General features: G+C 69.6%; 38 protein-coding genes and 2 pseudogenes. 24 read left to right on the forward strand and 16 right to left on the reverse strand.

Translation table 11 applies throughout. From position 1 onward, the window contains the following. A pseudogene (locus E3T48_RS17020) lies at positions 1 to 213 on the forward strand (hypothetical protein); the annotation flags it as partial. Positions 214 to 449: 236 nt separating this feature from the next. Here E3T48_RS17020 and speB read toward each other — a convergent pair. From speB to E3T48_RS15035, 3 genes are all read right to left on the reverse strand, one after another. Then, positions 450 to 1,400 carry an agmatinase gene (speB, locus tag E3T48_RS15025; RefSeq protein ID WP_134524841.1) on the reverse strand — a complete coding sequence of 317 codons (951 nt, stop codon included), beginning with the start codon at positions 1,398 to 1,400 and terminating at the stop codon, positions 450 to 452. Positions 1,401 to 1,527: 127 nt separating this feature from the next. Then, positions 1,528 to 3,750: a RecQ family ATP-dependent DNA helicase gene (locus tag E3T48_RS15030; protein WP_134524842.1), complete on the reverse strand. Its 2,223-nt coding sequence runs from the start codon at positions 3,748 to 3,750 to the stop codon at positions 1,528 to 1,530. 251 nt (positions 3,751 to 4,001) lie between these two features. Beyond that, entirely contained in the window at positions 4,002 to 4,481 is a 480-nt protein-coding gene (locus E3T48_RS15035) for a PPOX class F420-dependent oxidoreductase (protein WP_134524843.1), read from the reverse strand. Between the two features lie 76 nt (positions 4,482 to 4,557). On the opposite strand from E3T48_RS15035, the gene E3T48_RS15040 reads away from it, so the two are divergent. Continuing rightward, complete coding sequence (locus E3T48_RS15040; RefSeq protein WP_134524844.1) at positions 4,558 to 5,298, forward strand: hypothetical protein; 741 nt, start codon at positions 4,558 to 4,560, stop codon at positions 5,296 to 5,298. 59 nt (positions 5,299 to 5,357) lie between these two features. Here E3T48_RS15040 and E3T48_RS15045 read toward each other — a convergent pair whose 3' ends face one another. Further along, the gene (locus E3T48_RS15045) at positions 5,358 to 6,155 is read right to left on the reverse strand and encodes a carbonic anhydrase (protein ID WP_166789760.1); all 798 of its coding nucleotides are present in this window, start codon (positions 6,153 to 6,155) and stop codon (positions 5,358 to 5,360) included. Between the two features lie 151 nt (positions 6,156 to 6,306). Between E3T48_RS15045 and E3T48_RS15050 the strand changes: the two genes are divergently transcribed. The 4 genes from E3T48_RS15050 to E3T48_RS15065 all read left to right on the forward strand — a co-directional run bounded on the left by E3T48_RS15050 (position 6,307) and on the right by E3T48_RS15065 (position 10,654). After that, a complete protein-coding gene (locus E3T48_RS15050) occupies positions 6,307 to 7,677 on the forward strand; it encodes a M18 family aminopeptidase (RefSeq protein WP_134524846.1) in 1,371 nt (456 codons plus the stop codon). A 239-nt stretch (positions 7,678 to 7,916) separates the two neighbouring features. Continuing rightward, on the forward strand, positions 7,917 to 8,861 hold the full coding sequence (locus E3T48_RS15055) for an NAD-dependent epimerase/dehydratase family protein (RefSeq protein ID WP_134524847.1): 945 nt from the start codon (positions 7,917 to 7,919) through the stop codon (positions 8,859 to 8,861). Between the two features lie 2 nt (positions 8,862 to 8,863). After that, a complete protein-coding gene (locus E3T48_RS15060; protein WP_241986852.1) occupies positions 8,864 to 9,523 on the forward strand; it encodes a MerR family transcriptional regulator in 660 nt (219 codons plus the stop codon). Between the two features lie 84 nt (positions 9,524 to 9,607). Further along, positions 9,608 to 10,654: a hypothetical protein gene (locus E3T48_RS15065; protein WP_174844187.1), complete on the forward strand. Its 1,047-nt coding sequence runs from the start codon at positions 9,608 to 9,610 to the stop codon at positions 10,652 to 10,654. A gap of 49 nt (positions 10,655 to 10,703) precedes the next feature. On the opposite strand, the gene E3T48_RS15070 is transcribed toward E3T48_RS15065, so the two are convergent. From E3T48_RS15070 to E3T48_RS15085, 4 genes are all read right to left on the reverse strand, one after another. Further along, positions 10,704 to 11,573, reverse strand: a complete 870-nt coding sequence (locus tag E3T48_RS15070; protein ID WP_338145248.1) for a PhzF family phenazine biosynthesis protein — start codon at positions 11,571 to 11,573, stop codon at positions 10,704 to 10,706. 369 nt (positions 11,574 to 11,942) lie between these two features. Beyond that, complete coding sequence (locus E3T48_RS15075) at positions 11,943 to 12,152, reverse strand: PadR family transcriptional regulator (protein ID WP_134524874.1); 210 nt, start codon at positions 12,150 to 12,152, stop codon at positions 11,943 to 11,945. 119 nt (positions 12,153 to 12,271) lie between these two features. Then, entirely contained in the window at positions 12,272 to 12,799 is a 528-nt protein-coding gene (locus tag E3T48_RS15080; RefSeq protein ID WP_134524848.1) for a hypothetical protein, read from the reverse strand. A gap of 267 nt (positions 12,800 to 13,066) precedes the next feature. Further along, complete coding sequence (locus E3T48_RS15085; RefSeq protein ID WP_134524849.1) at positions 13,067 to 13,963, reverse strand: oxygenase MpaB family protein; 897 nt, start codon at positions 13,961 to 13,963, stop codon at positions 13,067 to 13,069. 117 nt (positions 13,964 to 14,080) lie between these two features. Between E3T48_RS15085 and E3T48_RS15090 the strand changes: the two genes are divergently transcribed. Then, positions 14,081 to 15,544, forward strand: a complete 1,464-nt coding sequence (locus E3T48_RS15090; protein WP_134524850.1) for a cryptochrome/photolyase family protein — start codon at positions 14,081 to 14,083, stop codon at positions 15,542 to 15,544. A gap of 68 nt (positions 15,545 to 15,612) precedes the next feature. Here E3T48_RS15090 and E3T48_RS15095 read toward each other — a convergent pair whose 3' ends face one another. Together E3T48_RS15095 and E3T48_RS15100 are read right to left on the reverse strand one after the other, a co-directional pair. Next, positions 15,613 to 15,876, reverse strand: coding sequence for a type II toxin-antitoxin system Phd/YefM family antitoxin (locus E3T48_RS15095; RefSeq protein ID WP_134524851.1), 264 nt, complete (start codon positions 15,874 to 15,876; stop codon positions 15,613 to 15,615). 217 nt (positions 15,877 to 16,093) lie between these two features. Beyond that, a complete protein-coding gene (locus tag E3T48_RS15100; protein WP_166789761.1) occupies positions 16,094 to 17,749 on the reverse strand; it encodes a PucR family transcriptional regulator in 1,656 nt (551 codons plus the stop codon). A gap of 103 nt (positions 17,750 to 17,852) precedes the next feature. Here E3T48_RS15100 and E3T48_RS15105 point away from each other — a divergent pair, with 103 nt between their 5' ends. The 6 genes from E3T48_RS15105 to E3T48_RS15130 all read left to right on the forward strand — a co-directional run bounded on the left by E3T48_RS15105 (position 17,853) and on the right by E3T48_RS15130 (position 23,644). Continuing rightward, complete coding sequence (locus tag E3T48_RS15105) at positions 17,853 to 18,719, forward strand: hypothetical protein (protein ID WP_166789762.1); 867 nt, start codon at positions 17,853 to 17,855, stop codon at positions 18,717 to 18,719. Beyond that, entirely contained in the window at positions 18,716 to 19,825 is a 1,110-nt protein-coding gene (gene menC / locus E3T48_RS15110) for an o-succinylbenzoate synthase (protein WP_134524854.1), read from the forward strand. The genes E3T48_RS15105 and menC overlap by 4 nt, the downstream gene beginning before the upstream one ends. 60 nt (positions 19,826 to 19,885) lie before the next feature. Next, on the forward strand, positions 19,886 to 20,815 hold the full coding sequence (locus E3T48_RS15115) for an ABC transporter substrate-binding protein (RefSeq protein ID WP_134524855.1): 930 nt from the start codon (positions 19,886 to 19,888) through the stop codon (positions 20,813 to 20,815). A gap of 4 nt (positions 20,816 to 20,819) precedes the next feature. Next, entirely contained in the window at positions 20,820 to 21,803 is a 984-nt protein-coding gene (locus E3T48_RS15120) for an amino acid ABC transporter permease (protein WP_134524856.1), read from the forward strand. Then, positions 21,800 to 22,612: an amino acid ABC transporter ATP-binding protein gene (locus tag E3T48_RS15125; RefSeq protein WP_134524857.1), complete on the forward strand. Its 813-nt coding sequence runs from the start codon at positions 21,800 to 21,802 to the stop codon at positions 22,610 to 22,612. The genes E3T48_RS15120 and E3T48_RS15125 overlap by 4 nt, the downstream gene beginning before the upstream one ends. Before the next feature lie 78 nt (positions 22,613 to 22,690). Further along, positions 22,691 to 23,644, forward strand: coding sequence for a Pvc16 family protein (locus E3T48_RS15130; RefSeq protein ID WP_134524858.1), 954 nt, complete (start codon positions 22,691 to 22,693; stop codon positions 23,642 to 23,644). A 162-nt stretch (positions 23,645 to 23,806) separates the two neighbouring features. On the opposite strand, the gene E3T48_RS15135 is transcribed toward E3T48_RS15130, so the two are convergent. From E3T48_RS15135 to E3T48_RS15145, 3 genes are all read right to left on the reverse strand, one after another. After that, positions 23,807 to 24,634: a DUF429 domain-containing protein gene (locus E3T48_RS15135; protein ID WP_134524859.1), complete on the reverse strand. Its 828-nt coding sequence runs from the start codon at positions 24,632 to 24,634 to the stop codon at positions 23,807 to 23,809. Positions 24,635 to 25,027: 393 nt separating this feature from the next. Further along, positions 25,028 to 25,759 (reverse strand): RNase H family protein, encoded by a 732-nt coding sequence (locus tag E3T48_RS17665; protein WP_134524860.1) that lies wholly within the window; start codon positions 25,757 to 25,759, stop codon positions 25,028 to 25,030. 103 nt (positions 25,760 to 25,862) lie between these two features. Then, a complete protein-coding gene (locus E3T48_RS15145) occupies positions 25,863 to 26,918 on the reverse strand; it encodes a serine hydrolase domain-containing protein (RefSeq protein WP_134524861.1) in 1,056 nt (351 codons plus the stop codon). Between the two features lie 117 nt (positions 26,919 to 27,035). Between E3T48_RS15145 and E3T48_RS15150 the strand changes: the two genes are divergently transcribed. Next, positions 27,036 to 27,545, forward strand: a complete 510-nt coding sequence (locus E3T48_RS15150; RefSeq protein ID WP_134524862.1) for a PadR family transcriptional regulator — start codon at positions 27,036 to 27,038, stop codon at positions 27,543 to 27,545. Between the two features lie 102 nt (positions 27,546 to 27,647). On the opposite strand, the gene E3T48_RS15155 is transcribed toward E3T48_RS15150, so the two are convergent. Beyond that, on the reverse strand, positions 27,648 to 28,829 hold the full coding sequence (locus E3T48_RS15155; protein ID WP_134524863.1) for a MarP family serine protease: 1,182 nt from the start codon (positions 28,827 to 28,829) through the stop codon (positions 27,648 to 27,650). A gap of 186 nt (positions 28,830 to 29,015) precedes the next feature. Here E3T48_RS15155 and E3T48_RS15160 point away from each other — a divergent pair, with 186 nt between their 5' ends. Continuing rightward, positions 29,016 to 30,245: a DUF4192 domain-containing protein gene (locus tag E3T48_RS15160; RefSeq protein ID WP_134524864.1), complete on the forward strand. Its 1,230-nt coding sequence runs from the start codon at positions 29,016 to 29,018 to the stop codon at positions 30,243 to 30,245. A 21-nt stretch (positions 30,246 to 30,266) separates the two neighbouring features. On the opposite strand, the gene E3T48_RS15165 is transcribed toward E3T48_RS15160, so the two are convergent. Together E3T48_RS15165 and E3T48_RS15170 are read right to left on the reverse strand one after the other, a co-directional pair. Further along, positions 30,267 to 31,715 (reverse strand): aspartate aminotransferase family protein, encoded by a 1,449-nt coding sequence (locus E3T48_RS15165; RefSeq protein WP_134524865.1) that lies wholly within the window; start codon positions 31,713 to 31,715, stop codon positions 30,267 to 30,269. A 3-nt stretch (positions 31,716 to 31,718) separates the two neighbouring features. Then, on the reverse strand, positions 31,719 to 32,201 hold the full coding sequence (locus tag E3T48_RS15170; protein ID WP_134524866.1) for an Lrp/AsnC family transcriptional regulator: 483 nt from the start codon (positions 32,199 to 32,201) through the stop codon (positions 31,719 to 31,721). 199 nt (positions 32,202 to 32,400) lie between these two features. Between E3T48_RS15170 and E3T48_RS15175 the strand changes: the two genes are divergently transcribed. From E3T48_RS15175 to E3T48_RS15215, 9 genes and pseudogenes are all read left to right on the forward strand, one after another. Further along, on the forward strand, positions 32,401 to 33,411 hold the full coding sequence (locus E3T48_RS15175) for an FHA domain-containing protein (protein WP_134524867.1): 1,011 nt from the start codon (positions 32,401 to 32,403) through the stop codon (positions 33,409 to 33,411). A 40-nt stretch (positions 33,412 to 33,451) separates the two neighbouring features. Further along, positions 33,452 to 34,270, forward strand: a complete 819-nt coding sequence (locus tag E3T48_RS15180) for a PP2C family protein-serine/threonine phosphatase (RefSeq protein ID WP_134524868.1) — start codon at positions 33,452 to 33,454, stop codon at positions 34,268 to 34,270. A gap of 116 nt (positions 34,271 to 34,386) precedes the next feature. Next, the gene (locus tag E3T48_RS15185; RefSeq protein WP_134524869.1) at positions 34,387 to 35,808 is read left to right on the forward strand and encodes a serine/threonine-protein kinase; all 1,422 of its coding nucleotides are present in this window, start codon (positions 34,387 to 34,389) and stop codon (positions 35,806 to 35,808) included. Continuing rightward, a complete protein-coding gene (locus E3T48_RS15190; RefSeq protein WP_134524870.1) occupies positions 35,805 to 41,705 on the forward strand; it encodes an Ig-like domain-containing protein in 5,901 nt (1,966 codons plus the stop codon). The genes E3T48_RS15185 and E3T48_RS15190 overlap by 4 nt, the downstream gene beginning before the upstream one ends. Before the next feature lie 78 nt (positions 41,706 to 41,783). Next, positions 41,784 to 42,755 (forward strand): AAA family ATPase, encoded by a 972-nt coding sequence (locus E3T48_RS15195; protein ID WP_134524871.1) that lies wholly within the window; start codon positions 41,784 to 41,786, stop codon positions 42,753 to 42,755. After that, positions 42,752 to 44,155, forward strand: coding sequence for a DUF58 domain-containing protein (locus E3T48_RS15200; protein WP_241986854.1), 1,404 nt, complete (start codon positions 42,752 to 42,754; stop codon positions 44,153 to 44,155). Before E3T48_RS15195 ends, E3T48_RS15200 begins: the two co-directional genes overlap by 4 nt. Continuing rightward, positions 44,152 to 46,512, forward strand: a complete 2,361-nt coding sequence (locus tag E3T48_RS15205) for a transglutaminase-like domain-containing protein (RefSeq protein ID WP_241986855.1) — start codon at positions 44,152 to 44,154, stop codon at positions 46,510 to 46,512. The genes E3T48_RS15200 and E3T48_RS15205 overlap by 4 nt, the downstream gene beginning before the upstream one ends. Further along, positions 46,509 to 47,120, forward strand: a complete 612-nt coding sequence (locus E3T48_RS15210; RefSeq protein ID WP_241986856.1) for an FHA domain-containing protein — start codon at positions 46,509 to 46,511, stop codon at positions 47,118 to 47,120. The genes E3T48_RS15205 and E3T48_RS15210 overlap by 4 nt, the downstream gene beginning before the upstream one ends. 91 nt (positions 47,121 to 47,211) lie before the next feature. After that, positions 47,212 to 47,806, forward strand: a pseudogene (locus tag E3T48_RS15215) (hypothetical protein); the annotation flags it as partial.

Consider the following 47,806-nt stretch of genomic DNA (forward strand, 5'->3'; position numbering starts at 1 on the left):
GGCGACACCGATGCGGTGGCCGGGGCCGCCGGTGCGCTCCTGGCCGCGCGCTGGGGACTCGCGGCCGTGCCGGAATCCTGGCGGCGCCTGGTCCACGGCTGGCCGGGGCTCGGCGGGCCCGACCTGGTGAGCCTGGCCGTGCTCGGCTCCCACGGCCGCCGGCACGGGGAGGACGTCGAGCCGCTGCCGTTCCGGCTGCACGTGGTCCGTTAACCTCCCGCCCCGGTGCTCGACCACCGGTGATCGAGCTCGTCCCCGGTGATCGAGCTCGACCGCCGGTGATTGAGCTCGTCCGCCGGTGATTGAGCTTGTCGAAATCACGGTCTCGACAGGCTCGACCGCCGGTGATTGAGCTCGACCGCCGGTGATTGAGCTCGTCGAAATCACGGTCTCGACAGGCTCGACCACCGGTGATTGAGCTCGACCACCGGTGATTGAGCTTGTCGAAATCACGCAGACGGCGTCATCGCGGAGATGATCTCGTAGGCAACGTGGGAGGCCGCGACGGCGGTGATCTGGGCGTGGTCGTAGGCGGGGGCGACCTCGACGACGTCGGCGCCGACCAGATTCACGGCGCGCAGGGCGCGGATCATCGCGAGCAGTTCCCGGCTGGTCATGCCGCCGGCCTCCGGAGTGCCCGTGCCGGGCGCGTGCGCCGGGTCGAGCACGTCGATGTCGATCGACAGGTAGACGGGACGGTCGCCGAGGCGGGCCAGCATCCGTTCGATCGCGCGGGGGAGCCCCTCGGTCTCCAACTCGTGGCTGGCGATGATGGCGAAGCCGAGACGTTCGTCATCGCGGAGGTCGTCGCGCGAGTAGAGCGGCCCGCGGATGCCGACGTGCAGGCTCGCGGTGAGGTCGATCAGGCCCTCTTCGGACGCCCGGCGGAACGGGGTGCCGTGGGTGACCGGGGCGCCGAAGTAGGTGTCCCAGGTGTCGAGGTGCGCGTCGAAGTGCAGCACCGCGACCGGGCCGTGCCGCTCGGCCACGACCCGCAGCAGCGGGAGGGCGATGGTGTGGTCGCCGCCGATCACGACGAGGCGCTTGCCGTCGGCGGAGAGCTCGGCCGCGGCGGCCTGGATCTGGGCGACCGCCTCGGTGAGGCTGAACGGGTTGGCGGCGATGTCGCCGGCGTCGACGACCTGCTGGCTGGTGAACGGCTCAACGTCCTGCACCGGGTTGTACGGGCGGAGCAGGCGGGAGGCCTCCCGCACGTGGGCCGGGCCGAACCGGGCGCCCGGCCGGTAGCTGACGCCCGAGTCGAAGGGCACGCCGACCACGGCGATGTCGGCGCGCTTGACGTCTTCGAGCCGGGGGAGCCGGGCGAAGGTGGCGATCCCCGCGTAGCGCGGGACGAGACTGGCGTCGACCGGACCGATGGGAGAGTCTCCAGTGACCATGGGGGTTCCTTGCTTCTGAGTCGAACGGTGGCACTCTGACGCAATTAAAAGTGTCTCAGAGGCAATATTGGTGTGGATCGAGTCTGCGGGCAGGCCCGGCCGTTGTCAAGGTCGTGCCGGGGCCGTGTCAGGAACGAAGCGCCAGCGCGAACGGTAGCACCGCGGCCACGCCCTGGCGGCGGAGCAGGCGACCGGCCACCGTGAGGGTCCAGCGGCTGTCGGCGAGGTCGTCGACGAGCAGAACGGGCCGCCCGGCGAAGGGGGCCAGCGCCTCGGCGAGTGCCGGCCCGACCGCGAACCTGTCCCAGACGGACGACAGCCGGTAGGCGCTGTTGCCGCCGGGGGTGCCGACCGGGCCGCCGCCGACGAGGTCAAGCGAACCGAGCCAGGGCAGGCGACCGGCCTCGGCGAGCGCCCGCGCGACCGAGTCGACCAGCAGCGGATGCCGCCGCGACGGGACGCTGACCACCGCGGCCGGGCGTTCGTCCCAGCCCCAGTCGGCCAGCACACGGAAACACGCGGCCATCATGGTCGCACTCGCGGGGGCATCCGGGGCGTCGATCGCGAACAGGTCGCGCAGCGGGCCACCCCAGCCGAGGTCGGTCAGCCGGGCGAGGGCGCGGCCGGCCCCGAGGCGTTCGCCCACGGGGATGTTGCCGCGCACGTCGACGCCGAGGCTCGCCACCCCGATGGGCCACTGGGCCCGGGGCTCGAGGGCGACGCCGACCCGGTCGAGCGACGCGGCGGCCGCTGCCGCGGCTTCTTCGGCGACACCCGACGGGTACCAGGCCGCGGTGCAGTTGTCGCAGCGGCCGCAGGCCACGGCGGTGTCGTCGTCGAGGGCGCGCTGCAGGAACTCCATCCGGCAACCGCTGGTGCGTTCGTACTCGATCATCGCCTGCTGCTCGCTCAGCCGGGCCGCCGCGATGCGCTCATACCGGTCCTCGTCGTAGGCCCAGGGCTGCCCGGTCGCGACCCAGCCGCCCGTGACCCGGTGCACGGCGCCGTCGACGTCGAGCACCTTGAGCAGCAGCTCCAGCGGGGAACGTTTGAGGTCGACCCGTGCCTCCAGGGCCGGCGTGGAGAGCGGGGTGCCGCCGTGGGCGGCCAGCGCGCCGAGCACCGCCTCCGCCTTGTGCCGGCTCGGCATCGACGCGGTGGCGAAGTACTGCCAGATGGCCTCGTCCTCGACCCCCGGCAGCAGGAGCACGTCGGCGTTCGCGGTGGCACGGCCCGCACGGCCGACCTGCTGGTAGTAGGCCACCGGGGAACTGGGCGCGCCGAGATGCAGCACGAAGCCGAGGTCGGGCTTGTCGAAGCCCATCCCGAGGGCGCTGGTGGCGACGAGGGCCTTCACCTCGTTGCGCTTGAGCATGCCTTCGGATTCCTCCCGCTCGGCCGTGTCGGTCTGCCCGGTGTATGCCCGCACCGGATGCCCGGCCTCCCGCAACATCCGGGCGGTGTCCTCGGCCGCGGAGACGGTGAGCGTGTAGATGATGCCGCTGCCGGGCAGCTCGTCCAGGTGGCTGAGCAGCCAGGCCAGCCGGGCGCGGGAGTCGGGGAGCCGGAGCACGCCGAGCCGCAGGGAGGCCCGGGCGAGCGGGCCGCGGATGGTGACGACCTCCGTGCCCCCGGTGGTCGAGCCTCCGGTGGTCGAGCCTGTCGAGACCCCGCCTCCGGTGGTCGAGCCTCCGGTGGTCGAGCCTGTCGAGACCCCGCCTCCGGTGGTCGAGCCTGTCGAGACCCCGACCTGCTCCGCGACATCCGTCACGACCCTGCTGTTCGCAGTCGCGGTGGTGGCCAGCACCGGAACGCCCGCCGGCATCTCGGCGATCAGGTCGCGCAGGCGTCGATAGTCCGGGCGGAAGTCGTGCCCCCAGTCGGAGATGCAATGCGCCTCATCGACCACGAGCAGCCCGACCCGGGCGATCAGCGTGGGGAGTTGCTCGTCGCGGAAGGACGGGTTGTTCAACCGTTCGGGCGACACCAGCAGCACGTCGACCTCGTCGTCCCGGAGCTTCTGCAGCACCTCGGCCCACTCGTGGGCGTTGGAGGAGTTGATCGACACCGCGCGCACGCCGGCGCGGGCGGCCGCGGCCACCTGGTCGCGCATCAGGGCGAGCAGGGGTGAGACCAGGATGGTCGGGCCCGCGCCCTGTCGGCGCAGCAGCAACGTCGCCACGAAGTAGACGGCCGACTTTCCCCAACCGGTGCGCTGCACCACGAGCGCGCGTTTGCGCGCGTCGACCAGGGTCGCGATCGCCTCGAACTGTCCCTCGTGGAAGGCGGCGTCGTCGCGCCCGACCAGGGTGCGCAGGATCTCGAGGGCGTCGGCGCGGGTGTCGGTCATCGGCCCAGCCTTGCAGACGCGGGTGACAGTGCGCCCCAAAACGCGCGTGCCGTTCGGGTGCCGCGGGGTGAGTTCCGAGCCGTATGCGTGGTGAGGACCCGTCGTGGCGCACCTTCGGGAAGCGGGCGCACGATAGAACCTGCGCCGCGTTCCGCAAGGTGCGCCGCGAGGCCGCGATGCCGCGATGCCGCGAGGCCGCGATGCCGCGAGGCCGCGATGCCGCGAGGCCGCGGAACGCGCGGGCGAGCCCGTTAGAGCGCGTCGAGGCGGGCGGCCACGTCGGCCGGGAAGCCACCGGTGCCGATCGGGCTCCACCTGGTGGGCGTGATCCGGATCAGCGACTTGTCCTGCAGCGCCATCGCCGCGCGGTACTCCGCCCAGTCCGAGTGCTCGCCGGCGATGCAACGGAAGTACTCGACCAGACCGTCGGCCGCCTCAGGCATGTGCCGCACCTCGGCGTCACCGTCGACCTGGATCCAGCCGCCGTCCCAGTCATCCGAAAGCACGAGAACGGATGCCCGCACGTCCCGTTCGGCGTTGCGGGTCTTGGCCCTGGCCGGGTACGAGGAGATCACGATCCTCCCGGCCGGGTCGACCCCGCCGGACACGGGCGAGATCTGCGGGCGGCCGTCGGCGCGCGTTGTGGCCAGCAGCATCCGGTGCCGGGGCCGCACGAAATCGAGCATGCCGTCCAGGTCGACGACGGTGGTGGTTGCGATGCTTCTGGCCATGCACCAAGGCTACGGGAGGAACCGGTGCGCCGGGGCGTCGCCCCTCCCCTCGGCCGAGCGTCGCTAGGCTCGCAGCGTGAAGGTGATTCAGGAAATCGAGACCCGGATGCACCCGGATGCCATCGCCGGTTTCCGGCTGGTGGTCGCCGAGGCCCGCGTCACCGACTCGATCCTCCTCCCCGAGCGGGCGATGACGCGGATGCTCGGCCAGGTGCAGTGGATCCTCCGCCGGGTGGGGGCCGACGGCATCCGCCTCACCCGGGCCGGCCATCTGCCGCCCGCCGTCGTGGCCGCCGCGTCGGCCGAACTCGACTGGGACTGGTCGCCCGGGGTGAACCGGGAGTCCAACCTGCTCCCGCTGGCCGAGTTGCGGGGGCACCTGCGGGCGGTCGGACTGCTTCGGGTCAGCAAGGGCGTGCTACTGCTGACGAGCCGTGGCCGGGCGCTCGCCGAGGCACCGCGGGAGCTGTGGTGGCATCTCGCGCGCACCATCCACGTCAGCCGGAACCCGGCCGAAAGCGACGCGATCAACCTGCTGCTCGTGCTCATCGCCCGGCGCGGCTTCGACGAGGCGGAACTGTTCACCCAGATGCTCGCCCTCGGCCTGGAGACCCTGGGCTGGGTGGCCCCCGACGGCGCCCAGCTGTCCAGCCATGTGGCGATGGCCCTGGTCGCGCCCAAGTGGCGGCTGCTCAACCAGCTCGGCGTATTCGCCCGCACCCCGAACGACTACACGCACTGGACGATCACCCCGGGCGGTGCCGCGTTCGCGCGCGCCACCCTGCAGACGAACGTCGAGTCCCGGGACAACGACTAGGCAGCACGAGACATGCGTCCAGCCTGCCAGAATCGTCAGCCAGCCTTAGGAGGCGCGCGCTAGTCCTCGACGTCGAGGTCCGCGGTTCCCCCGACAACGACCCGGTCCCCGAGCGGCTGCGTCGGCCGCGCATTGTGACTATGTGCGCCTTCGAGCGTGCCGATCTGCTCCGCCGACATCGAGATCGGCGTGCTCATCACGACCCACTGCACGTCCTCGGTGCACGGCGGCGTGGTCAGGCTGCCCGAGTACTCGTAGTTCTCCAGCGACGGCGGCAGCACAGCCGAGACATCCATCGTCACGTCCTCCTCGTCAGCCACATGCGTGGCCGCCTCAATGAACGGCATCAGGGCGTCGGATGCCTGCCCCTCGGTCACGAGGATGCCGAGCACCAGCAGCCTGCCGTCCGCATCCGCGTGCACCAGGTGCAGCTCGGCCGCCGCCGGCTGGCCGTTCACGGTGTGCTCCGACGGCACGTGGGCGTGCATCTGCTGCAGGCTGTACTCATCGCCGGCGAAGGTCAGGGTCTCGCCCTCGCCGTCGGATTCGAACTCCACCGCGTGGCCGGTGTCGAACACATCGCCGTCCGCGTCCTCCGCGCTCAGCCGGATGCTGGTGCTCGGCGCGGGCACGGTCGCGGGCAGGTCGATCGGGGACTGGTCGGTGCCCACCGCGCAGGTCTCGAAGCTGGAGTCCAGCTCCGCCCACGATGCCGGGCCGCTCGCGCCGTCGTACGACCAGTGCACCGGCTCCGCCACCGGTGTCACGCTCGGCTCCGGCGTGGGCTGGGCGCAGCCGACAAGGGTGACGGCGGCCACCGTGAGAGCTGAGGTGATGAGCCAGGATCGTGCGGACATGGGAACTCCTAGAACTGCATAGAAAGACGCCACACCGAACATGTGGCGTGACCGCCCTCGTGAGAGGGCCGCCTTCCCGAATTATCCTCTCGAGGCGCCTGGCCTACTGCCGCTGGCGGAGGCCCTTCGGTCCTGGTGGTTGGATTGACCCATGACCTACACAGCGCCCAGGGGCACCGCGGCCTCGACCACAGCGTACATCGACGACTTCGCCCGGTTCATCGCGGCGTCCCCGTCGTCCTACCACGCTGCGGCGGAGGCGGCCCGGCGCCTGGATGAGGGCGGTTTCACCCGGCTGAGCGAGTCGGACGAGTGGCCGGCGGCGCCCGGCCGGCGCTATGTCGTGCGCGACGGCGCCGTGATTGCCTGGGTTCAGCCGGACGGCGCGGGGCCGACGACGCCGTTCCGGATCCTCGGCGCCCACACCGACTCGCCCGGTTTCAAGCTCAAGCCCAAGCCCACCATCGGTTCTCACGGCTGGTTGCAGGCGGGCGTCGAGGTCTACGGCGGCCCGCTGCTGAACTCCTGGCTCGACCGTGAGCTGGAGTTCGCCGGCCGGCTCGTCACCCGTGACGGCACCGAGCATCTCGTGCGCACCGGCCCGTTCCTGCGGATCCCGCAGCTTGCGATCCACCTCGACCGGGACGCGAACACCGGCCTCACCCTCGACCGCCAGCGTCACCTGACCCCCGTCTTCGGCGTCGGCGACCTCGCTCAGGCCGACCTGATCGGGCATCTGGCCGGCCTGGCCGGGCTGGCGGGGGCGGATGTCGCCGGTTACGACCTGCTGACGGCCGACAGCCAGGCGCCGGCCCGGTTCGGCCTGGACGACGCTCTGTTCGCCGCCGGGCGGATGGACAACCTGTCCTCGGTGCACGCCGGCCTCGTCGCCCTCCTGGCGGCCGGCGGCTCCGGGCAGATCGCCGGGCAGATCGGCGGGCAGGTCGGCTCCGGGCAGGTCGGCTCCGTGCAGATCAGCGTGCTGGCCGCGTTCGACCACGAGGAACTCGGTTCCGAGACCCGTTCGGGCGCGAGCGGACCGCTGCTGGGCGACATCCTGACCCGGATCGGGGCCGGGCTCGGGGCATCCGTCAGCCAGCGCCTGCGGGCCTACGCCGACTCGTGGTGCGTCTCGGCCGACGCGGGCCACTCCGTGCACCCGAACTACCCGGAGAGGCACGACCCGGCGAACACCCCCCTCGCCGGGAGCGGGCCGCTGCTCAAGATCAACGCGACCCAGCGCTACGCCACGGATGCCGCGGGCGCGGCGCTTTGGGCCCGCAGCTGTGCCGCGGCCGGGGTGGAATACCAGGAGTTCGTGTCGAACAACACCGTGCCGTGCGGCTCCACGATCGGCCCGCTGACGGCGACCCGGCTCGGCATCCGCACCGTGGACGTCGGAATCCCGTTGCTCTCCATGCACTCGGCCCGGGAACTGTGCCACGTGAACGACCCGATCGCCCTCGCCCGGGCAATCGGCGCCTTCTTCGCCCCCACCGCTCCAGCCGCCGCCTCTTTATAGGCCCGTCTATAGGCCCGTCCGGCCGCGATCCGGTGGCCAATTCAGGAAATGTGCGGGCCAATCCCGGTCAGGGGCCAAATCCTGGCCGGAATCCGGCGGATTTCCTGAATTGGCCACGCGACAGCGCGGACGGACTGCCGATCCCTCCTATCCGATAGTAGAACTATCTGATACTGTCGATATCAGAAAGTTTCACTATCGGTAGGGCGGCACTCGTGTCGTCCGCGGAGGAGAATCCCATGGCAATCCAACTCGTCGTCGGCGCCGGCTTCATCGGGGACGCCCTTGCCCGCGCACTCGTCGCGCGCGGCGACACGGTCCGGCTCGCAACTCGCTCCGGTACGATCGTGCCCGGTGTGACGGCGCTCACGGTCGACGCGTCCGACCCGGATGCCCTGGCCGCCGCCGCCGCGGGCGTCGCCACGATCTTCCTCGCGACCGGTCCTCGCCAGTACCACCGCTGGCCCGAACTGTGGCCGCCGATGTACCGCGCCGCGATCGAAGCGGCACACCGGTCCTCGGCCCGGCTGGTGCTGATGGGCAACCTCTACGGCTACGGGGAGGGCAGTGCGATGCCGATGTCCGAAACGATGCCGCAGCATCCGACCGAGCCGAAGGGGCGGGTGCGCGCCGAGGGCTGGGCGCTCGCCCTCGCCGCCCAGGCACAGGGCGAGATCGAGGTGGTCGAGGTGCGCGCGAGCGACTACTTCGGACCGGGCGCCGGTAAGAGTTCTCAGCTCGGCTCGGCCTTCTTCGGGCCGCTGCTCGCAGGCAAGACCGCCCGGATCTTTGGCAGCGCAACCGAACCGCACAGCTGGTGCTACCTGCCGGACATCGTCGCCACCCTCATCGCGGCCGCGGACTACCGCGGGCCGTGGGGCTGGGTCTGGCACGTGCCGGCGGCGGAGCCGCTCTCCCGCGCCGAGCTCGCCGAACGGGTGAACCGGCTCACGGGTGAAAAGGGGAGTGTCACGGCGCTGAGTCCGGCGTTCTTAGGTCTGCTCGGTTTCTTCGTTCCGTTCATCCGGGCGGCCAACGACTCGGTCTACCAGTTCGACCAGCCGTTCATCGTCGACTCCGCCGAGACCGGGCGCCTGCTCGGCGTGCAAGCCACGCCCTGGGAGCGCTCGCTGCCCGCCGTGATCGACGGCTATCGGGCGAAGGCCGCGCAGGAAGTGTCCTGACCATGGCGATGATTGAACGCGATACGGCCGCATGGAAGATGGCCGAACTCAGCTCCCGGAGCGGCGTACCGGTCGCGACGATCAAGTTCTACCAGCGGGAGAATCTGCTGCCGCCAGGAGAACGCACGGGCCCGAATCAGGCGTTGTACGGTGACGCGCACCTCGACCGCATCCGTCTTATCCGTGCCCTGATCGAGGTCGGCGGCCTCAGCGTCGCCGCCGCCCGGCAGGTAGTCGAGGCCATCGACTCCGAGCGTCCACTACAGGAGACCTTCGAGATCGCCCAGCACTCGGTGTCTGAGCCGATCGACCCCGAGACCGTGACCACGGATGCCCTCACTCACGTCGACACCCTGATGACGGGATGGCACGTTTCGGCCGACAACCCCGGTCGCCTCGCCGCGGCCCGGGTCTTCGACACCTTCACGGGAATCGGCCAGGTCGACGCCGCCGGCTGGTTCCGGCGCTACGCCGCCGCCGCCCTGCTCGCGGCCGAGGCCGACATCGACGAACTCGACGCCCGCGTCGAGCGGGCGGCCAAGGCGGAAATCGTCGTTGTGGGCACGGTGCTCGGCGACACCCTGTTCTCCGGCCTGCGCCGGGCCGCCCAGGAGCACGTGTCCTCGCTCCGGTACGCGGCCCCGCCCGAGTCTGAACTGTAAAAACACACCGCACGCCCCAAAATCGTCTCACGAACCCGTCCCACGAACCCGTCCCAGCGAAACAACTAGGTCTGAGGAGTGACCATGTCCCGTCCGTCGTCCCCGTCGTCCCCGCCGAGCCCCGTGCCGGCCGGCATCCTTCCCGTGCCTGCTGACCCGGCTCAGCGTTTACGCCGGGCGATCCTCGATCCGCTCGTCTGGCATCGTCCCCTGCTCTGGATGTCCCTGGCCATGGCGGGCCTTGTCGTCGTCTGCCTGATCGGCCTCCTCGTCGATCCGCGCACCCTCGCCGGCGCCCCGATCTGGGCCAAGCCGCTCAAATTCTCGATCAGCGTGCTGATATATTCGATCACTCTGGCATGGCTGCTTCCGCTTCTCCGCCGGCGTCGCCTTGCCTGGTGGATCGGCACTGCGGCGATGGCGGGGCTGGCCGTCGAGATGATGATCATCGTCGGCGCCGCGTGGGTCGGTGTGACCAGTCACTTCAACGTCTCGACCCCGCTCGCATCGGGCCTGTGGTCGGTGATGGCGTCCGCGATCGTCGTGGTCTGGCTGGCCACCCTGATCCTCGCGTTCCTGCTCTTCCGGGCCGATCTCGGTGACCCGGCCAGGTCCCTCGCCATTCGGGCCGGCGCGCTCATCGCCGTGGTCGGAATGGGCCTGGCCTTCCTGATGACCGCACCGACCGCGGCCCAGCTCGACAGCTTTCAGGGCATCGCCGGAGCACACACCGTCGGAATCGCGGACGGCGGACCTGGCCTGCCCCTGCTGGGCTGGAGCACCGTGGCCGGCGATCTGCGCATCCCGCACTTCGTCGGCATGCACGCCCTTCAGGTGATCCCGCTGATCGCACTGCTGATCGAGGTCCTGGCCCGGCGGGTCGGACTGCTGCGCGACGCCAGGGTGAGACTCGGTCTGGTCTGGATCGTGGCCTTGGCCTACCTCGGCATCCTCGCCCTGCTCACCGGTCAGGCCATCGCCGGCCAGTCGATCGTGCGACCGGATGCCGTCGTCGCCGGGATCGCGGCCGCGCTCCTGTCCCTGGCCTCCCTCGCCGCCGCCGGAGTCTTCCGGAATGGTCGTCGGCGAGCGCAGATGTCGCCGACTTTGTCGGGCCCAGGGTCGGCCTGACCGGTGCGCGGCCGGGTCAGTCCGATCGCGCCCGCCCGTGCCCGCCGGGTCAGGCGATCTCGGTTGCGGTCCCGCTCACGACAATGCCCCCGGTGACCGGAATCTCCACTCTAAGCAGGCTCGGCCGGCCGACGTGCGCGCCCTGACGCACGTCCACTTGAGTGGGCACGGCCACGGACCCGGTGGCGCGCAGATAGCCGCCGAGCGACGCGGCCGCCGAGCCCGTGGCCGGGTCCTCGGTGACGGTGCCGACCGGAAACAGGTTGCGGGCCTCGAAAACGGTGGGCGTGATGGCGTGCAGCACAGACACGGTACCGCGCCAGCCCTGGGCGTCCATCAGGGTGCGGATGCCGCCCGGATCGAATGCGAATCCGTCGAACGTGGCCCGGTCGCGCAGCACCAGAATGGGGTGCCAGTTTCCGGCGTACGCCGACAGCAGCGGATACCGCGCATCCCGATCGCTCGGGGCGAGCCCGAGTAGGGAGAACAGGGCGTCCTCGGCAGCCGACTCCAGTGCGGCCATCCTCGGCTCGACGCTGGTGAACGACGCGGTGATGCCGCCGTCGACAACGCGAGTCTTGATCACGATCGGACCGACCGGGGTCTCGAATTCGAATGCGCCGCTTCCTTCGCGCACGGCAAGGGCGACCGCGGTGGCGATGGTCGCATGTCCGCAGAACGGGACCTCCGCATCCGGGGAGAAGAAGCGGATGCTCAGGTGGCGCGCGTTCCCGGAAATGTTCCGTTCGGTGACGAACGCGGTTTCGGAATAGCCGACGTCGGCCGCGATGCGCTGCATCTCGGGGGCCGACAGTGCGCCCGCGTGCAACACAATCCCTGCCGGATTGCCGCCCCCGGGCGTGGCAGCGAAGGCGGCGTAACGCAGAACGGATGGCGGCATCGCGTTGTCAGGTCTCACAGCACGACCTTGCTTCACCGGGACGGGTTAAGTCAATCGTCGCGGAAGGAGCCGGGCACGCGGCATCCGCTTCATCGGAGAGTCAAGACCCTCCCGACGCGTGCGGACCGCGACCGCTTGCACCCGGTCATCTGGGCTGCGACGCGGCGTGACGGACGAGCAGCCGCCAAGGCTTTGCGGCAAGCCGCTGCGATGGCGCCGTCGAGCCAGCTCAGCCCCGCGAGAAATTCGGCGAACACACAGAAAGCCGCGAGACAGAGGCCAAGCGTCAAACCGACGGTCCAACGCGGGCGGCTGGGGTTCGGGACGTTCGCTGCCCACGCCATGTCGCGGGGGTGGTGCCGCTGATTCGGGCGCGGTCGAGAATGTTCAAGAGCAACTCCTTGTCTTCAGGATGTAGTCGACGTTGGTAGTGAGCGTGGTCCAGGCCTTCAGGGCGCGAAATGCTTCAGCCTGGCCGACGGCTGTGAGGAGGTAGTACTTGCGTGCCGGTCCCGAGGTCGAGCGCACCAGGCGCGAAGCCAGCAACCCGGACGACTCCAGACGGGTAAGCGCGGGATAGACGCTGCCCTCCGTCAGTTGCGCGAACCTTCTCCGCCTCGACGTCGCGGTTCTTTGAAGGGGCCATGCTCACCAGGCTCGCCGCGATTTCCGACCCCGACGGACACCATCACTCTCATCGGCGACTTACGTGTCACTCACTGATCCAGCGTCGCCGGGCGCTCAGGCGACGTGCGGGGAAGAGCGGTGTAGCTGAAGGAGCCGATTGCGTCGATGACCAGGACTACAGTCCAGATCCGGGCAGTCGCAAGGAACTGTGCAGTGCGCGAGGGCTCACCGATCCACCAAACGGCCAGCATCATAGGGCCCACGCCCAGGCCCCAGGCCAGCAGATGGTGATACCAGCCGCGTCGTTCGTAGATCGCCCGTGACTGGCCGAATCGAGGTTTCGGAGTCGGGACGGGTCCGTTGGCGAACCGATGGGCGAAGCGAGCGTCGGCCCAGGTGATGATCCGATGTCCGAAACCGACCGATACGCCCAGATAAATGGCGGCGAGTGAATGCGCCACCGTTGCGACTCCTCCGGCGCGGAGATCGAGGATGCTGGCAACCAGCAGGATCAGGTCGACGAGGGGGACGGCCACCAGCAGGCCGGTGCTGAGCAGCTGCCTTCGCAGGACATAGCGCGCTGTCAGCCCGCTGAGAAGGAAGACCCAGAAGAGCACCTCGCAGGCCTCCTATGCAATTTCAGATCCGAACCCCGGTGTGCACGACCCTATCGCCCGTGGTGGATACACTCAGGGATGGGCGAGCCGGAGTGGTCCGTGCCCGAGATCGAGATCCCTCAGTCCTTTCGGGAGATGCCACGCTGGTGAACTGACGGGACGACCTGGCTCGATTCTCTCCCTGATCGCCTTGCCGCCGGCTGCGTGGCCTGGCAGCTACTCCCGGATGGCCGGGCTCTCCACGGGTCCACTGCGATCGCCTTGCTCCTAGGCCGCTGCGGCGAGCCGGGCGAGCCGGGCCCGGGCGGCATCCTCTGAGGTCGAGGACCGGCCGAGGAGAAAACGCACCAGGCCGAGCACGGCGCCGGTGGCCCAGACGACCGGGAGCAGGGAGCGACGCACGCCGAGCAGGTCCCGGTATTCGCGGGGGATCGAGGCCACCGCGCCGGCGAACATGACCCGGTAGAAGGGCATCATCGCCGGGCGGAGCGGCGGGTTGCGGATGAAGCGCACCGCCTCGGCGACGCGCTCGTCGCTCTTGAGGGTGCCGGCATCCCGGAACGCATCCAGCTGTTGCTGCAGCTCCAGGCGCGACCGGGGCGGGTTCTGCACCCCGACGAGCTCGCCCGCCTTGGCCCACTCGCGCACGTAGCCGTCGGCCCCGCCCGGGATCGCGCCGCCCCAGATGGTGTGCGACTGGAGGAACGCGTCGGTGAACACGATGTGCACCCAGGCCAGCAGATCGGGGTCCCCGGCGGCGTAGGGGCGCTCGATGCCCTGGGCGTCGCGGTAGGTTCCGGTGACCCGGTCGTGGAAGCGGCCGACCCGGGAGGACTCGAGTTCGGCCAGCGCGGTGTCGCCGAAGGTGACCGTGACCAGCCACTGAATGGTTCCCGAGAGCCGGCCGAGCGGGTCCTCCCTGTACCGGGACCAGTCGTGCACGCCGGCCATCGCACCCGGGTGCAGAGTCTGCATCAGCAGGGCACGGATGCCGGCTACCAGCGTCGCCATCCCGCCGTGCACGGCCCAGGATGCCGAGTTCGGCCCGAAGAAGCCGGCATCGTCGCCGAGTTCGATCTTCTCGACCCATCTCGGCCGGCCGTCACCGTTGCCGGAGAACGTCACCAGAAGGTGTGACCGCCAGCTGTCCACGAACCTGCCCATGGAGGAAGGCTAACCCGGGCCGGCTGGGCGTCGGCCCCGAAACCGAGGCGGCTGGGCATCGGCCGGAACCCGGGCCGGCGCGAACGCTGCGGGCCCCGCCGATCTAGGATCGGAACCATGCCGCTGTCCCGTTTTCTGTTTGCCGACCAGCTCGGCCCGCACTTCGACGACGGCGGTCCGCTGCTCATGGTGGAAGCGGTCGGCGTGCTTGGGCGGCGCCCGTACCACCGGGCCAAGGCGCACCTGATCCTCAGCGCCCTCCGTCACCGAGTCAGGGAACTGGGCGACCGGGTCGAGTATCTCCACGCCGAGCACTATCGAGACGTGCTGGCCGGGCGCGATCTCGAAGTCGTTGATCCCACTTCGTGGGGTGCGCGGGCGCTTGTGCGCGAGCTCGGCGCGCGAGTGCTGCCCAGCCGCGGCTTCGTCACGAGCGAGGAAGACTTCGCGGCCTGGGCCCAGGGTCGACCCCCGTCCCGGTTGGTCATGGACCAGTTCTACCGGCAGGTGCGCACCAGCACGGGCCTGCTGATGCGCGGCCCTGACCCTGAGGGCGGCCGCTTCAACTTCGATCACGACAACCGCCAGCCGCCGCCCAAGGGGGCGTCGGGCCTCGGCCTGCCAGATCCGTACCGCCCGGTCGAGGACGACATCGACGAAGAGGTTCGCGCCGACCTCGACCGCCTGCAGGCGGAGGGGCGCATCCGTCTGATCGGGCAGGACGGCCCCCGCCGGTTCGCGGCGACCCGAGCCGAAGCCCTGACGGCGCTCGCCGACTTCGTCGAGACCCGGCTGGGTGATTTCGGACCTTTTGAGGATGCTTCGCTGATCGGCGATGACGCCATGGCCCATTCGCGGCTGAGCGTTCCGCTCAATCTGGGGCTGCTGCATCCGCGCGAGGTGATCGATGCCGTGGTCGCCGCCTATGAAGCCGGGGGAGCCCCGCTGCAGAGCGTGGAGGCCGTGGTGCGGCAGATCATGGGCTGGCGGGACTGGGCCTGGCACCTGTACTGGCACCTCGGGGAGGACTACGTGCGGCGCAGCAACCACCTCGATGCGCAGAAGCCTCTGCCCAGGGAGTTCCTCGAACTCGACGGTCGGGACGTGCGGGCACGGTGTCTGAGCCACGTGCTCGACGAGGTCGGCCGCACCGGCTACGCACATCACATCCAGCGCCTGATGGTTCTCGGCAATTGGGCGCTGCAGCGCGGCTACCGGCCGGCCGAACTGACCGAGTGGTTCACCAACTCCTTCGTCGACGGCACTCCCTGGGTGATGCCCGCCAACGTGGTGGGGATGTCCCAGCACGCCGACGGAGGGATCGTCGCCACCAAACCCTATGCCTCCGGGGGCGCCTATATCTCGAAGATGAGCGACTACTGCGGTTCCTGCACCTTCAATCCCAGAAAGCGGCTGGGCGAGGATGCCTGCCCGTTCACGGCCGGCTACTGGGCCTTCCTCGACCGGGTGGAGCCACGCATCCGGGGCAATCACCGAATGGCGCAACCTCTCGCCGGCCTGCGCCGTCTCGTCGACCGGGATGCGGTCGTCGACCAGGAGCGCTCGCGCACGGAGTGGTGACCCTCGCGCCGCTCGAGGTGCCCCGCTGTTCGGACATTTGAGGCCCAGGACAGCGCGCCGAAAAAACCTTACGCGAACGGCACGATGCGGGCGACCGGCTTCCCTCGCCGGGTGAGCACGATCTCCTCGCCGGCGACCACCCGGTCCACCAGCACGCCGAGGTGCCATCGTGCATCGGGCACCGAAACGGTCAGAGGCAGGAGCCGGCCGGTGCCGGAGTGGAGCTGCGGATACGGGTCGTAGTCAGGATCGCGATCGACGCCGTGGTGCCCGTCGCGCGGGCCAGGGTCGGGGAGTTCGGGAAGCTGGTCGAGATCGTCCGGATAGAACATGGTCGGCTCCTCTCCATTGACGGATGCCTGCTCACGACGCTACTTCGATCGGCATCCGTTCGCTAGCCGCGCCCCGTCGTGCCGCGACCAGTCCCGAACGTGATGGCCGCGCCCGTTTCCGCACGCCGCGGCCGCGTCGGCGTGTGCGGGCTGCGGAAACGGGCGCGCCGCCGGACCCGCGGCTCAGTCCAGCTCGGTGCTCAGTCCAGCTCGGTGATCAGTCGAATTCGGCGACGCGGAGGCTGAGCCACAGGATGAGGGTGTCGTCCGGATCGCCGAGGTCGACGCCGAACAGCTCGCGGGCCCGGCGCAACCGGTACCGGAGCGTGTTCTGGTGCACCGAGAGCAGGCCGGCCGTCACGGCGGAATCCCGGGAGCAGTCCAGGTAGGTGCGCAGCGTGCGCGCGTATTCGGTACCGGTGGCGGCATCCAGTTCGAGGATGCGCGTGGCCGCGGGCGAGCCCAGCCGGGGCGTGTCCCGGAAGACCTGGGCCAACTCCAGCAGCGTCAACTGGCTGCGGGCATCCCGCGCGCTCGCGACCCGGCCGGTGCCCGGTCGGCCGGTGTCCGGACGCCCGGCAGCCAGGAGCAGCACCAGATCGGCGTCGTGACGCGACCGTGCGATGCCGCCGAGGGTTGGCACCGACGACCCGACCGAGGCGCGCACCGTGATCCCGAACGCGGACCCGGCCCGCGCAACCACCCGCTCCGCGACGGCCTCGACGCCGGCCGGTGCAGACCCGGCCTGCCCGGCGAACAGAGCGTAGACCGTGGTGCCGATGACGACGCATTCCGAGCCCGGCTGGTGTGCCTCGCACTGGATGGCGATCAGGTCGATCAGCCTGAGCAGACGGAGCTCGTCGCCCGTCGAGGCGAGCTCGGGCAGGAAGGCGAGCACCACGAACGGTCCGGCCGGGTCGAGGCCCAGCTGGGTGGCCAAGAGGCGCGAGTCGTCCCCGCCCTCGAGCAGGCGCCGCAACAGTTCGGCGCGCTGCTGGCGCGCCAGGTCAGCGGTGCTCCGGGCTCTGAGCAGGTGCAGGGCGGCCATGTCGGAGGCCCGTTCCAGCGCGCGCTCGGCATCCGTGTCGAGATCGCCGGCCGCGTCGACGACCCAGATCGATCCGAGCGGCTGGGCGCCGGCGCGAACGGCGACCGCGAGGCGGTCGAGGCCCGGCGGGAGCCCCGGCACCCGCACGGCGCCCGCCGCGCGGAACACCGACGCGTACTGGGCCGCGTTCTCCGGCAGGTCAGGCACCCGGCGGCCGAGGATCCCCTCGCGCCGATCGGCGTCGATGATCTGCCCCGGCACGGTCGAGTAGGCCAAGATGTGCGTCTGGAGGTCTTCGATCGCGGTTGCGCCTCCGATCATCGCGGCGATCGCGTTCGCCAGCGCGAACAGGTCGCCGACCGGGGTAGCCGAGAGGGAGCTGTCGGCCTCGCTCGCACTCGTCAGCGCGGAGTTGAGCAGGGCGTCCACCTGGCGCCAGTCGAGTTCGTCGTCCACCACCAGCAGGGCCATGCCCTCGGCGTCCGCCACCGCGGCGAGGGTCTCCACGCTCAGGCCGAGCGACTTCACGATGACCGCGCCGAACCCACGGCGGGCGGCGTCGCGCACGATCCGCGGCGAGTCCGCATCGGTGGGGTGCACCCCGATTCCCAGCAGGATGCCGTCGCGCGGGCCGCGCGAGACGCTCAACGGATCGAACAGGGTCGGGCTGGTCAAGGGCAACCGAAGCGCGCTCTCCCGGGAGGCCAGCCGCAGCCCCGACCCGTCGAGCACCGCCAGCAGCTCTGCCACACCGATGCCGGCCGGGGCATCCGGCGCGGCGGCACCGGCCGCAGCCGTGGCGTGGGGTGTCACGGGCGGTCGCATATCGATCACCGTAGTCGATAATTGTGCTGCACGACAATAAAAAAACATATTCTTCATGCTGCACGACGACGACACCGGCGTTCCACTTGGCCACACTGGAACAATGTTGCAGAGCCTCGAAGTCAGCCCCGTCGTCCGCCAGGCGCAGGACGCCGCGGCGCGTGCGGCTGTCCTCGCCGGGGTGCGGGTGGGCGACGAGTCCGAGCTGGAGCGTCTTCGCGAGGTCGAGGCTCTGCTCGTCACGGTGTGGGGCACCTCGCAGCACGGCGCCCCGATCCCGACGGACCTGCTCAGGAGCATCAGTCATGCCGGGTGCAACGTCACGGCTGCGTACACCGCGGGCGGGGTTCTCTGCGGGGCCGCCGTGGCGATCGTGTCGCCGGGTACCGCCGGGATGTATTCGCTCATCGCCGGGGTCCTGCCTGGCCTGGGCGACGCCGGCGTCGGTTTCGCACTCAAGCAGTACCAGCGAGCCTGGGCGCTCGCCCGCGGAATCGAGACGATGACCTGGACCTTCGACCCGCTGGTGAGCAGGAACGCCCGGTTCAACCTGACGAAACTGGGCGCGCAGGCGGAGGAATACCTCGATGACTTCTACGGCCCGATGGCGGACGAGATCAACGCGAACGACGAGAGCGACCGGCTCGTGGCGATCTGGCCGCTGACGAGCAGGGAGGCGATCGACTGCAGCACGGGCCTCCCCGTGGCCATCGCGTTGCCGGCCTTCACGCCGGACCAGGTGCGCGGCACCGGCCCGGACGGCCACCCCAGCGTGGCCCTGGCCGCCGGGTCCACCTGGTGCCGCGTGCCGACCGACATCGTCGCGCTGCGGGTCGGGCGACCCGGCGAGGCCCGCGCCTGGCGGGCCGCGACCCGAGCACTCTTCACAACGGCATTCGCCTCCGGGCTCGCCGCCCACGGGGTCACCCGATCCGGCTGGTACCGGCTCGCAACCAAAGGACAGCAATGAGAATCGAAAACATCGAACTGCGCCGGGTCACGCTCCCGCTGGTCAGTCCGTTCCGCACCTCGTTCGGCACCTCGACGGAACGCGAGACCACCCTCGTGCGGGTCAGCACCGCCACCGCCGAGGGCTGGGCTGAATGCGCCGCCGAACCCGACCCCCTCTACAGCTCCGAGTTCCTCGACGGAGCAGACCTCGTCATCCGTGACCACCTCGTGCCGCGGCTGCAAGCGCTCGGCGACAGGCTCACCGCCGAACACGTGGCCACGGCCCTCGCCCCGGTCAAGGGACACCCGATGGCCAAGGCGGTGCTCGAGACCGCCATTCTCGACGCCCAGCTCAAGGAGACCGGGGTGTCTTTCGGCCAGTACCTCGGCGCCGTGCATGACACCGTGCCGGCGGGAGTGTCGGTGGGCATCATGGATTCACTGGACGAACTGCTCGACGCGGTCGCGGGCTACCTCGCCGAGGGCTACCTGCGGATCAAACTGAAGATCGAACCGGGCTGGGACCTGGTGCCCGTGCGCGCCGTGCGTGAGCGCTTCGGTGACGACATCCTCTTGCAGGTCGACGCCAACACCGCCTACAGCCTCGCGGATGCCCGCCACCTCGCCCGTCTCGACCCCTTCGACCTGCTCCTGATGGAACAGCCACTGAAGGAGGACGACCTCCTCGGCCACGCCGCCCTCGCCAGGCTGATCACGACTCCGATCTGCCTCGACGAATCGATCGAGTCCGCCCGCGACGCGGCCGCGGCGATCACCCTCGGCGCGTGCAGCATCATCAATGTGAAGCCGGCCCGGGTCGGCGGCTACCTCGAGGCCAGGCGCATCCACGACGTCGCGGCGGCCCACGGGGTTCCGGTCTGGTGCGGCGGCATGCTCGAAACCGGCATCGGGCGGGCTGCGAACGTCGCGCTGGCCGCCCTGCCGAATTTCGTGCTGCCGGGGGACACCTCCGCCTCGAACCGCTACTACGCGCAGGACCTGACCGCGCCGTTCGCGCTCGAGGACGGTCACCTGCGGGTGCCCAGCGGCCCCGGCATCGGCGTCGACGTGCTGCCCGACGTGCTCGCCGACGTCACGACGGCCAGGACCGACATCGCCTTCTGACCGGCTCCCCCCACCACACCTTCGTCCCACCCCCGCGCCACCCCAGTCAGGAGAGCACCAATGAACTTTGACAAACGAACCCGCCGGCCTGTTCTGCTGGCAGCCTCGATCGGGGTCACCGCGGCGCTCGTGCTATCGGCGTGCTCCGCCGCCGGCACGGCCCCCGCGGCGAAGGCGCCGTCCCCCGCCGACGTCGACGCTGCTGCTGCGGCGGCGTTGCCGGCCAGGTACAAGGAGGCAGGCACCATCAAAGTCGCCTCCGACATCCCGTTCCCGCCGATGGAGATGTTCGACGACAACCAGAACCTCACCGGTTTCGACTACGACCTCGCGCAGGCGATGGGCGCCAAGCTCGGCGTGACGATGGACCTGCAGACCCAGAGCTTCGACAGCATCATTCCCTCGCTTCAGTCCGGCAAGCACGACGTGATCATGTCGGGGATGAACGACACCCCGGAGCGCCAGAAGACGATCGATTTCGTCGACTACCTCCATGCCGGATTCTCCATCCTCGTGCCCGCCGGCAACCCGGGCAAGATTGCCACGGTGCTGGACCTCTGCGGCAAGGATGTCGCTGTGCAGAAGGCCACCGTGCAGGCCGAGATCCTGCGTGGTTACGACGCCGAATGTACGGCGGCCGGCCCCGGCCCGATGAAGATCGCCGAGCTGCCGCTGGAGACCGACGTGCAGACGGCGGTGCGCTCAGGGAAGGCCGTCGCCGATGTCGTCGATTCGGCCGTCGCCTCCTATGCGGCCCAGACCGCGGGCGGAGGGACGATGTTCGAGGTCGTGCGCGACCCGGCGAATCCGGCCGGGTACAACCCGGTCTACACGGGCATCGGCGTGCTCAAGAAGGACTCGGGGCTGAGCCAGGCGCTGCTGCTCGCACTGCAGGCGGTCGTGGCCGACGGGTCCTATGCGGAGATCCTGAAGAAGTACGACATGGGCGATTACGCCGTCGACGCTGCCGGCCTCAACCTCGGCACGTGACCGGATGCCGCAGGCAACCCTGACCGGCCCAGGCCCGGCACCCGCCGGCCCGGCGCTCGAGATCGACCCGGACGACATCGTCGCCGTGCCGCTCCGGCATCCGTGGCGGTGGATCCTCGCCGTCTTCCTGCTGATCGGTTTCGTGAGCCTGGGCATCTCGCTCTGGCAGAACGAGAACATCGACCACCCCACCATCACCGAGTTCATCTTCAACCCCCGGATCCTCAGCGGCGTCGTGCTGACGGTCGTGCTCACGGTCGTCGCCATGCTCGTGTCCACCGTGCTCGGGGTGCTGCTGGCCGTGATGAGGCTCTCGAACAACCCGGTGATGAACACCCTGGCCTGGCTGTACGTCTGGGCGTTCCGCGGCACCCCCTTGCTGATCCAGATCGTGTTCTGGGGCTACCTCGGGCTGCTCTACTCGCAGATCTCGATGGGCATCCCGTTCACCGATTTCACGATCTTCTCGATCGACACGAACACGCTGATCCCGGCCCTCACCGCCGGGCTCCTCGCCCTCACCCTCAACCAGGCCGCCTACTCGGCGGAGATCGTGCGCTCCGGCATGCTCTCGGTGGACGAGGGCCAGTATGAGGCCGCCTATTCGGTGGGGATGAGCCCGGTCTTCACCCTGTTCAAGGTGGTTCTGCCACAGGCGATGCGGGTGATCATCCCGCCGATGGGCAACGAGACGATCTCGATGCTCAAGAACACCTCCCTGCTGTCGGTCATCGCCGTGCTCGAGCTCTACACGGTCGCCACCCAGATCTCCTCGCAGAACCTGCGCCAGGTCGAGCTCCTGCTCGTCGTCAGCTGCTGGTACCTGTTCCTCACCTCCGTGCTGTCGATCCCGCAGTACTACCTCGAGCGCTACTACGGCCGCGGCAAGGCCAGGAGCCTCCCGCCGACCCCGTTCCAACGTCTCCGCGCGGTCCTCCGGCACACCCCGATCAACACCCACCGCACCGACAGTCAGGACGCCCCATGACCGGCGCAGGCCAGGCGATCTCCACTCCCACCGCCACCCACACCACGGTCGAACCGCTGCTCAGCGCGCTCAAGGTGCGCAAGAGCTACGGCGGGGTAGAGGTGCTGAAGGGCATCTCGCTCGCCGTGAACCCCGGCCAGGTCATGTGCCTGCTCGGTCCGTCCGGTTCGGGAAAGTCCACGTTCCTGCGCTGCATCAACCACCTTGAGCGAATCGACGGCGGCCGGATCTCGGTCGGCGGAGAGCTCGTCGGCTACGCCCAGCGGGGGGATCGCATCTTCGAGATGAACTCGCGTGAGGTGGCCAGGCAGCGTCGGGGGATCGGCATGGTCTTCCAACGGTTCAACCTGTTCCCGCACATGACCGCCCTCGAGAACATCACGGCCGCGCCGATCGGCGTGCGCCGGATCTCCAGGCAGAGGGCGAAGGACCGGGGCCTCGAATTGCTCGACCGGGTGGGCCTGGCCAGCCTGGCCCAGTCGTATCCGGCCCAGCTGTCCGGCGGGCAGCAGCAGCGCGTCGCGATCGCCCGCGCGCTCGCGATGGATCCCCAGCTGCTCCTCTTCGACGAGCCGACCAGCGCCCTGGATCCGGAGCTCGTCGGCGACGTGCTGGACGTGATGCGCACCCTCGCCGCGGACGGAATGACCATGGTCGTCGTGACCCACGAAATCGGCTTCGCCAGGGGCGCGGCCGACGTTGTGGTGTTCATGGACGGTGGAGTCGTGGTCGAATCGGGGCCGCCGGCCGAGGTCCTCGAGAACCCGCAGAGCCCGCGCACGAGGGCATTCCTGGACAGCGTGATGTAGAAAGGGTCGACCTTGAACCCTCGCCGGAGTACCGTGACACTGGGTGCGGGCTCACCGCGGCCAGAATACGGAGTCGTCATGTCGTCACTGACAAACTACGGCCAGGCGATCGCATCGACCACCATCGCGCTCCAGCAGCTTCTGGCCTCTCCGCCGGTCGGGTTGCAGGCCACCGCCCGGGCGCCCGGCGCGGCCACGACGGGCCTGACCGGGGCATCGGTGAACCTGTTCCTCTACGGCGACAGCCTGATCAGCTACCGCGAGGCCAGCGCCCAGCAGGGCCCGAGCCGGGTCATCGCCGAGCTGCACTACCTGGTCAGCGCCTTCCCCGCGGACGACGGGGACGCGGATGCCGGCAGCCACCGGGCCTTCGGCGCCGCGAGGGCCGCGATCGAGCGGCACCCCGTGCTCACGGTGCCGGTCGGCTCGGCAGACAGCCTCCAGGTCTGGCTCACCCCGTCGCCCCTGACCGTCGAGGTGCTCACCTCTCTCTGGCAGGCGTCCGGGGCGCCGCTGCGGTTGTCCTTCGGGGTGATGGCTTCCTTCACCCTCGACGCGGCCGAACGGGTCGCCGTGGTCGGCACGGTGCACGACGTCGTGCAGCTCGCCGGGGCGGGAGCGATCGCCGTGTTCAGCGGCACGGATGCGGCGGCGAAGGCCGTTGCGGCGGCATCCGTGGCGCAGGAGCTGGGCAAGCCCCTCGTGACCGTGCCGCTCGACTCGATCGTCAGCCGGGACATGGACGAAACCGAGCGCAATCTCACCGAACTGTTCGAGCAGGCCGAGCACCGGGGGGCGGTGCTGCTGATCGACGAGGCGGAGTCCTTGTTCGGCTTGCGCCCGGAGGTGCTCGATGTCGACGACCCATACTCGGAGATCGAGATCGGCCAGGTGCTTGACCGGCTCGGTCGGGCGCCCAGCGTCGTGATCATCGCGGTGCAGAATTCGGCCGGCGATGAGCTCGCCGACAGGACCAGGGTCGAGGTTAGGTTTCCGGCCGAGGGGCAGGCCGACTCGGCCCAGGCCAGTTGAGCCTACGCTGGCAGCATGCCCTCGTTCCGGATCGAACTGACCATCGGCGCGGTGAAGCCCGGGGTCGCCCCGCACGTCGTGCGCCCCGTGCGCTGACGCCCCGTGCGCTGACGCCCCGTGCGCTGACGCCCCGTCGTGGGGCGGCGGCTCAACACTCGTGCTTCAGCGCATCCGGACCCGGCGCTGTTCCGGCCTGGCGGGCGCGATGATCGTGGCCCGGTGCCCGTCGGTGGAGGCCTGGTCGTCTGCGCCGAGCACCTGACTGCGCTCGGTGCCATGGTGCCACCAGAGCGACGCGGTCCAGGCGCTGACGAGGGCGTCGATCAGGTCTTCCCGGTGCTTGTACGCCCGGTCGGGGAGCGGCGAATGGGTGGTGACGAGGGCATCCGATGCCGGGTGGGTGGACAGGTCGAGGGGCGGCGTCGCAGCCTGGAGCTGCCAGAGCCGCTGAATGAGGTCGTCGCACACGATCGCCCTCGCGGCGCGGCGCTGGTCGGGAGGGAGGGACGACCCCATCCGCTTGTAGCGCGGTCGTTTGTCGTCGTAGCCGAACTCCTCGGCGCCGACCAACGTCGTGTACGGGTAGCACTCGAAGAAACTGGCGGCGGCCGGGTCGACCGGCGACAGGCCGTCGGTGTAGGTCCAGCCGGATGCCTCGAGCCGGCGGCGGATCGACACTCCGCCCTGCCAGGGGCGGGCCAGATTGGAGGCGTTCGCGGAGACGAACCAGCCGCCGTAACGGCTGCCGGTCTCGCGCTCGCACAGCCGCATCCCGGTGGGGTTGTTGACGACCAGCGGGGCGTCGATCGCGAGCACGGCGCCCGGCTCCCACATCGAATCGATCCAGTCGAGCACGGCCGCGGTGCCCCTGGCCCAGCCGGCGTCGAGGATGTGGCCGTCTTCGTCGATGCAGGCCAGGCCGGTTTCGTTGGCCGGTTTCGTGGGCGTGCCTTCGGCCCAAGCCAGATCCACTCCGAGGAATCGCGTCATGTGTCATGGATAGCACAAGCCCGTGTCACCCGAAGTGGGCGTTCCTGCCGGCGCGCACCGTCGGCTATTCTTCGCCGATTTTTTGGGAGCCCCCGCTCCGACGTAGGCTCGAAAGGTTGTCTACAGAAACCGAGGGTACGGAACACCCGTACCCGTTTCACGGCGGTGCGGGTGTTTCAAATTTAGGCCGACGGATGCGGCGCGCAGTGTGGCCCGAGCTCCCGCCCGCCACCCCTCCCGCAGTCACCGGTGGTCGAGCTTGTCGAGACCGCGCTCACCGGCTCGACCACCACCGGTGGTCGAGCTTGTCGAGACCGCGCTCACCGGCTCGACCACCACCGGTGGTCGAGCTTGTCGAGACCGCGCTCACCGGCTCGGCCACCGACCCAGGTACTAGATCAGTGTGCGCAGCAGCTCTTCGGCGGTGATGCCGAGCCGGCCGGCGCGATCGGAGAGGCGCGCGTGTTCGTCCTGCGACAGCGCCAGTGAGATGGTGTGCCCCGCGGCATCCGTGCGGACTGTGTCGGCACCGGGATCGGCCTTGGTCCCGAACGAGAACAGCTCGGGGTGGTTCGGGCGGGAGGATGCCGTGGCGACCGGCGCGGTCGCTGTCGCTGCCCGCCGGGTTGGCGCCGTCCGCGGCGCTGCCGTGTCGTCGCCGGTCCGCACCCAGCCGGGTCCCGCCTGAATGGGCTTGCCGCGTTGGAATGCCTCGGACACCGCCCGCGCCCGCGAATCTGCCGCTTCGTTCAGCGGATGGTTCGCGTGCCCCTTGACCCATTCGAACCGGTACCGGCGGCCGACCAGCTCGGCGTCGATCTCCTGGAGGAGCTCGAGGTTGAGCACGGGCTTGCCGTCGGCCTTGCGCCAGCCCTTCGCCTTCCAGCCGCGCATCCACTTCGTCACCGAGTTGATCACGTACTGGCTGTCGCAGAGCACAAGGAGGTCGTCGTCCAGGTGCGCGGTCGCCCGGAACAGTTCCAGTACGGCCTTGAGCTCGCCCTGGTTGTTGGTGGCGTGCTCCCACCCGCCTGCCGCCCAGCAGAAGTCGTTGACGTACCACGCCCATCCGGCGGGGCCGGGGTTGCCGAGGGCGGAGCCGTCGGCGGCGGCGATGATGGTCATGTCTGGCCTTCCTTCGATCCCGCCGGTGCGGGACCCCGTCCATTTTGCCAGACGCTCGGCGTGCCAGACGCCGGGCGCGCCAAAGGCCCGGCCAGCCAGACGCTCAGCCGGCGGACGCTCGGCCCAGGGCCTGTTCGATCCGGATCAGCGACTTGAAACTCCGCACCATCTCCCGGGTCGAATGAAAGTTCAGGACGACGTGTGCGTCGTGCCGGGGGTCATAGAACATGTGGGTGCCGAGAACCCCGATGTGGCCGAGCGGCCGCGGGAGGCCCCGCAGGGCGAAGAAGAAGCCCTCGAAGCGCAGCTCCATGAACCCGGCGCCGTAGTGGATTCCGGCACGGAAACGGTGCCGCATCTCTGAGAGATAGGCCAGCGACTCGGGCGCCAGGAGCGCACCGTTGTGGAGGGCTTCGCTCAGGGTGACAAGGTTCGCGGGAGTCGCCGCGATGCCGCCACCCGCCCAGTCGCAGCTCACGCTGGCGAAACGGCTCGCCTCGACCCTGTCGAGCCAGAAGGGCGCGAGCTCCGGAGTGTTGGGGTCGGCCGGCGCCGAGCGTGACACCAGCCAGCTGTTGGCCAGATCGAGCGGGGTGAAGATCCGCTCGTGCAGGAGATCGTGGAAAGGCTGCCCGGTCAGCTCCTCCAGGATGCGCCCCAGGAGCACGTAGCCGGTATCGGAATAGGAGAACCGGGCGCCGGGTGCCGCGACGGGAGACTGGTGGTGGCGGCTGAAATCCAGCAGGTCGGCGGGGCTCCAGACGCGCTCCGGCTCGTCGACCACGAGGCGCATGAAGGATGGGCCGGTGCGCACGGGCCCGGCGAAATAGTCGGCGACACCGGCGGTATGGGTGAGGAGCTGATGCACGGTGGCGCGTGAGGAGCCGTCGCCGGAGAAGAGGTGTGTGAGTTCGTTGGCCGGCAGCAGCGTCGTCAGGGGGCTCTCCAGCGAGAGGGTGCCCGACTCGACGAGCTGCATCACGAGAACCGCGGTGGCGACCTTCCCGATGCTCGCTGCGTGGAAGGGGGCGAGTGGGTCGCCGAACTGATAGCGCAGTCCAGGAGCGGTCACCAGCACCTGAGGAGCACCGAGAAGACCGCGCGCCCGGGTCACCTTCTCGAAGTGCGGGTCGAGCTGAGCAATGAGGTCGAATGTCATGGTCGATATCCCAGCGGTCGAACAAGCCTGATGTTACGCTTTGTAATATTACAAATAGAAATATAGGCGTCTCCGGAGGGCAGCGCAATGGGAAATGTCGTTCTCGGCCTTCTGGTCATGCTGGGCCCGCAAACGCTCTACGACCTGAACAAGCACTGTGCTGCGGGGATCTCACTGTTCTATCGGCCCAGCCTCGGCGGCCTCAGCAGTGCGACAAACGGCCTGCTCGCGAAGCGCTTCGTGGAATTCACCGAGTCAGTCGCGAACGGACGAAGCAAGAAGACCTACCGACTGACGATTGTGGGCAGGTCCGCATTTCTCGCCTGGATGAAGGAACCCATAGCGGGCGGTAACCTCGAGGTGATCGCGCTGACCAAGGTCTATTTTCTCGGCCTGATCCCCGATCCAGCCGGACGCCAGGCGATCCTCGCAGACATCGTTCGCCGCGTCGAGAGCGATGCCGCGGAGCTCGACGAACTCTCCGCCAGCCTCGATGGCTTGACGATTCCCGCCGAACACTCGGCGGTGTTTCACTACCAACGACTCACGCTGGACTACGGGATCGGCGCCCATGGCTTCGGCCTCGCCTGGTTCAGGGAGCTCCTTGACGACGAGCTTCGTGGCTGAGGCTAGAGAAGCCGGCGCACAACACACCCTCCGCCCGCTTCCGCAACCTGCGCCGCGAGGAGCGCCAGTCCACCGGGGTGATCGACTTCCGGCACGGGAAAGCTAGCCCCCGATGCAGTCCCCGGAGGACACCGGGGCCGCCAGCGCGGCCGCCTGAGCGGCCACCGGGTCGACTTCCTCCATCGCAAGCGCGTAGCCGAGATTGGTCGTGACCGTGGACTTGGCGAAGATGACCCCCGCCACCCGGCCGGATTCGCTCAGGAGCGGTCCTCCTGATTCGCCGTGCTGCACATCGGCGGCAAGGGTGTAGATCTGCCGCTGCGCCGGTTCCTGGCCGTAGATGTCGGCGACGAGCGCCGGGGCCACGGCGACGACCTGGGCGGGCCCGGAGTCGAACGGCCCGCCGTAGGGGTACCCGTCGCTGACGGCCCGGCTCCCCGGGGCCAGGTTAGGGCCGAGCTCGAGGGCAGGGGCGGCGAGGCCGCTCACGGCGATGACCGCCAGGTCGACGACCGGGTCGAAGTAGACGACCTGGCCCGGCCGGGCGTTGCCGCCCGGAGTGACGACCACCGGTTCCGTCACGCCGGCCACGACGTGAGCGTTGGTGAGCACGCGGTCCTCGGCGATGACGAAGCCGCTGCCGGACTGGTTCTGGCCGCAGGCGTACGCGGTGCCGGTGATCTTCATCACGGACTGCCTGGCCGAGAGGAGCGCGGCACTGTCGGCGGAGACGAGCGGGATCGTCGGGACCGGCCCGTTGAAGGCCTCGACCACCCGGGGGAGTCCTTCGCTGACGACGACGGAGCGCAGCTGGGCGAGGAACGACTTCAGCGGGTCGGGCGTCAGTGAATCGATCGATCTGATCACGCCGGACGAGGCGATGGCGGGAGACAGGAGCGGCACACCCAACCCGCCGAGGCTGAACGCGAGCATCGACACGACGAGGGCGGATGCGACGACGGCGGCGCCGGCGCCGAGCATCCGGTCGGCCAGCCGGAGCTTCGTGCGGGCGCTGTGCGGGCGCAGGGACCGGCCGATCGAGCTGCCGAGGGAGAGGCCGCCGACCAGGAGCACTCCGGCCGTTGCGAGTGTTGCGGCCGTTCGCCATTCCGCGGCGGGAACCCAGGTGCCGACCAGCGGAACGAGGAAATACGCGGCGATGCCGCCGACGACGAGCCCGGCGATGCTGCTCAGGCTGCCGATCAGCCCGCTGCGGAAGCCCGAGGCGAGATAGCTGACCAGCAGCAGGACGAGGAGGATGTCAACAATCGTTGAACCCGGCATTCGTGACCCTGCGCTTTCGTCGGTGCCCGGCGTTTCCCCACCGGCCGCATCTCTGGGTCAAGCGTACGGTGCCGCCGCGCGAACCCGCCATCCGTGGGAGTCATCCACAGGCACTCGGGAGGTCGGGCTCTCCACCGACTGCGTCGCAGGGGACCGTCGCGAGGGCCGGCAGGCGAGGGTTGCCGCATGAACAGGACAATCGTCAAGACCAGGGAAGCGTATGACTTCCTCGCGCTCGTGCCCCAACTCGTCGGATTCCAGCCGGAACGAAGCATGGTCCTCGTGGCGTTCCGGGGAAACCGGACCTGCGGGGCCATGCGCTTCAACCTGCCGAGTGCCGACGCATCCCGCATGCTCCTGCAGAGAATCGCGTCCACCCTTGTCGGCACGCTGTGCCGCATTCCCGGGGTGGATGCCGTCGTGCCGGTGGTCTATACGGAGGAGGCGTTCGCATCGGTGGCCGGGCTGCCGGCGGAGCGATTCGCCGAGACCGTGTGCGCGCGGGCGGAGCTCTCCGGCTTCCTGGTGCGCGACGCGCTCTGCGTCGCACCGGATGGCTGGGGGTCCTACCTGGACCCGTCCTGCCCGGCCGGCGGGCATCCGCTGGCGGACATCGCCGCGTCGGAGGTGCAGCGGGCCATTCCAGCGGAGGCTCGGCATGACCTGGCCAGCCTGCGCAGCCGGGCCGACCTGCCCCGGGTCGACCTCGCGGCCCGGGAGAGGATCAGCCGTCGGCTGGCCCGCTACCGGAAACTCGGCGGCAAGGAAGAGACCGTGCCGGAGCTGCTGGCCATGGTCGGCGACATCCTCGATCCCGTGGCCACCGCGGAGGCGGCACTGGACTGGGATCCGAGTGCCCTCGATCCCGATGACGTGGCGGCGTTGCTCTTCCTCCTGCAGGGCCCTGCCTGCCGTGACCAGATGATGCTCCAGTTCGCGTTCGGCGAGACGGTCGGTGCGCTCACCCACGCACTCAACCTGCGGTACGCGGCCGTCCAGAGCGCGACGGGACAGAGCATGGACGACATCGTGCGGGCCGAGCGGGAGCACAAGGGTGACGACGACCCCGACGCGAAACAGACCAGTGACCTCATGCTCGGGCTGACGACCGTGCGGCCGGACCCCGACCGGATCGAAGGGGCGGTGCGGCTGTTGCTGACCGTGGTCGCCCTGGCCCCTCGCCGTGCCAGGCCGGCCCCGTATTGCATGCTCGCCTGGTTGTCCTGGGCGATGGGTCGCGGTTCGGTGGCCGGCATCTTCATCGACCGCGCGCTGACCGTCGACCCCCGCTACGGCATGGCAAATCTGCTGGACACGCTCATTTCCTCCGGCCACCTGCCGGACTGGGCGTTCGCAGTGCCGTTCGACGAAGAACGACCGCCGGGCGACGACGAGTCCGGCCGGCACGTGGACTGACGGCCGGCCTTCCGGGTCGGGCTACAGGTACTTCGGCGCCTCCGACAACACCCCGTGCAGGATCTCGCCGATCTCGCGGAACTCGGCCGGTCCGATGGTCAGCGGGGGAGCGAGCTGTACCACCGGATCGCCTCGGTCGTCGGCCCGGCAGTACAGGCCGGCCTCGAACAGCGCCTTGGACAGGTAGCCGCGCAGCAGCCGCTCCGACTCGGCGTCGGTGAACGTCTCCTTGGTCGCCTTGTCCTTGACCAGCTCGATGCCGAAGAAATAGCCCTCGCCGCGCACATCACCCACGATCGGCAGGTCGAGCAGCTTCTCCAGCTCGGCGCGGAAGACAGGCGAATTCTCGCGCACGTTCTCGTTCAGCTTCTCCTCCTCGAAAATGTCGAGGTTGGCGAGCGCCACCGCCGCCGACACCGGATGGCCACCGAAGGTGTAGCCGTGGTAGAAGGTGGTGTCGCCGTGCTTGAACGGCTCGTAGATGCGGTCGCTCACGATGGTCGCGCCGATCGGCGAGTAGCCGCTCGTCATGCCCTTCGCGCAGGTGATCATGTCCGGCTCGATCCCGAAGGTGGTGGAGGCGAACATGTTGCCGATCCGGCCGAAGGCGGTGATGACCTCGTCCGCGACCAGCAGCACATCGTACTGGTCGCAGATTTCGCGAACCCGCTTGAAATAGCCGGGGGGTGGCGGGAAGCATCCGCCGGAGTTCTGCACCGGTTCCAGGAACACGGCGGCGACCGTCTCGGGGCCCTCGAACTGGATCATCTCCTCGATCCGGTTGGCGGCCCAGAGTCCGAACTTCTCCACGTCGTAGCCGAGGCCGGAGCCCATCTCGTCCGCGCGGTAGAAGTTGGTGTTGGGCACCCGGAAACCGCCGGGGGTGACCGGTTCGAACATTTCCTTCATCGCCGGGATCCCGGTGATCGCCAGGGCACCCTGCGGGGTGCCATGGTAGGCGACGTTGCGGGAGATGACCTTGTGCTTGGTCGGCCGGCCCTGCAGCTTCCAGTAGTACTTGGCCAGCTTGAAGGCGGTCTCGACCGCTTCTCCGCCGCCGGTGGAATAGAAGACGCGGTTCAGGTCGCCGGGCGCGTAGGACGCCAGCCGGTCGGCCAATTCGATGGCGTTCGGGTGCGCATAGGACCAGACCGGGAAGAAGGCCAGTTCCTCCGCCTGCCTGGCCGCCACCTCGGCGAGGCGCTTGCGGCCGTGGCCCACATTGACGGTGAATAGGCCGCTCAGCCCGTCGATGTACTTCTTGCCGTGCGAGTCCCAGATGTGGTGGCCGAGGCCCTTGGTGATGATCGGCACCCCGGCGCCGGACTCCAGCACGGACTGGCGGGAGAAATGCATCCAGAGGTGGTCTTTCGCCTTCTGCTGCATCGCCGCGTTCTCGGCGTCGGTGTAGACGCGCGGCGATGTTTCGGCGGGCGTTGCTTCAATGGTGTCAGGCGCAGTGATAGTCATTTTTTACCGTGTTCCCCAGTTGTAGAGCTGTTTGTGGAGTTTGAGATAGACGAACGTTTCGGTGGAGTTGACGCCCTCCAGGCTGCGGATCTGCGAGTTGAGCAGGGCGATGAGCTCGTCGTCGTCTTCGCAGACGACCTCGGCGAGGATGTCGAAGGAGCCGGCGGTGAGAACCACGTAGTCGACGGACGGGATGGCCGCCAGCTTGTCGGCCAGGATCCGGGTGTCGCCGCTGGCACGGATGCCGATCATGGCCTGGCGGTAGAAGCCGAGCTGCATCGGATCGGTCACGGCGACCACTTGCATGACGCCGGCCTCGGTGAGCTTCTGCACCCGCTGGCGCACCGCCGCTTCGCTCAGGCCGACGGCCTTGCCGATCTCGGCGTACGAGCGACGCCCGTCGACCTGCAGCTGCTCGATGATCTTCTTGGACACCTCGTCCAGCTGGGCCGGCTTCGCTGCCGCACCGCGTCCATTTACGCTCATCCAGCGATTATGCCAGTGAGATTGCCTTTCAGCAAGGGATTCCGTAGTGAATGGGGCACAAAACTGCGGAATCCAGAGTTGGGCCCGGATTGCCAGTCGCTCTGCCGTCGACGCCGGGATGCCGGACAATGGGTCGTGTCCGACAATGGGTCGTGTCCGACAATGGGTCGTGTCGGACACTGAGCGGAAGGCCGGTTCTATGGCACGCGTTGGCTATCTGGTGGCACCGGGGGAAGACGCCGAGTGGTCCTTCGTCGTCGGGTGCGCATTCCTGGCCGCCCTCCCGGCGGACACACCGCCCCCGGTCCTGGCCGCGCTGGACGCGCTCACCGGCGCGCCGACGGTCGAGGCCGAGTCGCTCGTCGCTCTCCTCCCGCTCGGCGGCGATCGCGCGGTCGACAGCTTCGCGGTGATCGTGCAGCGGGAGCCCACCGACGAGGACGGCGTGCCGGTGTCGGTGATCGTGCGAGGCGAGATCGCGGTCGACGTGTTCTCGGTGGGTGGGTCACGGCGCTTCGCGGCCGGCGACATCCGCCCGTGGCTGCTCGCCGATTTCCGGGCCGTGACCGGCCTCGTCATCGGCGGCCCGGCGCGGCCGGTCGTGCCGGCCGGGCTGCTGGACTCCGGGCGGCCCTTCCTCGGCGGTACCGTCTCGGCGAGCCGCCTGTTCTGGACCCTCGTGGACCAGCCCGAGAGCATGGAGGCGACGATCATCCGGGCCCCGCGCCCTGCGGCCGTCGACGCGGACACGGTGCTCCGGGTGCCGAGGGCGCAGGAGGACACGGTGATCCTGCCGGCCCGGGGCTCCAGGGGCCGCGGGCGGGCACCCGTTCCGGCAGGCCCGCCCGTCGCACCCGACCACGCGTTCTATGGTTTCCGGCTGCCGGACACAACGGAGGTACGACTCGACGTGGCCTGCCGACTGGGCCGGCGCCCGCGCCCGGCCCGGGTGGCCGAAGTGCCGCCGCCGCGGCTATTCGAGGTGGTTTCGCCGACGTCCGCCGTATCGGCAACCCACCTCGACATCCGCCAGGTGGGCGACTCGGTGGTGGTCACCGACCTCGGCTCCACGAACGGAACCATCGTCACGCTTCCCCGCCGACACCCGCAACGGCTGGGCTCCCGGCAGTCCCTCGCCGTGCTCCCCGGTACGAGACTGGACATCGGGGACGGTAATATCATCGAGATCCTCCCCGCGAGCGGCGACTAGCCGGCTCCGTGTCCACGCGCCAATTTTGGAAGGCACAATCGTGACCCAGATTGGTCAGGGCTCCTCCGGTTTCACGCTCGAGATTCCGTCGCTGCACAAGACCGTCACGTTGGCCTGGGCGGCGCTGACCGACACCGGGCACCGCCGCGAGGTCAACGAGGACAGCCTGCTTTCGGAACCGCCGGTCTTCGCCGTCGCCGACGGCATGGGCGGGCACTCGGCCGGCGACGTCGCCAGTGCCGCGGTCGTCACCCGGCTGGCCGAATTCGCCGGGCGAGATCACCTCGAACCCGACGCGATCAACGGTGCGCTCAGCCTCGCCGTCTCCGACATGGCAACGGGCGAAGGCGTCACCGACCTCGGCACCGGAACGACGGTGACCGGAGCGGCTGTCGCCGTCGTCTCCGGCGTGCCCCAGTGGATCGTCTTCAACATCGGCGATTCCCGGGTATACCAGCTCACCTCCGGCGTGCTCGAACAGGTCACGACCGACCACTCCGTGGTGCAGGAACTCGTCGACGCGGGGCGCATCACCCGCGACGAAGCGGACGTGCACCCCCACGGCAACATCATCACGCGCGCCGTCGGATTCCATGAGCCCCCGATTCCCGACTACCGGGTGCTTCCAATCCAGCCGGGCATGCGACTTCTGGTCTGCTCCGACGGTCTCACGAAGGAACTCACGGCCTACGGCATCCGTCATTTCCTGATGTCCAACCCGCGGGCAGCCGACGCGGCGAAGTCTCTCGTCGACGCCGCGCTCGAGAACGGCGGGCGTGACAACGTCACCGTGATCGTGCTCGACGTGATCGATGTCGGCGAAATCTCGCCTTCAGCCGTACCCCCAGAGTTGGGGTAGTTGCTTCCCGGAATCCGGCCCGACCGTTGCCTAGACTTGTCAGACGCTCGTCGATTCGCCCGTTCGACCCGCGTTCATCGCACGCTCGACACGCACCGTTACACGGGGAGGCGAACATGGCTCGACGATTGCCCTCGACGCCCCCGATTCTCCCGGGTTTCTCCTACCTCAGGGTGCTTGGATCCGGCGGCTTCGCCGACGTGTTCCTGTACGAGCAGAACATGCCCAGGCGCCAGGTGGCCGTCAAGGTGCTGTTGGCCGAAATCGTGAACGACCACGTGCGCCAGCTGTTCCAGGCCGAGGCCAACCTGATGGCGCAGCTCAGTTCGCACCCGTCAATCCTGACTGTCTTCCAGGCCAGTGTGTCCGCTGACGGCCGGCCGTACCTGGTGATGGAGTACTGCTCCTCCACGCTCAGCCAGCGCTATCGCGTCGAAACCCTGTCCGTTCCCGAGGTGCTTCGAATCGGCATCAAGATCGCCAGCGCCGTGGAGACCGCCCACCAGAGCGGCGTGCTGCACCGCGACCTGAAACCGTCGAACGTTTTGGTAACGGCCTATGGGCATCCGGTCCTGTCGGACTTCGGGATCGCGGCCACCCTCGGCGAGGTGGAGAACTCCGAAGCGATCGGGCTGTCGATCCCGTGGTCGGCCCCCGAGGTGCTCCTCGACGAGGTTTCCGGCTCGATCGCCTCCGAGGTGTGGTCGCTGGGTGCGACCCTGTACTCGCTGCTGGCCGGGCGGTCGCCGTTCGAACTGCCGGGCGAGGAGAACGGTTCGGCCCAGATCATTGCCAGGATCAGCAAGGCCAGGATTCCGGCCCTGGATCGGCCGGACGTGCCGGCCCGGCTCGAATTCATCCTCGCGAAGACCATGTCCCGACGCCCGGAGTTGAGGCAGCGCAGCGTGCTCGAGTTGATCCGAGAGCTGCAATCGGTCGAAGCGGAACTCGGCCTCGCGCAAACCCCGCTCGAGGTCGTCATGGACGGGTGGGCGACGGACACCGTCGCCGACCAGGCCGACAAGACCCGGATCACCGGTGTAAACTCAGTCGACGCCTACGCGGGCAGGCGCCGGCGGCGGAGGCCGGAGGCCGGGAAGAGCGTGTCCCGTTCCGCGACCCGGCCGCCCAGCCTGACCGGCGGCGAGTCCGTGACTGCCGCACACCGGCCACGGCGGCGTGCTCTCACGATCTGGGCGCTCATCGCGGCCGCGGTGATCATCGTCGGCTTCGCGGCCACCGCTGCGAGCATCCTCGTGCGCCAGGTCGGCTCCGGAATCCCCACGGTCAGCGACGTGTCGGGGGAACTCAGGGACGGCACGGTGCTGTTCGGCTGGGCCGATCCGGGAATCAGGGACGGTGACAGCTACGTCGTGGCCCTGCGCACGGGCGAGAGCAGCATCCAGCGAGGAACGGAATTCAACGTAGACCCCAAGGGACAGCCCCGGGTGTGCGTGACCGTGACCGTCAATCGCGACGGCAAGGGCGGAACGCCCAGCGGGGAGAAGTGCGTCGACACCGCTGGTGACGGCCCATGATCCGGCGGTGGCTCTCCGCCCACCGGTCGCTGTTCACCACGACGCTGAGCGGCACCGTCATCGTGGCGGTCATTGCCACCGTGGCGATTGTGTCGGGCGGCTATACCGCCCAGCGGCTCGACCTCGGCGATGCCGCCGTCTGGGTGACGAACGAGGCCCGTCAGGTGGTCGGACGGGCGAACACGGCCGTGTTCGAACTCAACACCGTTGTCGAAGCCGGTAGTTCCCGACTCGACGTCGTGCAGCAGGGAGCGACCGTCCTGGTGCTCGACCGCGGCAACAACTCCGTTGACATCCTCGACCCGGCAACGGCGAAGGTCACGGAGAGCGTGGCGCTTCCGCCCAAGGAGCCGGGCATTTTCCTCGCCGGCGATCGTGCCGTCGTCGTCTCGAACGGCGACGTCTGGAACCTGGCGGCCGACCGGCTCGACAGCTTCGACAGCACCGCCGAGCCGGCGCTCTCCTTCGGTGCCGGGTCCCTGGTCAGCATGGATGCCGACGGGAGGCTGTACGCCTTCACCCCGGCAACCGGCTCCCTGTCCCTCGTCGATCCGACCAGTCCCGACTCGATCGCCTCCGCCGTCACCGTGGCCGCCGGCGGCCCGGAGGACGGTTATCAGCTGACCAGCGTGGACGGCCAATGGGCGCTGTTCAACGCGTCGACCCGGCACCTGTTCCTCTCCCGCGGCGAGGTCGATCTCTCGCGGGACATCCGTGCCGGCGACGCCCCGCTGCTGCAGGAGCCCGGCGTTCGCGGGGACCGGGTGCTGATCGCGCACCGCAGTGGCCTCGAGGCGGTTCCCCTGGCCGGGGGACGACCGTCGACAGTGGTGAGCGGACGGGCCGGGCAGGCCGTCGCACCGGCCTCGGACGCCGGATGCTCCTACGCAGCCTGGGGAGACGGCACCGTCTGGCGGGACTGCGCCGGCGACCCGGCCAATGGCCGCACCGACACCCTCACCGGCCTCGCGGGCGACGCCCGGCTCGCCTTCCGTCGGAACGGCACGGGGATGGTGCTCAACGACGCCCTCAACGGGGAGGCCTGGGCGGTGCAGCGCGGGAACGAGCTCATCGACAACTGGGCCGAGCTGATCGACAGCAACCAGGACCAGCAACGGGTGGTGGAGAACAACGACGATACCCCGCCGGAGTTCGAGAAGGCCCAGGTGCCGCCGGTCGCCGTCGACGATGATTTCGGAGCGCGGCCCGGCCGCACCGTGACCCTGCCGGTGCTGCTGAACGATTTCGACCCGAACGGCGACGTCCTGGTGATCGACTCGCTCAGCACCCTCGCGCCCGAGACCGGCCGACTCGACCTGGTCGGGAACACCCAGCAGGTGCAGTTGACGCTGGAACCGACCGCAGCGGGCACGGTGAGCTTCGGCTACACCGTCAACGACGGCCGTGGAGGCAAGGCCTCGGCCACGGTCACGGTCACCATCCGGGGCCCGGAGGAGAACTCGGCCCCGGCGCAGGCCCGCGGCACCCACACCACGGTGAGGGCCGGCGGCCGGGTCACCAGCCAGGTGCTCGGCGACTGGGTCGACCCGGACGGCGACCCGATCTACCTGACCGAGGCGACTGCGATCGCGCCCGACCAGATCAGCTTCACCCCGGGCGGTGCCGTCGTCTTCAGTGATGCCGGCACCAGCTCCGACGCGAAGTCGATCGGTCTCACCGTCTCCGACGGCCGGGCGGCAGGGACCGGGACGCTGTCGGCGACGGTCCGTCCATCCGGGTCGGTGCCGATCATCGCCGAGGCCTTCATCGTGCTGGCCACCGCCGGCGCCGAGGTGACCGTGTCGCCGCTCGAGCACGTCCGGGGCGGATCGGCACCGCTCCGGCTGAGCAGCGTGCCGGCGAAACCGGATGTGACCATCACCCCGGACTTCGACGGCGGCACCTTCCGCTTCGCCAGCAGCGCCGTCGGGGTGCACGAGATCGAGTACGCGGTGACGGACGGGACGCTCACGGCGACCGGCCGCATCCGGGTCGACGTGTCGGCGGCGCCGGACGCGAACAGTACCCCGATCACCGTCCCGCACACGGCCTTCGTCCGCGGCCAGCAGGCCACCCTCGTGGACGTGCTCGCGACCGATATCGACCCGGCCGGCGGCGTGCTGCTGGTTACCGGCACGACGAACGCGCCGGCCGCCAGCGGGCTACGAATCGAGATCCTCGACCAGCGCATCCTGCGGGTCACGCTCACCAAGCCCCTCGAGAACGGTTCGGTCGCATTCGGCTACCGGATCAGCAACGGCCTGGCCGAGGCAGAGGGCACCGTGACGGTGATCCAGATCCCGCCACCGGCCCGCAAGCAGGCGCCTCTCGCCGTGCCCGACACCGTCTCGGTCCGGGTCGGTGACGCCATCGACGTGCCCGTGCTGGTGAACGACGAACACCCCGACGGCGACACCCTCACGCTCGATCCCACCCTCGCCACCGAACTCCCGGCCGGAGCCGGACTGCTCTTCGCCTCGGGCACCGTGCTGCGCTACCTTGCCCCGAACAGGACCGGCAATTTCACCGCCGTCTACCGGGTGAACGCCCCCGACGGCCAGTTCGCCAACGCGGAGGTGCGCATTTCAGTGCGGGAAGCCGACCCGCACTCGAACAACCCGCCCGTGCCGAAGACCGTGACCGCCCGCGTTCTCGCCGGCGACACCGTGAGCATCCCGATTCCGCTCTCCGGCATCGACCCGGACGGTGACTCCGTGCAACTCGTCGGCCAGGAAACCAACCCGGAGAGGGGCTCGGTCGCGATCGGAGGCTTCGACTCGATCGTGTACACAGCGGGGGACTACTCGGCAGGCACCGATACCTTCACCTACGCGGTCGTCGACGCCCTCGGCGCACGGGCAGTGGGGACCGTGCGGGTTGGGATCAGCCCTCGGCTTGACGGCGCCCGCAACCCGGTCGCCGCGCCCGACGAGGTCATGGTGCGTCCCAAAAGCACCGTCGCCGTCCGGGTACTCGGGAATGATTCGGACCCCGACGGCGGGTCCCTGACCATCACCGCCGTCCTGGCGAGCGGAGCAGGAGACGCCCAGGGTACGGCCGCCATCGTCGATGGCGTCGTATCGGTGCACGCGCCGGCGGGCGAGGGCCGGTACGGCTTCATCTACGAGATCCAGAATGATCGCGGCGGCTCGAGCTCCGCCTTCCTCACCGTTGTCGTGCGCAAGGATGCTCCGCGTTCCCAGCCCGACGCGCGCGACACCCACCTGACGCTTTCCGACGTGCTCGACCGGCGCACGATCGACGTCGATGTCCTCGCCAATGTCTTCTTCGCCGAAGGGTCCGGCCGGAGCCTCGGCCTGGCCGTGCCGGCCGGTTTCTCGGGCGTCGCCGAGGTGACGGACAATCGCCGCGTCAGGGTGAGCGTCGGTAAGAGCAGCCAGATCATCCCCTTCGAGGTAGCCAATCCGGACGACCCGACCATCGTCTCCTACGCGTTCATCTGGGTGCCCGGCTCGAACGATGCCCTGCCCCAATTGCGCAAGGGGATGCGCCCGATGAAGATCCAGAGCGAATCGACCCTGACGATCGACATCAACGACTACGTCGTCGCCGTCGGTGGCAAACGGGTCCGGCTCACCGATCGGAGCCTGGTCCAGGCGACTCGTTCAAATGGTGCGGACCTGGTTTCCTCGGACACCCGGCTCGTGTTCACCAGCAGCGACAAGTACTACGGGCCCGCCTCGATCTCGTTCGAAGTGACCGACGGCTCCGGCGCCAAGGACCAGGACGGCCGCACCGCGACGATCGTGCTGCCGATCAACGTCACCCCGCGGGAGAACCAGCCCCCCGGCTTCGACGGCGCCGTGATCGACTTCGAACCAGACCAGACCAAGGTCATCGACCTGACCCGGCTCACCTCGTACCCCTACCCGAAGGACCAGGCCGAACTGACCTACACGGTCCTCGAACCCCGTCCCGTCGGGTTCAACTATTCCCTCGACGGGCAGACGCTCACCCTCCATGCCTCCGAGTCGACGCCGAAGGGCGTCGGCGGCGCGATCACGATCGGAGTGCGCGATGGCATTAACACCGGAAAGGCCGGCCGAATCGAGATGGGTGTGGTCGCGTCGACGCGGCCCCTTGCCGTTCCAGCCGCCGATGTTGTGATCGCCCCGCGAGGCCAGAGCACCGTCCTGGACGTGCTTGCAAACGACGATGCAACCAACCCTTTCCCGGCGGTGCCGCTCCGGGTCGTGGCGGTGCGCGGCGGCGATGGCGCCGGGGTGCCCGCCGGAGTGACCATCACCCCCAGCGCCGACAACAGCCGTCTCACCGTCAAGGTGGCGCCGGATGCCGCCCCCGCCGACACGAATCTGCAATACCAGGTCGCCGATGCGACCGGCGACCCCGACCGGTTCGCCTGGGGCACGGTGCGCATCTCGGTGCAGGACAAACCCGACCCGGTGTCGAGCCTCGGCGTGACAGCCTTCGCGGACCGCCGGATCTCGGTGTCGTTCAACGCGGGGGCAGCCAACAACTCCGCCGTCACCGGCTACGAGATCTCCGTGAAAAGCGTGGCCACGGGCGCAGTCGTCGGCAGCACGGTCTGCCAGGCAACAGCCTGCGAGATCGCGACGGCCGGCAACGGGCGGGACAATGCCGTCCAGATCTCGGTCGCCGCCCGCAACGGCATCGGGCTCTCAACGGCCACGGTGCTCGCCGACCAGGTCTGGTCCGATGTCGTGCCACCGGCTCCCACAGGGCTGTCGGCGGAGCCCCTCGACTCGGGGCTGCGGCTGCACTGGAACACGGTGACCCCGGTCGGCGGCGGCACCGCGATGCGCGGCTACGTCGTGACGGTCGGGGGCGGCCCGCAAAGCGAGGTGAGCGCATCCGGGCCGTCGTGCACCGCGGACTCCTGCACGATCGACGTCGGCGGCCTCGCCAACGGCACGGATGTTCCATTCACCGTGAGCGCACGGAACGACGCCTACCCGGCGCTGTCCGCCTGGAACACCTCCACCGGCAACGGACGGCCGTTCGGCCCGGCCCGGGCCGGCGCGATCACCGCGAACGCGGTCGATTCGAGCGGCTCCGTGACGGTGAGCTGGGACCCGTTCGACGGCCGCGGCGACGGCATCGCCGGTTACTTCGTGCAGCGGGTGAGCGCGGACCAGGTGCCCACCGGGGCCCAGTCCTGCTCGGTGACCAGCCCGGCGCCCGGAACGCTGGTGGCGCCGACCCAGGGCGGGATCGTCGCCGAGCAGAAGGCCGTCGCTGCGGGCACCACCTCCGTCGTTTTCGACAACCTGCTCGCCGACAACGGCCACTACTCATTCGTCGTCTGGGGTTACAACCGGGCCGGCTGCGCCCCGACTGCGGTGGCGACCGTGCTCGTGCGGCCGGCGCCGGCCGACATCACCTCGGTGAACAGCCGGATGGCGATGCGCGACGATTCCTGGGACGTCCGCATCGACGGTGTGAGCCCCAGTGCTGGCGTCCACCACTACAACATCCGTGCCGTCGACGGTTCGGGCAACCCGATGCCGTGGACCGATGTCACCTTCCCGGCGACGACCTGGCCGCGGGCGCCGCTCGGATTCCGTTTCGGCGAGGTGGTCCGCTTCCAGGTGCAGGCCTGCAAGGTGTGGGGTTCCTGCGGGACCTGGTCCGGCACCTACCCGGCGGCGCCGGAGGCATCCGTGAGTTTCGCCGTGCAGGGGCTGGTCTACACGGCGGGCGTGTTCTCCTGGACGAACGGCCCCGACAACAACGGGATCGAAGCGAGCTACGTGTGCCTGGTGCCGGGTGACCCGTCGGTGACCCCGGTGGCCGGCCTGGCGAACACCTGCACCTTGCCCTCGCCGCCGCCGCCGGCCGGCACTGTGCGACTCACCGTGACGGTCAACGGACAGGGTTTCTCCTATGACAGATGAGCCAGTGACAGGTGAGCCAGGCAGATTTGGCCCCGCACCGAGCCCGACCCCCATGCCCCGAACGAAAGTGACCACCCCATGACGATGACCGCGGAGCAGGCCACCCAGTTCGCCGATGTGTTCGACCGGCTTGTGAACGGGGTGGAGCAGGTTCTGCTGGGCAAGCACCACGTGATCCGGATGTCGTTCACCGCCCTGCTCAGCGGCGGCCACCTGCTGCTGGAGGACGTGCCTGGAACGGGCAAGACCTCGCTTGCCCGCGCCATCGCGCAGAGCGTCCGCGGCTCGAGCAACCGGGTGCAGTTCACCCCGGACCTCCTGCCGGGGGACATCACCGGTGTGAGCATCTACGACCAGCGGAGCGGGGCCTTCGAATTCCACCGTGGTCCGATCTTCGCCAACATCGTCCTCGCCGACGAGATCAACCGGGCCAGCCCGAAGACCCAGTCGGCGTTGCTCGAAGTGATGGAGGAGGAGCAGATCACCGCCGACGGCGTGACGCATCCCGTTGCGGCGCCGTTCATGGTGATCGCCACCCAGAACCCGATCGAGCAGGCCGGCACGTACCGGTTGCCGGAGGCCCAGCTCGACCGGTTCATCATGAAGGCGTCGATCGGCTATCCGGACCATTCCTCGACGCTGCGCATCCTCGAGGGCGCGGCGCTGCGCGCGCACGAGGCCGTGGTGCCCCCGATCGTCTCCTCCGAGACCGTCGTGGAACTCGCGGCCCTCGCCCGAACGGTCTTCGTCGACGCCACCATCAACGACTACGTCGCCCGGCTGATCGAGGCCACACGCACGAGCACCGAGGTGCGCCTGGGCGTGAGCGTGCGCGGCGCCCTGGCCCTGATCCGCACGGCCAAGACCCTGGCGGCCGCCAGCGGCCGCCACTACGTGATCCCCGACGACGTCAAGGAGCTGGCGGAAACCGTGCTCGCCCACCGGCTCGTCCTCGACCCGGAGGCCGAATTCGACGGAGTCACACCGTCCAGCGTGATCGCCCGGATCCTGATCGAGACCCCGCCGCCCAGTGACAGGCTGACTGTGTGAGCCAGGTCAAACTCACCCGCAGCGGGGTGACCCGGAGCAGCGCTGACCTCGTCGGCGGTACCGGCCGAACGGATGCCCCGCCGGAGGTGCAGGCCGGACATCCGGCCCGGTTGGACGCGTCCGTCCGCGACGGCAGGCTGGCTGGCGCGATCACGGGCATGGTGCGGGCCGGGGGGGCGCTGGCCGAGCTCGGATCGGCCTTCGGACGCTTCGTCGCATCGGTGGTCACGCCGCTCGGCTGGTGCCTCCTCGTCGTGGTGTTCTTCTCATTCCTGTTCGGCTACGGCCTCGGCTGGACCGAACTCGTCGCGATCGCCTGGTCAGGGCTCGTCCTGGTCGTGGCCGCGTTCTGCTTCCTGATCGGACGCAACGCCTACGAGATCCACCTGTCCCTGCCGGTCGACCGGGTCGTCGTCGGGGCGAAGGTGCCGGGGGAGGTGACGGTGCTGAACCCGACCGGGCAGCGCCTGCCGGGGGTCGCTGTCGAGGTCCCGGTCGGTGCCGGACTGGCCGAATTCGCCATGCCCGGACTCGCCCGTGGTAGCAGCTTCGACGACGTCTTCATCGTGCCGACCACGCGCCGCGGAGTCATCCCGATCGGACCGGTACGCACCGTGCGCGGCGACCCGGTCGGGCTGCTGCGGCGGGAGATCGTCTGGGCCGAGCGCGTCGAACTCTTCGTGCACCCGCGCACCATTCCGATCCCGAGCATGAGCACCGGGTTCATCCGCGACCTCGAAGGCAATCCCACCCGCGACCTGACCAACAGCGATGTGTCCTTCCATGCCCTGCGCGAATACGTGCCGGGCGACGAGCGCCGCAGCATCCACTGGAAGAGCACGGCGAAGACCGGTCGCTACATGGTGCGGCAGTATGAGGAGTCGCGCCGCAGCCACCTGATGGTCGCCCTGAGCCTGGCCGAGTCCGACTACGCGACCGAGGACGAGTTCGAAATGGCGGTCAGCGTGGCCGGGTCGCTGGGGGTCCGGGCGGTCCGTGACGCGCGAACGGTGTCGGTGCTGGCCAGCGAGGCGACCGAGGGCACACGGCGGCGGATGTCCGCGGTGCGGACCCTGAGCACCCTCACCCGCACGCGCCTGCTCGACGACCTCAGCAGGGTCGAACTCTCTGGCGCGGCGCTGCCGGTCAGCGAGTTGGCGAAGGCCGCGGCCGACAAGGTCGCCGGGATCTCGGTGGCTTTCCTGGTCACGGGGTCGTCGACCACACTGACCGAACTGCGAGCGGCCGCACACCGCTTCCCGGCCGGAGTCGAGGTGGTCGCCGTCGTCTGCGACCCCGAGAACGTCCCCAGCCTCCGGCGGGTCGCCGAGCTCAGCGTGCTCACCATCGGATTCCTTGACGACCTGAAGCACAGCCTGGCCAGGACGGCCGCCGTATGAGTGCGGGCAGGGAGCCCAGGCCGGTCGGTCGGCCGCGCACCGAATGGGGCTTCGTCCTCGGGAACGCGGTCGGCCTGATGGCGGCCACGTTCGCCGCCGCCAGTGCGCTCTGGCCGATCTACCGGAGCACCGAATTCGTCGTGCTCGTCGTCGTCGCGTTCGCCTTCGGCGTTCTCGTCGCAGTGTCCGGCGCGGTCTTCCGCTGGCCGGCGTGGCTCGTCGGCCTCGTGACGATCGCCGTCTTCCTGCTGGCCGGGGTTCCCCTGGCCATCCCAGGCGAAGCGATCAACCGATTCCTTCCCTCCGCCCAGGGCCTGCTCGACCTCGTCAGGGCCACGGCGCTGAGCTGGAAGCAGCTGGTCACGATCGTGCTGCCCGTCGGTTCCTACCAGGCGCTGCTGGTCCCGGCGCTGATCCTGGTCCTGCTCAGCACCGTGGCCGGGTTGTCGATCGCGCTCCGCGCTCGCGTCGGCGAGCTCGCGGCGCTCGCGCCCGTTGCACTCTTCATTGCCGGGATCGGCCTGGGACCCACGACGGCGACCACCCCCATCGAATCCGGGCTCGGTCTCTTCGTGGTGCTGCTGTTCTGGCTGCTGTGGCTGCGGTCGGTGCGCCTTCACGGGATCGTGCGCCTCGTGTCCCAACAATCCCGCCGCACGATCGAGTCCGCCGCCGACCGCCGGCTCGGCGCCGCCAGGCGACTGGTCAGCGCCGCCCTGATCATCGCCGTCGCGATCGCGGCGGGCACGGTCGCGGCGATCGCCCTCCCCGTGGGCGTTCCCCGCGACGTGCTGCGCGCGCGGGTGCAACAGCCGTTCGATCCACGGGCCTTTCCCAGCCCGCTCAGCGCATTCCGCGGCTACCTGCAGCCGGGAGCGGCCGATCAGGCCCTGCTCGAGGTGAGCGGTCTCCCCCCGGGAGGGCGGCTTCGAATCGCAACCCTCGACAGCTACGACGGCATCGTCTATTCCGTGGGCAGCGGCACGGTCGCCAGCGCGTCGGGCTCCTTCACGAGGCTGCCCGACCGGCTCGACCAGTCGGCGGTCGGCGGGGAACAGGTCAGCCTCGCCGTGACCGTCGACGGCTACGACGGCGTCTGGGTTCCCGGCGCCGGATCCCTCGAGCGGATCACGTTCACCGGGCCCACGGCGGTCGCCCGCTCCGACTCGTTCTTCTACAACGACAACAGCGGCACGGCCGCCGTGCTGACCGGCCTGACCAGGGGAGACCGGTACACGAGCGTCGCCGTGATGCCGCGGGAACCGGCCAGCCTGGCCACCCTGCAGCCGGGAACGGCCGTTCTGCCGGCCCTCGAGGTGGTCCCGGACGACCTGGACCAGGTCCTCGCCCGCCACGTCCGGCCCGGCGACCCGCCCGGCGTCCAGCTCCAGGCCATGCTGGCCGGCCTGAAGACGGATGGCTACATCAGCCACGGTATCGGCGCCGACGAGCCGGTCAGTCGTTCGGGCCACGGGGCAGACCGGATCGGCCAGTTGTTCACCGACCAGCCCATGCTGGGCGACGCCGAGCAGTACTCCGTGGCGGCGGCCCTCCTCGCACGGCGCCTGGGATTCCCGGCCAGGGTCGTGGTCGGGTTCGCACCCCGGGTTCCCCGCGGGTCCGGTTCAGTGACCGTCACCGGCTCGGATGTCTCGGCCTGGATCGAGGTGCAGTCCGCCGACGGGCGGTGGGTCACGGTCGACCCGAACCCGGCCGTCAGGGACATCCCCGCGAAGCAGCCCGACAAGCCCACGGTGGTGTCCCGCCCCCAGTCGGTGGTGCCGCCCGCAGTTCCCGACACCGCGGAGCAGCGCGACCCGGCCCCGCCGGAAAGAACGATCGAAGACCCTCCCGCACCCCTCGACCCGCTGCTCGCCTTGCTGCTCGCCGCCGCCACGGTGGCCGGCTGGACCCTCCTCGGCCTTGCGGTGCTGGCAGCGCCATTCCTGCTCATCATCGGCGCCAAGGCCAGGCGCCGCAGACTGCGCCGAACCCTCACGACGCCGCTGGACCGGATCCGCGGCGGCTGGCGCGAATTCGCCGACGCGGCCCTGGACTACGGGATCGACGTGCCGGCCGGCGCGACCCGGATCGAGGTGGCAGAAACGGTGGGCGGCCCCGGGACGCTTGACTTCGCCTCGGTCGTCGATCGCGCGGTGTTCGCACCGGACCGTCCGGGCACCGTGGAGGCCGACACCGTCTGGGCGTCGGTCACTGAGATGCGCGCCGGGTTGGCTGCCGGGAAGAAGCGCCGCACGAGGCTCGCGGCGCTCGTCTCGCTCCGGTCGCTGGGTCGGTACGCTGGAGGGACATCCGTTCTTCGGTCGGTGCGGGGCAAGGGAGGATCGGCGACGTGAACTGCCTGATCTGCGGTGCCGCGTTACCGGCCGGCGCCATGTTCTGCGGCGAATGCGGCAGTTCGAGTACCGCCACGCCGAAGACCCGGAAGCGCCCGGACCCACGCCCGAATGACACCACGATCATCCAGCCGCTGCCGCGTCAGCCCGTGGTCATCTCGATCCCGCTCGGCGCCGACGGCCGGGTGCAGGTGCCGGTGCCGCCCGCGCCCGCAACGACACGTCCTGCCGCCGCGTCGCCTCCCGCGCCTCCCGCGCTGCCCGCCGTCGAGCGGCCGCGCAGATCGGTGTTCGTCCTTCAGTTCAGCACGGGGGAGACCGTTTCCGCCCCAGGCACCGGGCTGATCGGCAGACGGCCCCTGCCACAACCGACCGAACGTTTCGACACCCTCGTGCAGGTCAACGACCTGGGGATGTCCGTGTCCAAGAGCCACCTCGAATTCGGGCAGCATGACGGCGAATTCTGGGTCAGCGACCGCTATTCGGGCAACGGCACCATCATCCGGCGCGCCGACTCGACATCGGTGCGGTGCGAACCCGGCCGGCGCTACCTCGTGCCGCGCGGTTCGCGGGTCGAGATCGCCGACCAGTTCTTCATGGTCGACTAGCGCCATCCCTCCCCACCCCGGCCCGGCCGCGGTCCTGCCCGGATGCCTGCGGCCGGGCCCCGGCGCGTCCGCACCGTGGTCTCCTTGACCCGTGTTCAGACCAGACGAGCCACTGATCCTGCCTGCGCGGCCGGTCGACCCGCCCGCGCCAGGGTTTCCGTTGATCGCCAGCGCTGCCCCGCTGGTGGTCGCGGTCGTGATCTGGATGTTCACCGGCTCGGCCTTTGTGCTCCTCTTCGCCGTCCTCGGCCCGGTCATCGCTGTCGGCAGCATGGCCGACGGCCGTCGCAGCAGTCGCCGCACCCGGAACCGGGCGGAGGAAGCCCACCGGGTCGCCCTCGCGGCGCTTCGCACGCGGGTCGGGCTGCAGCGGGCCGCCCTGGTCCAGGCCGCCTGGAGCCGTACCCCGTCGGCGACCGGCATCCTGCACGATCCCGCCGGCACTGTGCGGTGGAGCGCGAAACCGACCGCTCCGGTGCTGGTGAGCCTGGGCAGCGGGGAGGTGCCCAGCGGGCTGCGGCTGGAGGGCGCCGCCGGCCCCAACGACGAACCGGGCATCCGCGAGCTGGCGGCCACCCTGTCGGACGCCCCGATCACCGCGGACCCGCACGACGGCATCGGCATCGTGGCGGCCCCGGCCCTGGGACGGGCCCTGGCCAGGGGGCTGCTCGTCCAGGCCGCCGCCG

The sequence above is a fragment of the Cryobacterium fucosi genome, from assembly GCF_004403515.1.
GTDB classification, from domain to species: Bacteria; Actinomycetota; Actinomycetes; order Actinomycetales; family Microbacteriaceae; genus Cryobacterium; species Cryobacterium fucosi.

Excerpts from the sequence above, each read along its gene's own strand:
- speB (WP_134524841.1), bottom strand. The coding sequence starts at position 1,400 with ATGGTCACTGGAGACTCTCCCATCGGTCCGGTCGACGCCAGTCTCGTC.
- E3T48_RS15030 (WP_134524842.1), bottom strand. The coding sequence starts at position 3,750 with ATGACCGACACCCGCGCCGACGCCCTCGAGATCCTGCGCACCCTGGTC.
- E3T48_RS15035 (WP_134524843.1), bottom strand. The coding sequence starts at position 4,481 with ATGGCCAGAAGCATCGCAACCACCACCGTCGTCGACCTGGACGGCATG.
- E3T48_RS15045 (WP_166789760.1), bottom strand. The coding sequence starts at position 6,155 with ATGTCCGCACGATCCTGGCTCATCACCTCAGCTCTCACGGTGGCCGCC.
- E3T48_RS15050 (WP_134524846.1), top strand. The coding sequence starts at position 6,307 with ATGACCTACACAGCGCCCAGGGGCACCGCGGCCTCGACCACAGCGTAC.
- E3T48_RS15055 (WP_134524847.1), top strand. The coding sequence starts at position 7,917 with ATGGCAATCCAACTCGTCGTCGGCGCCGGCTTCATCGGGGACGCCCTT.
- E3T48_RS15060 (WP_241986852.1), top strand. The coding sequence starts at position 8,864 with ATGGCGATGATTGAACGCGATACGGCCGCATGGAAGATGGCCGAACTC.
- E3T48_RS15065 (WP_174844187.1), top strand. The coding sequence starts at position 9,608 with ATGTCCCGTCCGTCGTCCCCGTCGTCCCCGCCGAGCCCCGTGCCGGCC.
- E3T48_RS15085 (WP_134524849.1), bottom strand. The coding sequence starts at position 13,963 with ATGGGCAGGTTCGTGGACAGCTGGCGGTCACACCTTCTGGTGACGTTC.
- E3T48_RS15090 (WP_134524850.1), top strand. The coding sequence starts at position 14,081 with ATGCCGCTGTCCCGTTTTCTGTTTGCCGACCAGCTCGGCCCGCACTTC.
- E3T48_RS15095 (WP_134524851.1), bottom strand. The coding sequence starts at position 15,876 with ATGTTCTATCCGGACGATCTCGACCAGCTTCCCGAACTCCCCGACCCT.
- E3T48_RS15100 (WP_166789761.1), bottom strand. The coding sequence starts at position 17,749 with ATGCGACCGCCCGTGACACCCCACGCCACGGCTGCGGCCGGTGCCGCC.
- E3T48_RS15105 (WP_166789762.1), top strand. The coding sequence starts at position 17,853 with ATGTTGCAGAGCCTCGAAGTCAGCCCCGTCGTCCGCCAGGCGCAGGAC.
- menC (WP_134524854.1), top strand. The coding sequence starts at position 18,716 with ATGAGAATCGAAAACATCGAACTGCGCCGGGTCACGCTCCCGCTGGTC.
- E3T48_RS15115 (WP_134524855.1), top strand. The coding sequence starts at position 19,886 with ATGAACTTTGACAAACGAACCCGCCGGCCTGTTCTGCTGGCAGCCTCG.
- E3T48_RS15120 (WP_134524856.1), top strand. The coding sequence starts at position 20,820 with ATGCCGCAGGCAACCCTGACCGGCCCAGGCCCGGCACCCGCCGGCCCG.
- E3T48_RS15125 (WP_134524857.1), top strand. The coding sequence starts at position 21,800 with ATGACCGGCGCAGGCCAGGCGATCTCCACTCCCACCGCCACCCACACC.
- E3T48_RS15130 (WP_134524858.1), top strand. The coding sequence starts at position 22,691 with ATGTCGTCACTGACAAACTACGGCCAGGCGATCGCATCGACCACCATC.
- E3T48_RS15135 (WP_134524859.1), bottom strand. The coding sequence starts at position 24,634 with ATGACGCGATTCCTCGGAGTGGATCTGGCTTGGGCCGAAGGCACGCCC.
- E3T48_RS17665 (WP_134524860.1), bottom strand. The coding sequence starts at position 25,759 with ATGACCATCATCGCCGCCGCCGACGGCTCCGCCCTCGGCAACCCCGGC.
- E3T48_RS15145 (WP_134524861.1), bottom strand. The coding sequence starts at position 26,918 with ATGACATTCGACCTCATTGCTCAGCTCGACCCGCACTTCGAGAAGGTG.
- E3T48_RS15150 (WP_134524862.1), top strand. The coding sequence starts at position 27,036 with ATGCTGGGCCCGCAAACGCTCTACGACCTGAACAAGCACTGTGCTGCG.
- E3T48_RS15155 (WP_134524863.1), bottom strand. The coding sequence starts at position 28,829 with ATGCCGGGTTCAACGATTGTTGACATCCTCCTCGTCCTGCTGCTGGTC.
- E3T48_RS15160 (WP_134524864.1), top strand. The coding sequence starts at position 29,016 with ATGAACAGGACAATCGTCAAGACCAGGGAAGCGTATGACTTCCTCGCG.
- E3T48_RS15165 (WP_134524865.1), bottom strand. The coding sequence starts at position 31,715 with ATGACTATCACTGCGCCTGACACCATTGAAGCAACGCCCGCCGAAACA.
- E3T48_RS15170 (WP_134524866.1), bottom strand. The coding sequence starts at position 32,201 with ATGAGCGTAAATGGACGCGGTGCGGCAGCGAAGCCGGCCCAGCTGGAC.
- E3T48_RS15175 (WP_134524867.1), top strand. The coding sequence starts at position 32,401 with ATGGCACGCGTTGGCTATCTGGTGGCACCGGGGGAAGACGCCGAGTGG.
- E3T48_RS15185 (WP_134524869.1), top strand. The coding sequence starts at position 34,387 with ATGGCTCGACGATTGCCCTCGACGCCCCCGATTCTCCCGGGTTTCTCC.
- E3T48_RS15190 (WP_134524870.1), top strand. The coding sequence starts at position 35,805 with ATGATCCGGCGGTGGCTCTCCGCCCACCGGTCGCTGTTCACCACGACG.
- E3T48_RS15195 (WP_134524871.1), top strand. The coding sequence starts at position 41,784 with ATGACGATGACCGCGGAGCAGGCCACCCAGTTCGCCGATGTGTTCGAC.
- E3T48_RS15205 (WP_241986855.1), top strand. The coding sequence starts at position 44,152 with ATGAGTGCGGGCAGGGAGCCCAGGCCGGTCGGTCGGCCGCGCACCGAA.